50 protein-coding genes (1 of these 50 running past the window's edge) are annotated in these 57,671 nt (G+C 59.6%); 18 read left to right on the top strand and 32 right to left on the bottom strand.

Translation table 11 applies throughout. From position 1 onward, the window contains the following. The 6 genes in view from MHM37_RS13890 to MHM37_RS13865 are tightly spaced (at most 51 nt apart) and all read right to left on the bottom strand, a layout consistent with a single transcriptional unit that may run on beyond the window. Window positions 1-871 carry the 5' portion of a diguanylate cyclase gene (locus tag MHM37_RS13890; protein ID WP_239297070.1) on the bottom strand. Its footprint begins 824 nt before the window's first position, so 871 of the gene's 1,695 nt are visible here — the first part of the coding sequence; its start codon is at window positions 869-871; its stop codon lies off the left edge, out of view. Between the two features lie 51 nt (window positions 872-922). Next, complete coding sequence (locus MHM37_RS13885) at window positions 923-1,279, bottom strand: response regulator (protein WP_139525799.1); 357 nt, start codon at window positions 1,277-1,279, stop codon at window positions 923-925. 22 nt (window positions 1,280-1,301) lie between these two features. Beyond that, window positions 1,302-3,419 carry a hybrid sensor histidine kinase/response regulator gene (locus MHM37_RS13880; protein WP_153843033.1) on the bottom strand — a complete coding sequence of 706 codons (2,118 nt, stop codon included), beginning with the start codon at window positions 3,417-3,419 and terminating at the stop codon, window positions 1,302-1,304. Continuing rightward, complete coding sequence (locus MHM37_RS13875; protein WP_239297069.1) at window positions 3,419-4,801, bottom strand: protein-glutamate O-methyltransferase CheR; 1,383 nt, start codon at window positions 4,799-4,801, stop codon at window positions 3,419-3,421. The genes MHM37_RS13880 and MHM37_RS13875 overlap by 1 nt, the downstream gene beginning before the upstream one ends. After that, window positions 4,798-5,865, bottom strand: coding sequence for a chemotaxis-specific protein-glutamate methyltransferase CheB (cheB, locus tag MHM37_RS13870; RefSeq protein WP_153843034.1), 1,068 nt, complete (start codon window positions 5,863-5,865; stop codon window positions 4,798-4,800). The genes MHM37_RS13875 and cheB overlap by 4 nt, the downstream gene beginning before the upstream one ends. Before the next feature lie 10 nt (window positions 5,866-5,875). Continuing rightward, window positions 5,876-7,915, bottom strand: coding sequence for a methyl-accepting chemotaxis protein (locus MHM37_RS13865; RefSeq protein WP_239297068.1), 2,040 nt, complete (start codon window positions 7,913-7,915; stop codon window positions 5,876-5,878). 280 nt (window positions 7,916-8,195) lie between these two features. On the opposite strand from MHM37_RS13865, the gene MHM37_RS13860 reads away from it, so the two are divergent. Continuing rightward, window positions 8,196-9,152: a hypothetical protein gene (locus MHM37_RS13860; RefSeq protein WP_239297067.1), complete on the top strand. Its 957-nt coding sequence runs from the start codon at window positions 8,196-8,198 to the stop codon at window positions 9,150-9,152. A gap of 11 nt (window positions 9,153-9,163) precedes the next feature. Here the strand turns inward: MHM37_RS13860 and MHM37_RS13855 are convergent, their stop codons facing one another. The 3 genes from MHM37_RS13855 to MHM37_RS13845 are packed head-to-tail and all read right to left on the bottom strand — an operon-like array spanning window position 9,164 to window position 11,394. Then, window positions 9,164-10,330 (bottom strand): glutathionylspermidine synthase family protein, encoded by a 1,167-nt coding sequence (locus MHM37_RS13855; RefSeq protein ID WP_153843036.1) that lies wholly within the window; start codon window positions 10,328-10,330, stop codon window positions 9,164-9,166. Window positions 10,331-10,365: 35 nt separating this feature from the next. Then, window positions 10,366-10,968 (bottom strand): DUF1190 domain-containing protein, encoded by a 603-nt coding sequence (locus MHM37_RS13850; protein WP_239297066.1) that lies wholly within the window; start codon window positions 10,966-10,968, stop codon window positions 10,366-10,368. Between the two features lie 12 nt (window positions 10,969-10,980). Beyond that, the gene (locus MHM37_RS13845; RefSeq protein WP_139525792.1) at window positions 10,981-11,394 is read right to left on the bottom strand and encodes a DUF350 domain-containing protein; all 414 of its coding nucleotides are present in this window, start codon (window positions 11,392-11,394) and stop codon (window positions 10,981-10,983) included. Between the two features lie 302 nt (window positions 11,395-11,696). Here MHM37_RS13845 and MHM37_RS13840 point away from each other — a divergent pair, with 302 nt between their 5' ends. After that, window positions 11,697-13,295 (top strand): solute:sodium symporter family transporter, encoded by a 1,599-nt coding sequence (locus MHM37_RS13840; RefSeq protein WP_239297065.1) that lies wholly within the window; start codon window positions 11,697-11,699, stop codon window positions 13,293-13,295. Window positions 13,296-13,533: 238 nt separating this feature from the next. On the opposite strand, the gene MHM37_RS13835 is transcribed toward MHM37_RS13840, so the two are convergent. The 5 genes from MHM37_RS13835 to dctP form a co-directional block, all read right to left on the bottom strand. Further along, a complete protein-coding gene (locus tag MHM37_RS13835) occupies window positions 13,534-15,057 on the bottom strand; it encodes a malonyl-CoA synthase (protein WP_139525790.1) in 1,524 nt (507 codons plus the stop codon). Continuing rightward, entirely contained in the window at window positions 15,054-16,409 is a 1,356-nt protein-coding gene (locus MHM37_RS13830; protein ID WP_239297064.1) for a malonyl-CoA decarboxylase, read from the bottom strand. The genes MHM37_RS13835 and MHM37_RS13830 overlap by 4 nt, the downstream gene beginning before the upstream one ends. 13 nt (window positions 16,410-16,422) lie before the next feature. After that, complete coding sequence (locus MHM37_RS13825) at window positions 16,423-17,757, bottom strand: TRAP transporter large permease (RefSeq protein ID WP_139525788.1); 1,335 nt, start codon at window positions 17,755-17,757, stop codon at window positions 16,423-16,425. Window positions 17,758-17,759: 2 nt separating this feature from the next. Further along, window positions 17,760-18,281, bottom strand: coding sequence for a TRAP transporter small permease (locus MHM37_RS13820; RefSeq protein WP_153843040.1), 522 nt, complete (start codon window positions 18,279-18,281; stop codon window positions 17,760-17,762). A gap of 80 nt (window positions 18,282-18,361) precedes the next feature. Beyond that, entirely contained in the window at window positions 18,362-19,357 is a 996-nt protein-coding gene (gene dctP / locus MHM37_RS13815; protein WP_139525786.1) for a TRAP transporter substrate-binding protein DctP, read from the bottom strand. Window positions 19,358-19,530: 173 nt separating this feature from the next. Between dctP and MHM37_RS13810 the strand changes: the two genes are divergently transcribed. From MHM37_RS13810 to MHM37_RS13800, 3 genes are all read left to right on the top strand, one after another. Next, window positions 19,531-20,214 carry a GntR family transcriptional regulator gene (locus MHM37_RS13810; RefSeq protein ID WP_139525785.1) on the top strand — a complete coding sequence of 228 codons (684 nt, stop codon included), beginning with the start codon at window positions 19,531-19,533 and terminating at the stop codon, window positions 20,212-20,214. 113 nt (window positions 20,215-20,327) lie between these two features. Beyond that, window positions 20,328-21,332: a GlxA family transcriptional regulator gene (locus MHM37_RS13805; protein ID WP_239297063.1), complete on the top strand. Its 1,005-nt coding sequence runs from the start codon at window positions 20,328-20,330 to the stop codon at window positions 21,330-21,332. After that, a complete protein-coding gene (locus MHM37_RS13800; protein ID WP_239297061.1) occupies window positions 21,323-22,486 on the top strand; it encodes an MFS transporter in 1,164 nt (387 codons plus the stop codon). The genes MHM37_RS13805 and MHM37_RS13800 overlap by 10 nt, the downstream gene beginning before the upstream one ends. Here the strand turns inward: MHM37_RS13800 and MHM37_RS13795 are convergent. From MHM37_RS13795 to MHM37_RS13775, 5 genes are read right to left on the bottom strand one after another with little or no spacing between them, the layout of a single operon-like run. Continuing rightward, complete coding sequence (locus MHM37_RS13795) at window positions 22,483-22,929, bottom strand: HAD family acid phosphatase (protein WP_153843044.1); 447 nt, start codon at window positions 22,927-22,929, stop codon at window positions 22,483-22,485. The two genes, MHM37_RS13800 and MHM37_RS13795, sit on opposite strands and share 4 nt — an antisense overlap. Before the next feature lie 11 nt (window positions 22,930-22,940). After that, window positions 22,941-24,023 carry an MBL fold metallo-hydrolase gene (locus tag MHM37_RS13790; protein ID WP_239297059.1) on the bottom strand — a complete coding sequence of 361 codons (1,083 nt, stop codon included), beginning with the start codon at window positions 24,021-24,023 and terminating at the stop codon, window positions 22,941-22,943. Further along, complete coding sequence (locus MHM37_RS13785) at window positions 24,020-25,072, bottom strand: ABC transporter ATP-binding protein (RefSeq protein WP_239297057.1); 1,053 nt, start codon at window positions 25,070-25,072, stop codon at window positions 24,020-24,022. Before MHM37_RS13785 ends, MHM37_RS13790 begins: the two co-directional genes overlap by 4 nt. Continuing rightward, entirely contained in the window at window positions 25,060-26,760 is a 1,701-nt protein-coding gene (locus MHM37_RS13780; RefSeq protein ID WP_139525779.1) for an iron ABC transporter permease, read from the bottom strand. The genes MHM37_RS13785 and MHM37_RS13780 overlap by 13 nt, the downstream gene beginning before the upstream one ends. 2 nt (window positions 26,761-26,762) lie before the next feature. Then, window positions 26,763-27,743 carry an ABC transporter substrate-binding protein gene (locus tag MHM37_RS13775; protein ID WP_219861898.1) on the bottom strand — a complete coding sequence of 327 codons (981 nt, stop codon included), beginning with the start codon at window positions 27,741-27,743 and terminating at the stop codon, window positions 26,763-26,765. Between the two features lie 156 nt (window positions 27,744-27,899). Between MHM37_RS13775 and MHM37_RS13770 the strand changes: the two genes are divergently transcribed. Further along, window positions 27,900-28,658, top strand: a complete 759-nt coding sequence (locus MHM37_RS13770; protein ID WP_239297055.1) for a DeoR/GlpR family DNA-binding transcription regulator — start codon at window positions 27,900-27,902, stop codon at window positions 28,656-28,658. Here the strand turns inward: MHM37_RS13770 and MHM37_RS13765 are convergent. Continuing rightward, window positions 28,655-28,939, bottom strand: coding sequence for a YrhK family protein (locus tag MHM37_RS13765; protein WP_153843049.1), 285 nt, complete (start codon window positions 28,937-28,939; stop codon window positions 28,655-28,657). The genes MHM37_RS13770 and MHM37_RS13765 overlap by 4 nt on opposite strands. Before the next feature lie 198 nt (window positions 28,940-29,137). On the opposite strand from MHM37_RS13765, the gene MHM37_RS13760 reads away from it, so the two are divergent. Beyond that, window positions 29,138-30,373 carry a diguanylate cyclase gene (locus MHM37_RS13760; protein WP_153843050.1) on the top strand — a complete coding sequence of 412 codons (1,236 nt, stop codon included), beginning with the start codon at window positions 29,138-29,140 and terminating at the stop codon, window positions 30,371-30,373. Window positions 30,374-30,465: 92 nt separating this feature from the next. Here MHM37_RS13760 and MHM37_RS13755 read toward each other — a convergent pair whose 3' ends face one another. Further along, window positions 30,466-32,145, bottom strand: coding sequence for a PAS domain-containing methyl-accepting chemotaxis protein (locus tag MHM37_RS13755; RefSeq protein ID WP_239297054.1), 1,680 nt, complete (start codon window positions 32,143-32,145; stop codon window positions 30,466-30,468). Between the two features lie 222 nt (window positions 32,146-32,367). On the opposite strand from MHM37_RS13755, the gene mtnK reads away from it, so the two are divergent. Continuing rightward, complete coding sequence (gene mtnK, locus MHM37_RS13750) at window positions 32,368-33,630, top strand: S-methyl-5-thioribose kinase (protein ID WP_239297053.1); 1,263 nt, start codon at window positions 32,368-32,370, stop codon at window positions 33,628-33,630. Window positions 33,631-33,714: 84 nt separating this feature from the next. Here mtnK and MHM37_RS13745 read toward each other — a convergent pair whose 3' ends face one another. The 3 genes from MHM37_RS13745 to mtnB are packed head-to-tail and all read right to left on the bottom strand — an operon-like array spanning window position 33,715 to window position 35,572. After that, window positions 33,715-34,263, bottom strand: coding sequence for a cupin (locus MHM37_RS13745; RefSeq protein WP_239297052.1), 549 nt, complete (start codon window positions 34,261-34,263; stop codon window positions 33,715-33,717). A gap of 35 nt (window positions 34,264-34,298) precedes the next feature. Continuing rightward, window positions 34,299-34,985 carry an acireductone synthase gene (gene mtnC / locus MHM37_RS13740; RefSeq protein ID WP_239297051.1) on the bottom strand — a complete coding sequence of 229 codons (687 nt, stop codon included), beginning with the start codon at window positions 34,983-34,985 and terminating at the stop codon, window positions 34,299-34,301. Further along, window positions 34,985-35,572, bottom strand: a complete 588-nt coding sequence (gene mtnB / locus MHM37_RS13735) for a methylthioribulose 1-phosphate dehydratase (RefSeq protein ID WP_239297049.1) — start codon at window positions 35,570-35,572, stop codon at window positions 34,985-34,987. The genes mtnC and mtnB overlap by 1 nt, the downstream gene beginning before the upstream one ends. 105 nt (window positions 35,573-35,677) lie before the next feature. Between mtnB and mtnA the strand changes: the two genes are divergently transcribed. Further along, window positions 35,678-36,697 (top strand): S-methyl-5-thioribose-1-phosphate isomerase, encoded by a 1,020-nt coding sequence (gene mtnA / locus MHM37_RS13730; RefSeq protein WP_239297048.1) that lies wholly within the window; start codon window positions 35,678-35,680, stop codon window positions 36,695-36,697. Here the strand turns inward: mtnA and recQ are convergent. From recQ to MHM37_RS13700, 6 genes are all read right to left on the bottom strand, one after another. After that, window positions 36,694-38,814 (bottom strand): DNA helicase RecQ, encoded by a 2,121-nt coding sequence (gene recQ, locus MHM37_RS13725; RefSeq protein WP_239297047.1) that lies wholly within the window; start codon window positions 38,812-38,814, stop codon window positions 36,694-36,696. The two genes, mtnA and recQ, sit on opposite strands and share 4 nt — an antisense overlap. 62 nt (window positions 38,815-38,876) lie before the next feature. Next, the gene (locus MHM37_RS13720; protein WP_219861873.1) at window positions 38,877-39,722 is read right to left on the bottom strand and encodes a carbohydrate ABC transporter permease; all 846 of its coding nucleotides are present in this window, start codon (window positions 39,720-39,722) and stop codon (window positions 38,877-38,879) included. Then, a complete protein-coding gene (locus MHM37_RS13715) occupies window positions 39,719-40,603 on the bottom strand; it encodes a sugar ABC transporter permease (RefSeq protein WP_239297045.1) in 885 nt (294 codons plus the stop codon). Before MHM37_RS13715 ends, MHM37_RS13720 begins: the two co-directional genes overlap by 4 nt. 63 nt (window positions 40,604-40,666) lie before the next feature. Continuing rightward, window positions 40,667-41,947: an ABC transporter substrate-binding protein gene (locus tag MHM37_RS13710; protein WP_239297042.1), complete on the bottom strand. Its 1,281-nt coding sequence runs from the start codon at window positions 41,945-41,947 to the stop codon at window positions 40,667-40,669. Window positions 41,948-41,991: 44 nt separating this feature from the next. Further along, a complete protein-coding gene (locus tag MHM37_RS13705) occupies window positions 41,992-43,122 on the bottom strand; it encodes an ABC transporter ATP-binding protein (protein WP_239297039.1) in 1,131 nt (376 codons plus the stop codon). A 104-nt stretch (window positions 43,123-43,226) separates the two neighbouring features. After that, window positions 43,227-44,645, bottom strand: a complete 1,419-nt coding sequence (locus MHM37_RS13700) for a sigma 54-interacting transcriptional regulator (protein ID WP_239297037.1) — start codon at window positions 44,643-44,645, stop codon at window positions 43,227-43,229. 246 nt (window positions 44,646-44,891) lie between these two features. Here MHM37_RS13700 and speB point away from each other — a divergent pair, with 246 nt between their 5' ends. From speB to MHM37_RS13680, 4 genes are all read left to right on the top strand, one after another. After that, a complete protein-coding gene (gene speB, locus MHM37_RS13695; RefSeq protein ID WP_239297035.1) occupies window positions 44,892-45,842 on the top strand; it encodes an agmatinase in 951 nt (316 codons plus the stop codon). Window positions 45,843-45,977: 135 nt separating this feature from the next. Further along, window positions 45,978-47,360 (top strand): YjiH family protein, encoded by a 1,383-nt coding sequence (locus MHM37_RS13690; protein ID WP_239297033.1) that lies wholly within the window; start codon window positions 45,978-45,980, stop codon window positions 47,358-47,360. Window positions 47,361-47,370: 10 nt separating this feature from the next. Continuing rightward, window positions 47,371-48,999 (top strand): 5-guanidino-2-oxopentanoate decarboxylase, encoded by a 1,629-nt coding sequence (locus MHM37_RS13685; RefSeq protein ID WP_239297032.1) that lies wholly within the window; start codon window positions 47,371-47,373, stop codon window positions 48,997-48,999. 9 nt (window positions 49,000-49,008) lie between these two features. Continuing rightward, window positions 49,009-50,457 carry an aldehyde dehydrogenase family protein gene (locus MHM37_RS13680; RefSeq protein ID WP_239297030.1) on the top strand — a complete coding sequence of 483 codons (1,449 nt, stop codon included), beginning with the start codon at window positions 49,009-49,011 and terminating at the stop codon, window positions 50,455-50,457. Window positions 50,458-50,473: 16 nt separating this feature from the next. Here the strand turns inward: MHM37_RS13680 and MHM37_RS13675 are convergent, their stop codons facing one another. Further along, complete coding sequence (locus MHM37_RS13675; RefSeq protein WP_239297083.1) at window positions 50,474-51,247, bottom strand: SDR family NAD(P)-dependent oxidoreductase; 774 nt, start codon at window positions 51,245-51,247, stop codon at window positions 50,474-50,476. A gap of 256 nt (window positions 51,248-51,503) precedes the next feature. Between MHM37_RS13675 and MHM37_RS13670 the strand changes: the two genes are divergently transcribed. The 3 genes from MHM37_RS13670 (at window position 51,504) to MHM37_RS13660 (ending at window position 54,442) form a co-directional block, all read left to right on the top strand. Next, a complete protein-coding gene (locus MHM37_RS13670) occupies window positions 51,504-52,484 on the top strand; it encodes a TRAP transporter substrate-binding protein (protein WP_239297028.1) in 981 nt (326 codons plus the stop codon). A 123-nt stretch (window positions 52,485-52,607) separates the two neighbouring features. Next, on the top strand, window positions 52,608-53,150 hold the full coding sequence (locus MHM37_RS13665; protein ID WP_139525757.1) for a TRAP transporter small permease: 543 nt from the start codon (window positions 52,608-52,610) through the stop codon (window positions 53,148-53,150). Further along, entirely contained in the window at window positions 53,147-54,442 is a 1,296-nt protein-coding gene (locus tag MHM37_RS13660; protein WP_239297027.1) for a TRAP transporter large permease, read from the top strand. The genes MHM37_RS13665 and MHM37_RS13660 overlap by 4 nt, the downstream gene beginning before the upstream one ends. A gap of 94 nt (window positions 54,443-54,536) precedes the next feature. Here MHM37_RS13660 and MHM37_RS13655 read toward each other — a convergent pair whose 3' ends face one another. After that, on the bottom strand, window positions 54,537-55,478 hold the full coding sequence (locus tag MHM37_RS13655; protein WP_239297026.1) for an exopolyphosphatase: 942 nt from the start codon (window positions 55,476-55,478) through the stop codon (window positions 54,537-54,539). A gap of 420 nt (window positions 55,479-55,898) precedes the next feature. On the opposite strand from MHM37_RS13655, the gene MHM37_RS13650 reads away from it, so the two are divergent. Both MHM37_RS13650 and MHM37_RS13645 read left to right on the top strand, forming a co-directional pair. Continuing rightward, entirely contained in the window at window positions 55,899-56,195 is a 297-nt protein-coding gene (locus MHM37_RS13650) for a hypothetical protein (protein ID WP_139525754.1), read from the top strand. A 218-nt stretch (window positions 56,196-56,413) separates the two neighbouring features. Beyond that, complete coding sequence (locus MHM37_RS13645) at window positions 56,414-57,520, top strand: heparan-alpha-glucosaminide N-acetyltransferase domain-containing protein (RefSeq protein WP_239297025.1); 1,107 nt, start codon at window positions 56,414-56,416, stop codon at window positions 57,518-57,520. Window positions 57,521-57,671: the final 151 nt, after the last annotated feature.

Genomic DNA, 57,671 nt, shown 5'->3' with positions numbered 1-57,671 from the left:
GTACGGCCATCCCCGCTTGCTCCAGCAGGAGGGCATGATATGCCGCGACCTCTGGTTCATCGTCCACGATCAAAATGCGCAGCGGCTCTTCGTCGCTGGGCGTGGTGAGCTCATCCACGGCCAGCATCAAGTCCAGCGGTTTCACCGGTTTCGTGAAGTAGCCGTTACAGCCTGCTCGCACGGCGCTGAGGCGTGAGTGAAAATCACCGTGGGCGGAGAGGACGATCGAGGGCAGCGGTTCACCGGTCAGCTTGTTGAGGCTGGCGAGCGTCTCGGTGCCCGCCGTATTACCTTGAGGGAATTGCACGTCCATGATGATGGCGTCGGGACGACGCGTGATCACGGCGTTGAAGAACGTATCCGTGTCTTCGAAGTGCACTACCTCGTGGCCGAAGCAGCGCAGGTGGTGCAGCAGTTGGCTCACTTGGTCCGGTTCGTCGTCGCATAGGTAGATCAGCCGCTGACGCTTGCTGCGGGTTTGCACTGGCTTTGGCGAGAATTCGACGCTGGTCATGGCGGCCAGTGCCCGCTGTTGCTCAGGCAGTGACTGCAGCCGCTGCTGCTCCTCGGCGAGGTGGACGAACACCTGCTCCACCACCTGCCCGGCAGGTGCTTGGCCGTCGAGAGCGGCCTCGCCCTGCTCGGCCAATAGTGCAATGCGCTCGAAGCCCAGTGAGCGTCCGGTGCCCTTCAAACTATGGAAAAACCGATGCAGCTCTGGGCCAAGTCGTGCCTGTGCCTGTGCCTCGGCGGAGGCCTGGCTCTGTTGCCACAGCCCGACAGTGAGCTGTAAACGCGCGGGTAACTGGTCGATGAAACGCTGACGCAGTTGATTGAGTTTATCGTGCAGCGAAGAAGCAGAGGATGACATCAGGCTACCTGTGCGAGTGGACGAGCCGGGCATAGCTGGGTAACGGCATGGCTACGCACCAAGCGCTTGGGCAACGGCGCGCTCTAATGACGTGTCTAGCGCGGCATCTTTCTGTAAGCAAGCGCTGAGCCCTGGGGTCTGGCGCAGTGCATCATCCGGCGTGTCACCAGTGAGCAGTATGAAGGGAAGCATGACACCCTGCTCTCGCAGCATGTGCAAAAGCTCGATGCCGTTGATCAGAGGCATATACATGTCGCTGACGATCAGCGCGATATCGTCATGGGAATCCAGTTCGTGGGTGGCTTCCATGGCGTCGTTGGCGAGCAGGACGTCGTGGCCCTGAAACTCCAGCAGCGCCCCGGTCATTTCCCCGGCTAAGGGGTCGTCGTCTACGACCAATATTCGCATGGTTATCCTCGTGGCGGGAGACTCAGCCCAACAAGGCTTTGAGCGTCTCCACTAAGTTGTTCTGATCGAAGCTGCCCTTCACGATGTAGGCATCGGCCCCCACCTCCATCCCCCGCTGGCGGTCGCTCTCTTTTTCGCGAGAGGTGATGATGATGATCGGCTTATGACGATATAGCTCATTTTCGCGCAGTCTGGCGGTCAGCGCAAAGCCATCCATCACGGGCATTTCAACGTCGGTAAGCACGGCATCGAAAGACTCGGCCAGGGCTTTGTTCAATCCATCGCGACCATTCTCTGCCAGGGTCACCTGATAGCCCCACGCTTCCAGCACGTCTTTTTCGATCTCCCGAGTGTTCAAAGAGTCATCCACGACCAATATCCGGTGAGCGGTGCCGCTGGGTTCTACGCCACGGGGGGTGAGCGTATGGTGCTTGGCGCGTTCAAACAGCGCCGGGACGTGGAGAAGGCTGACCAGCGCATTACGCCCCTGAGACACCATGCCCGAGATCATGGGAAGGTAGCGTAGATGCTCGGGAAGCGGCTTGATCACCATGTCCCGCTCGTCGACCAGCGTATCCACGATCAGCGCCAGTTTTTGCTGGCGCTGATGGACGACGACCAGTAACGCCGGATCGGGCAGCGTGTCGGCCACGGGCAGATCCAGCAACTGGGCAAGCGGCACTACTGGCACGAACTCGTTACGTAAGATCAACGTAGGCTGCCCCGCTGCGTCGATGAACTGCGCCGGTGAGCACTCGACCAGCTCCGCCACATGGGGGGCAGTGATACCGAGCGTTACGTTGCCGGCTTTGATGAGCAGCACCCGCATCAATGCCAGTGATAGTGGAAGACGCAGCGTAAAGCGCGTGCCCTTGCCTGCCTCGCTGGTGAGCTGCAAATCGCCGCTCAGCTCGTCCATGATGGTGCGTTTCACCACGTCCATACCCACGCCGCGTCCCGAAAAGTCGGTGATCATCGCCTTGGTCGAAAAACCGGGCAAAAAGATCAGGTCGAGCGTCTCTTGTTCACTGAGCGCCGACAGTTGCTCTTCGCTGAGCAGCTGCTTGGCCAGGGCTTTTTGGCGGACGGCGTCCAGCGCAATACCTGTGCCGTCGTCGTGCATTTCCACCACGACCCAGTTGCCATCCTGCCAAGCTTCAAGTACGAGCTGACCTCGGGGGGGTTTGCCTGCCGCTTTGCGTTGCTCTGGTGTCTCTAGACCGTGATCCAGCGCGTTACGCAGCAGGTGAATCAGCGGGTCGGAAAGGCGGTCGATCAGTTGGCGATCCAGCTCGATCTCACTGCCCCGCACCCGGCAGTCCACATGCTTCCCTAGTGACTGGGCAAGCTCCCTGGCCATCTGCGCCAGCGGGTCGAAGACCACGCCGAGGGGCAGCATACGCATCTGCAGGGCGCGCTCGTGAAGGTCGCTCATTAACGCATCGTGGCTCAGCACACTGTCTTTCAAGTCGCGGTTGAAGGCATGAATGGCGCTGCGCTGATCGCCAGGCAGACGCGCTTCCAACGCCTGCGCCTGTTCGACCAGCGTATGCAGATGGTGATGCCCCGAGAGCACTTCGCCCATCAGACGAATCACATCGTCCAATCGCTCCAGGCGCACGCGCACCGTATCGCTGAGTGCCAGGGTCGCGCTGCCAGCGGGCCGCGGTGGGTTTACCGGTGGAGACAGCGGCAGCGGTGCTGTGGGTTCGGGGGCTTCCTCCGCGTTGGAGAGAGTGGCCGTGCTGGGTTGGGCAGCGGCTTCCAACGCCTGGCAAAGCACCGGGTCGGCGACGGCGAGCGTCTCAGGAGACGCGCCCTGGGCGAGTTGGGCCACATCGTCAGCGAGCGCATCGGTGGCTTGGTATAGCAGACTGATGCTATCGGGACCAGGCACTTGGCTGCCGTCTCGAAAAGCGCTGAGCAGCTCCTCCATGCTGTGGGCCACCGCGGTGATAGGGGTGAGCTTGAGCATCCGCGATGAGCCTTTGAGCGTATGCGCGGAGCGAAATAGCTCATTGATACGCTCTTTATCAGCGGCGCCTTGCTCCAAAGCGCTGATGCCTTCGCGCAAGCGGGGCAAGTGGTCAGCAGCCTCTTCGACGAACCGCTGAATGAAGCGTCGAATATCGAGCGCCATTAGCCCGCTCCCTGTGTGACGGCATGTTCGTTCATATAGCGTTTTGCCAAGAAGCAGGCATCGCCGGGAGGCAAAGGCGAGGCAATCACTTTTAATCCGCCACTGGCTAGCGGAGAGGCGTCCAGCAAGCGTACGACGGCGGCGTAACCGCGCTGCCGCTGAGTGGGCTGGTCAGGTAACTCGCCTTGGCGTAGCAGCTCCGCTTGATAAAAGTGGGCTGGCCAGCACTCGGGGGACACGTAGAGCGCACGTTTGAAATAATCGTACGCGCGCTGAGGCTGCTGTTGCCAGCGGGCAACGAGGCCCGCCAGTAGCAATGCATCAACGCTCCACGGGTCGTCGGCCAACAGCGGCATCAGCAGGGTATTCGCGTCGTCGAAGCGGTTTTGATTCAGCGCATCGTGGGCGTGCTGCAACGTGTCGTGGTTAGCGGACGGTGGCGCTGAAAAGGGCGGCGGCTCCTCTTGGTGACTGGGCTCGGCGGGCAGAGGCTCCGCATGGGGGGCGGGCTGGCTCGCCACCGGTGCGTTCGTTGCCTGCGGGGCGACGGGCACGAGTTCGTTGACGGAGCGCGCTGACATCGGCAGCTCAGCTTGAAAGTAGAACACCCCCTGCTCCTCCTTGAGAGAGAACACGCCTAGATCGTTACCTAAGGTTTCAGTCACGCCACATAGCAGAATGCCGTTAGGGGCTAAAAGCTGCTTGAGCTGGTGCTGAATGGTACGGCGCGTAGCTTCGTCAAAATAGATCGAGACGTTGCGAAACAGGATGACATCGAACGGGCCATCCATGTGGCAAGCGCTCGTCGACAGCAGGTTCAGCGGCTGAAACGTCACCCACTGACGCAGCGTGGTATCCAGCTGAAAACTGCGCCCGACCGGGGTGAAGAAACGGGCTTTTAGTGAAGGGTGAAGGGCACGAAACGCCATGCCCGCATAGCGCCCTGCCTGCGCTTTTTTCAGTACCTGCTGGTCGACGTCGCCGCCGGTAATGGTGAACAGCGTTTGAGCGCGGTCGCCGTAGCGCTCTTGTAGTGCCATGGCGACGCTATAGGGCTCCTCCCCCGAGGAGCAGCCAGCGCTGAGTAAGCGTAGCGGACCGCCTTGCTCGGCCAGCCGACGTGGCAGGTACGTCTCTACCAGCCAGTGAAGGGTTTCCGGTTCGCGGAAGAAGTACGTTTCGTTGACCGTCAACTGGCTAACAAAGCGGTCGAACAGCGCGTCATCTTCCGCCAAACGAGTCAGCATGACGTGGCTGTCTTGCGTACCGAGTTCGACGTGCAAGGCTTCGATGGCGCGCACCAAACGCGCTTCAGCGAGTCCTTCCAAATGTAGCCCGCAGCGTTGATGCACCCACTGCTTGAACGGTGCCAGTGAACTCATTGCGGTGCCCGCCAGGGTGAGGGGGTGAAGCGCACGTCGCGAAGCAGGCGCGTCGGGATCTCGTCTAGCCCCAACACCTGCTGTACTACGCCCGCATTGATGGCTTCTTGGTTCATACCGTAGATCACCGAGCTGGCTTCATCCTGTGCCAAGGTGGTGCCTCCCGCGAGCTGAATCGCGCGCATGCCGCTGACGCCGTCTCGGCCCATACCGGTTAAAATCACCCCAATACTATCGGCTCCATATACGCTCGCCACGCTATGAAGCATGGCATCACAGCTTGGATGGTAGAGCGCCTGTGCAGGGCCGGGTGACAGCTGCAAACGGTGTTGTGCCGTTACGTTGATCTGACTGTCGGGCGGACACAAATAGATGTGTCCGGGCAGAAGGCGCTCGCTACTTTGGGCGACGCTCACTGGCAGCGTACAGAGCGACCCTAGCCATGTCGCCATACCTTCGATGAAGCCAGGGCTAATGTGCTGGGCAATCAAGATGGGAGCGGGAAACTCTTTGGGGAGCTTGCTTAACAGCCGCGCGAGTGCCTGGGGGCCGCCAGTCGAACAGGCAATGGCGACCACCCGCTGAAAACCGCGTGAGGCGGTCGGGCACATAGGGACAGCCGCAGGCCTGGCAGGCGCGAGCGCGGGTGTCGCAGGAGCGCGTCGGCGCAGTCGGGTGATCACGGACACGCCCGCCAATAGCCGCACCCGTGCCAGAAGGCGCTGAGCATCCTCGTCGTCCAGCCCCGGCTTGGGCAGCACTTCCAGTGCGCCGACTTCCAGCGCGCGATAGGCCGTTTGGGCGTCTGAACGGTCACTAATCACGACGATGGGCACCCCTTTGGTGTGCATGATCTCTTCGATGGCGCTGAGCCCATCCATTATGGGCATCGTCAGGTCCATGGTAATGAGCTGTGGGCTCAGCCGCCGCGCCATCTCGACGGCCTCTTGACCGTTGGTCGCTTCACCGACGATCTCGATATCACCATCCCGAGTGAGTATGTCGCGCAATACCTCGCGCGCTAGCGGGCTGTCATCGGCCATCACGACCCGAATTGCACTCATCGACGCCTCCTCAGGAAGGACGTGGCTTATCGTCGTTCGGTTTGGCGCTCTGCTCATCGAGAGTGAACTCCTGAACGAGCGCGTTCAGCTCGGCAGACATCTGTACCATGTCCTGGCTGATCTCCGTGATGCTGCGCACGGAGTGGGCATTGCGAGCGCTGGCCGTATCGATGTCTCGTAGGGCAATCACCACCTGACTGCTGGCGGTTTTCTGCTGTTGGGTCGAGAGCGAAATTTGCTGCGCGGCGCTGCTCGTTTGGCTAGCGGCTTTGAGCAGCGCTTCCAGGTCTTGCGCGGTGCTTTGGCTGGCCTCGACGCCCTGTTCGATCGATGTCGCGCCCTTTTCTGAGGCCACGACCAAGCGATTGATCGCTTGCTGGATATCGTCGGTGTGTCCCTCGATCTCTTGAGTGGAGTCGGTCACGCTATCGGCCAAGCGGCGTATCTCATTGGCGACCACGGAAAAGCGACGGCCGGACTCCCCTGCGCTGGACGCTTCGAGTGCGGCGTTGAAAGCGATCAGTTTGGTCTGAGCAGCCAGTGTATTGATCAGCTCCATTACTTTACTGATCTGTTTGGACTTCGCGCCCAGCGTCATGATTTCCGCGAGGCTCTGCTCACTGTCGCTTCTAATATCCTGCATTTTGGCCTGAAGCAGCTGCATGGCGGTACTGCCCTTGCGGCTGCGTTCAAGGGTTTGGTTCGCCACGTCCACCACGGACTGCGAGTGATCGGCAATTTGCGTGGAAGACGTGGAGAGTTCTTCCATGGTGGAGGTGATTTCGGCAACCGAAGAGGCCATCTCCTCGACCGCAGCAGCCATGGTCTGGTTGGCTTCATGTTGTATGTCGCCGCCCTGTATGCCGGAGAGCCCGGCCGTCTGTGCCAAGCGGTCGGCTACTTGATTGAGCGCTAGCGCGTTGGACGACACCGCCGCAATCGCGCGGGAGAGACGCTCCAATAGCTGATTGGTTTGGTCGGCCAAGTCGCCCAGTTCGGCGCGGTCGTCGGTTTCCACTCGGCGGGAAAGGTCCAGACTATGGGTAATCTCTTTGAGCTGGCGCTGAAAGCGATCGAGCGGGCGAATGAGACTGCCCGTCAAGGGGTAAAGCAGCAGCAGTCCGGCGACGAGAAGCAGTAGGCCAAGTTCAACCGAGCTCAAAAAGCGCTGGCGAATGCTGCTGGTGTACTCTTCTTTGGAGACCTCGACCATGAGATAGCGCTGTAACTCTGGCAGCCAGCGGGTGGTGACGAAATAGGGGTGGCCATTGCGCTCGATTTCACTGACGCGAATGTCATTATCCTGGCGCAGTAGCGTATCGGTTTCCTGGGGTTGAAGTGCCGAGATATTGGTTTCATTACTGGTGACCATGAAGGCGCCTTCGGCACTCAAGATCGACGCTCGACCGGTGTCGCCGAGGCGATAGTCACGGATGAGCTGGGCCATGCGCGATAGGTCGAGCCCCGCGCCAGCGACAACGCTGGGACGGCCATTGGTAGCGGTCGCGCTGCTGCGGAAGTTCAAAAAGACGAAGGCCTCCTCTGGGGAGAAGGTGTCGCTGTCTAAATTTAAGTTGTACGGAGCGTCACTGTCGGTGAACTGATAGTACCAGTCGTCGTCGCCACCGGGACGCTGGAGCGGACGCTGCATGAAGTTGCCGTCACGGTACTGGAAGTAGACGCCGCGCCCTTGTGTTTGAGCGGCGATAAAGAGCAGCTCGGTGTCCAATTGGTTCATGAGGCGTGACAGGTAGCGCTCGATGTCCGGTTGTTGGATGGCTGGCAGCCCGTCGGCAACCCACTGCTCGATGAAGTAACTGTTGGCTAGACTTTCAGACACCGCCAACGCTGGACTCAAGCGGAGGTTGATGCGTGTGGCTAGCTCTTCAACCTGGGCAGGTAACTCGACGTTCAGCAGGTTATCCAGACGAGCTTGGCCGTGTGCCCGCGCCTGCAGGTAGAGCGCCAGAAACATGGCAATGGCCAACACCGTGCCGAAGGAGATAAACAGACGTAGCCGTAATGGCAGGGTTTTCCAGCGCGCTGTCATTATCGCGGTTGCTCCAAGTGGGACGAAAACGCTTAACGAAAGGCATGAGGCATCAGCATTGTTCATTGCTGAGTCGCCTCATACCCTTTGGCATGATAGCAACGATTTCAGCGGCGTTTGGCAAGAGCATCGACTATTTCTACCAACGATTGGCCTTCAGGTCCTGCTTATTTATACAAGTATTAGCTAGCAAGCTTGATATAAGTTAATACTTTGACAAAAGTGATACATGTGAGTAATCTGGCAACCTAATGGAACGACGATTTGCTAAGGAAGCATCATGTTGTCACTGACCTCACCCACTCTGATTGCCGTGTTGCGAAGTATGTTGGCGCGCTACGGCAACCCGCAAAGCGATATGCTGCCTGCCGCGGGGACCCCCGAGCGAGAAAGCCTGGTCGATTCGGTCAAACGTCGCTTTGGCCTGACGGACGCCGACGTACTTTCTGATTCTTCTATTACCGTGGATGAGTGGGCAGACGCGTTGAGCGAGCGTGGTGACATTACCCACTTACAGTTATTCGATAGCGACATCGGCGGCGCGTTCAGCCATCGACTCCAACGTCAGCATCGCTACAGTGCGGCGTCGCTGCTGCAAGAAGCAGAGGCGCTCGCGACGTTGTTTGATCAGGACGGGCAGCCAGTTCGTAGCGTGGTGAGTTGGCTATCGGCACAGACGGCCGCAGGTTTTATGCTCGGTGCGCTGCTTCCGCAGCTGGCGGGCTGGTCGTTGCGCTCTCTCTTTGATCATGCCAACGCGCTTTGGGAACTCAATGCGGGTGACATCATGGTGACCAGTGCAGACCGCTGGCGTCAATTGGCGCAGCGGCTTCCCTCACTGCCCATGAACATCACGGCCGTCTCGACCTCGACATTGGATAAGCACACCTACCGTGCGCTACTGGCGAAAGGCGTTGCGCACATCATCGAACTGCACTGCCAGCCCGGTTTGGGTGTGCTGGCCGCACGTCGTTCGCCTCAAGCGCCCTTTGAGTTACTGACCCACTGGCACCCAACCGAGAGCGATGACTATCTCTTGAGAATGATGAAGGGCGGAATGCCTGAAGAGGTACAGCTAGCCGAGCCGTTGCGCTGGGTGGGAGCTCGCCACTTCTTACCCGGCCTAGCCGAGCCGAAGACCGAGCGCTTGGTCTTGGCAGAGGAGCAAGCTGCGAGTATGTCCCCTGTTTGGCGGTTGTCGCAGCACAGCGATAGCTCGGGGGCGAACGCCGCCTAGGCTGCCCTCCGTCATACGATTGCGTGGGGAACGAAGCACGACGTATCCTTGGTGATACGTCCCACGTCTTCGCGAATACCCATGCCACAAGCGCGGTCGCCCACCACCCAGCTACCGATGAGTGCGTGTTTATCGCCAAAGCGAGGCAACGGCTGATAGGCCTGACGAATCCATGGGCTATCGGTGTAAGGACCGCTCACGCTCTCCGCTTGCCCGCCCGGCGTAACTAGGCTGACGTTGCTTCCTTCCCGCGAAAAGAATGGCTTGCGCACCCAGCCGGGCGCTAGCGCCGAGTGACTATCCTTCTCGAAATAGGCCGGTAGCAGGTTGGGGTGCCCTTCGTACTCTTCCCACAACAGCGGCAGAATTCCTTTATTGGAAAGAACGGCTTTCCAGGGTGGCTCGAACCAGTGGGTGTTGAGCTGCGTGACGGCCTCACCAAAGGCTTCTACCGCCATCTCCTCCCACGGGTATAGCTTGAACAGCGCGGCAATCGGCTGGTCGTCCAAATCGACGAAGTGCTCGACTCCCGGCGCTACGCCGATGTCTTCGATGTAAATGAACGGCGCCTGCAAGCCCGCTTGTACGGCGATGTCTTGCAAGTAGTGAACGGTGGCTCGTTCTTCGTCGCTGCCTTTGACGCAAGAGAAGTAGAGCGTACGATTCGGAAGACGATCGCCAAGATGCGCCATGGCGTTGAGCAGACGCTCTTGTATCGAGTTGTACTGGTCGGCATGGCGGGGCAGGATGTCTTGCTCGATGGCTTGTTCCAACCACACCCACTGGAAAAAGCCCGCTTCATAGAGCGAGGTGGGCGTATCGTAATTGAGCTCCAAGAGCTTCGCGGGGCCGTCGCCTGAATAGGCAAAATCCATACGCCCGTAGAGCGGCGGCTGCCCGCTTCGCCAGGAGTGGTGGATGATGTCCCACATGTGCTCAGGAATCGCGAGACGCTGCATCAAGGCATTGGAGTGACAAACCTTATCCACTAACGCCATGCACATCTCGTGAAGGGCTTCGGTGGGCGCTTCGATCTCTCTCTCCACCTGCGCCAGGGTGAACTGGTAGTAGGCGTCCTCTTTCCAATAGGGCTCGCCATCGATGGTGTGAAAATGAAACCCCAGCTCTTTGGCCAGGGCTTTCCATTGCGGTCGTTCAGAGACGTTGATGCGCAGCATGGTGGCTCCCAAACGGTGGTCAATACCCCAAAACGCTAGGAACCCCAAGAGGCCGATCGTGTGCCCAAACCGCGACGTGTCGTGGCTTGGCGGTTTTGCACCACCGAGCTGCGCAGGGCCTCGTTACGCTGATTGACCCGTTGCGTCGCCTGGCTGGCCGCAGCATTCCAGTTGCCCTGGTTTTGGCGGTTGCGGTAGACCGGCTCTTGATACACGCGCTCGAACGAGCGCCCTCGGCTGGTATTCGCCAGCATATTACCGACCATATAGCCCATCATGGCAGGCATGAACCAACTGCCGCCGCCCGCGGCCTGGGCCTGTTCGTCGGTGGGGGCTGCGCAGGCGCCCTCGCCGTGTTCGGCTTCGCAGGCTTCCAGAGTATCGAAGCGGGGGACGGACGCCAACGAGGCCTCGTAGGCGTCTTCGCAGGCGCTTCGGGTGTAGACGTTGGCGGCCACGCACTCCTCGACGCCCTGATAGCTTCTAGGCTCGTCGAAGCGCACGTCGGTCAAATGCTCATCTTCGGCGGGCTGGGTGCAGGCGGTCAAACCGAAGGCGCTCGCGCCCATCATCGCCAGCGAGAGGCGCGCGCTGCGCTTACGGCGGGGCAGGTGGGTAGGTTGGGTCTGCTTTTCCATGAGAGCGCTCCGTTACCAGGTCATTGAAGCCGCGTTGATCAGGCCCACGGCAATCGAGATGCTGCCGACCAGCGTGCCGTAGGCCTGGTGGCCTTCGGTGATGTGCTGAGACAAACTCTCGCCCTGACGACGCAGAAACAGTTTCAGGCCAAAGAAGGTGGCGATCTGCACGCCGAACGCCACCACGCCCCACAGTATGAAGTCGAGATAGCTAATCGAGTGGGCCATGGCGCTGTAGAGCGGGAGGGTAAAACCCAGGATAGAGCCGCCATAGGCGGTGGCCGCCGCCGCATTGCCTGCTCGAATCAGCGCCCACTCATGGTGAGGGGTCAGGCGACTATAGCAATACATAAACGCCACCAGCAGCGCGAGCGCGCCGAGCAGGTAGGCAAAGAAAGAGGGGAGTCCTTGTAAATAGTGCAGCATGGCGATGAGCATCCTTGTGGTTAATGACGTGCGGTCAATCAACAGCCGACATTGTGACATAGCTTAGCGGAGGAGCGGGCATTACCGCCCCTCTTTCGTTGTCGACGCTATACGTGGTTAAAAAACGTCTTTATGACAATTTATTAATACTAAAGGCTAATAGATGAAACGTGTCACCCGCTTAGAATCCCGCGATGATTGGTATTTTTACCTAAATTCACCGTGTCGTATCGCTTGATACCGCTCTTCGTGCCCGTGTTGGGCACCGCTTCAGACGCGACCGCACCGAAGGACTTTCCCCCATGCATGCCCTAACCCTGGTATCGTTTCTGTTTTTTACGGGCCTGGTGGCCTTTGTCACGTGGCGCATCACACGGCGTGACGATCATCGCAGCACCAGTGGTTATTTTCTGGCAGGCCGAACGCTGACGTTTCCACTGATTGCGGCGTCCATGCTGATGACCAACCTCTCCACCGAGCAGATGGTGGGGCTGAACGGTTCGGCCTTCACCGACGGCTTGAGCGTCATGGCCTGGGAAGTGATCGCCGTCATTGCGTTGGTGGCATTGGCGCTGTTCTTCCTGCCGCGCTTTTTGAAAAGCGGTATTGCCACGCTGCCGCAGCTGTTGGCGATTCGTTTTGACACGGGCACACAGCTGATTGCCAACGTCATTTTCCTGATTGCGTACGCGGTGGTGCTACTGCCGATCATTCTTTATTCCGGTGCCATTGGTCTTCAGGGCATGCTGGATTTACAGGGCTTGACCGGTATTGGCTCCAGCACGGTGCTGCTCTGGGCGACGGTATGGGTGGTGGGGCTGATTGGCGCGGTCTACGCGCTGTTTGGCGGCCTGCGCACCGTTGCCGTTTCTGACACTTTGAACGGTGTCGGCCTGCTGATTGGCGGTTTCATCATCGTTTACTTTGGCTTACAAGCGGTCAGCGGTGGCAGTGGTGTGATGGAGGGCTGGAGCATTCTAAAAGAGAGTGATCCTAGCAAGTTCAACTCCCTCGGCGGGCCGGATCAGCAGGTGCCGTTCTCGACCATTTTTACCGGCGTGCTGTTGCTTCACCTTTTCTACTGGACCACCAACCAGCAGATCATTCAGCGCACCTTTGCCGCTAAGAACCTGGCAGAAGGTCAGAAAGGGGTGCTGCTGACCGGCTTTTTCAAGCTGTTGGGGCCGCTGTATCTGGTGCTGCCTGGCATCATCGCCTACCACTTGTATGCCGACCAGGGTATTCGCGCGGACGAGGCTTACGGCCACTTGGTCTTCAACGTGCTGCCGCCTTACCTGACCGGCTTCTTTGCGGCGGTGATGGTCGGGGCGATTCTCTCCTCGTTTAACTCCGCGCTGAATAGCACCACGACGATCTTCAGCCTGGGGATCTACAAAGGCGTGCTGAAAAAGGACGCCACGGAAGAGCAGGTGGTGAAATCCGGCAAGGTGTTTGGCTGGATCATGGCGATTACGACCATGATCATTGCGCCGCTGCTGGCGGGCCAGGAGAGCCTGTTTGGCTACCTGCAGAAGATGAACGCAATCTACTTCATCCCCATTCTCGCCGTGGTGCTAGTTGGCCTGCTGACCAAGCGCGTTCCGCCGATGGCTGCAAAAGTCGCGCTGGTCGGGGGCTGTTTGCTGATCGCGGCAGGCTACTTCGTGCCGCCGTTCAACAAGCTGCCGATGGTAATGCACGAATTCCACTTCGTCGCGGCGGTGTTCGTGCTGCTGGTGGCGGTGATGCTGGTGATCGGTAAGCTGCGCCCTCGTGCCACGGACTGGGTGCAGGAAGACTCCGGCGATGTCGATCTCACGCCGTGGAAAGGCGCGGTGCCCACCGGTATCGTGCTGGTGATCCTGGTGGTGATCATGTACGCCTCCTTTGCAGGCGGCTAGACTCTGCCTGAAAACTGGCTGTGCTCGACCATACGGCGTTAAAAATCGGCTCAAAGTACTCATTTACGACATGTAAACTCCGTCTTTTCGCCGATTTTTGCCTTGTCTGGCCTTCGCGCGCCGACTTTTCAGGCAGAGTCGAATCACGCCAACATTTGAAAGTAGCGTTCAAGAAAAAACACCCACGCCCCGCACTGCGGGGCGTGGGTGTTTTTGGTGGGCCATTTTAAAGAATCGGCTAAGCGGCGTGGTAGGTGGTGTCGAAGCGCTTGCGTAGCTCGTTCTTTTGTACCTTACCCATGGTGTTGCGCGGCAGCGAATCGACGAAAAAGACCCGCTTTGGCTGTTTGTATTTGGCCAGCCGCCCGGCGAGATGATCCAGAATGGCGGCTTCATCCACCTGCTCGCCTGGCTGGGGCACCACCACGGCGGTGACGCCTTCGCCGAAGTCGGGGTGGGGCAGGCCAATCACGGCAGACTCGGCCACTTGCGGCAGCTCATCGATCACCTGCTCGACCTCTTTGGGGTAGACGTTATACCCGCCGGAAATCACCAAGTCTTTATCTCGGCCCACAATGTGCACGTAGCCCTGCTCATCGACCATGGCGAGATCGCCAGTGATGAAAAAGCCATCCTCCAAAAGCTCTTCACGGGTCTTTTCTGGCATGCGCCAGTAACCAATGAACACGTTCGGGCCGCGAATTTGCAGCATACCGATCTCACCCTGTGGCACCTCTTCGCCGGTTTCCCGGCTGGTAATACGCATCTCGACCCCCGGCAGCGGCATGCCGACGGTGCCCGCTCGGCGTGCGCCGGTGTAGGGGTTAGAAATATTCATATTGGTTTCGGTCATGCCGTAGCGTTCGAGAATGGCGTGGCCGGTTTTGGCTTCGAACGCTTCGTGGGTTTCCGCGGTGAGCGGCGCCGAACCCGACACGAACAGGCGCATCTGGGCGGTCACTTCGGGGGTGAGGCGTGGGTCTTGAACCAAGCGGGTATAGAACGTGGGGACCCCCATCATCACGCTGCCTTTGGGCAGTTCGTCGAAAATGACATCCGCATCGAATTTGGGCAAAAAGCACATGCTGGCCCCGGCCATCAGCGTGACGTTGCACGCCACGAACAGGCCGTGGGTGTGAAAAATAGGCAGCGCGTGGATCAGCCGATCGTCGGCGCTAAAGTGCCAGGACGAGACCAGCGTTTCAGCGTTCGAGGCGAGGTTGCGGTGGGTCAGCATGGCGCCTTTCGAGCGCCCGGTAGTGCCCGAGGTGTATAGAATCGCCGCTAAATCCCGTTCGCCCAGCGTGACGATGTCGTCTCGGGGGGCACTTTGCTGCGCTTTCTCCATCAAGCTGCCATCGGCATCGGTGCCCAAGGTTTCGACCGCCGGGCAGCCGGTATCGCGGGCTATGGTACGGGCGGTGTCGATATCGGCGGGCCTGCAGACGAACAGGGCGGGCTCGGCATCGTTCAAAAAATAGCGGATTTCATCGCCGGTATAGCCGGTATTGAGCGGTAAATAGACGCCGCCAATGCGCAGGCAGGCGAGGTAGAGCAAAATGGCTTCCGGACTTTTATCCACCTGCACCGCCACGCGGTCGCCTACGTTCACGCCTAGCGAGGTCAGTGCCCCGGCAAGCTGGGCACTTTCATTCAGCGCGTCTTGGTAACTGTAGTAGCGGCCCTCGCGGGTGGTGATAAAGGGGGCGTTGCCACGCTCGCGCATGCGCGCGGCAAAGGTATCGAATAAGTTGTGGTTCATTTGGTGGTCTCTCCCTTGGCCAGCTTGCGGGCGCGGCGAGCGAGGTCGCGCACCTCGCTCGAACAGGCAACGGTGGCCTTTGCGGTATAGTTTTCATGATTGCGCTCGATATCGTCGAGCACGTAGAGGTAGTTCACCATCAGCCCTGCCGCTTGTTTCATTCCCTTGGTCGAGACATCGCCCAGCCAGTTGATGCGATGCAGCTCGGCACCGTTGCCCAGGTGGAAACGCGCCACTGGGTTCAGCGGCAGGCCGTGGCGATTCTTCTGATCGACCAGATAGTGGGCCGCGAGCGGGCGAATGGCGGTTTTGAGGCGCTCTTCGCGGGCTTTATCCTGCTGCCAGTTGGGCGTCTCCAACGCGTCGAGCGCCTCGCGGATAGGCTCGGGCCACTGATCTTCCTGCTGCTGTTCGGCCAGCCACTGGGCGAAGCCGGGCACCGGGGAGAGGGTAACGAAGTGCTTGAGCTGGGGGAGCTCCTGACTCAATTCCTGCACGACTTGTTTGATGAGGAAGTTGCCAAACGAAATGCCGCGGAGCCCGGTTTGGCAGTTGCTGATACCAAAGAAGGCGGCGGTATCGGCATCATCGGGGTCCGCCAAGCCATCCTCTTCCCCTGCCAAAATCGGCTGTATGCGGCTGGGCAATCCTTTGTGCAGCGCTACTTCCACAAAAATGAGCGGCTCGTCGCCAATCGCGGGGTGAAAAAATGCGAAGCAGCGGCGGTCTCGGGCATCCAGTCGCCGCCGCAGATCGTTCCAGTCCTGAATCTCATGCACGGCTTCATAGCGGATGATTTTTTCCAGAATGGAGGCCGGCGTGTTCCAGTCGATTCGCTTGAGCATTAAAAAGCCGCGATTGAACCAGGAGCCAAACAGGTGCGCAAAATCATCGTCGATAGGCGCTAAGTCAGGCTCCTCGCGCAGCAGTTGCAGCAGATCTTCGCGCATTTTGACCAGGTCATAGGTGCCGTCGGTGGCGAGGTTCAAGCGCCTAAATAGCTCCTGGCGGCGGGGCTCGCAGGCCTCGAACAGCGCTTGAAGCGTGTGGTTGTCGCGGACCTGTTGATAGGCTTGGTAGGCGCTATCGATCTGCTTGGGTTCAGCGGCAAAGTCGTTGGCCAGGCGCTTAAAAAACGCGCGCTTTTCCCCTTCCGAGAGCCGCTGGTACAAGGCCAGTGCGCGGCTGGCCAGCGCGATGCTGGAGGCCTCGCCGTCACTGGCCAGCAGCGCTTGGCAGGCTTTGACCAGTTGATGATGGTCGGGCGTCAGTGTTTCCGGGTGTTTTCGCCGTAACAGCGCGTCGCGCTGGGTGATGCTGTTAAACATCTCTTGGAGAAAAGTCATGTTCACGATGCGTCCCCCGTCAACCCATGATTAGGTTGGGTAGCCATAGCGCAATACCTGGGAATAGGCAGAGCAGCAGAATGCCCAACACCATGCACAGTGCGTAGGGTAGGCTGCCCATCAAAATATCCCGCAGCGAGATATCGGGTGCGATACCTTTGATGATGAACAGGTTGAGCCCCACCGGCGGTGTGATAAGGCCGATTTCCAAATTGATGGTCAGAATCACCGCGAACCAATAGGGGTCGAAATCGGCCGCCAAAATGATCGGTAGCAGGATCGGCGCGGTCATCACGATCACGGCCACGGGCGGCAAAAAGAAACCTGCCACCAACAAAAACAAGTTGATGACGCCCATCAGTACCCAGCGATTCACCTCTAAATCGGCAATGGCGGCCGCTACGGTCTGGGTAATGAACATCGATGAAAGCGCGTAAGCGAATACTTCGGCAGTGGCAATCACTAGCATGATCATCACGCTTTCCCGCAGCGAGTCGCGCATGATTAGCTTGATGGGGCCAAGCTGCCACATCCGATAAATCAAAATCGCCAACGCCAAACAGAGGAATGCGCCGACACCTGCGGCTTCCGAGGGTGTTGCCACGCCTCCGTAGAGGGCGAACAGAATACCCGCGACGACGCCTAAGAAGGGCAGCACTCGTACGAGCGCCTTCATATTGCTATCGACGTTCTGTTTGATGTTCTCCTTCAGTTTTTCAGCAGAGGCCGCCAGCGGGTTGTTATAACCTCCGGCCAGCTTGCAGGCGATCATGGTCCAGATCATGAACAGGCCAGCGAGCATGAAGCCGGGCACTACCCCGGCAATGAACAGGCGGCCAATCGAGGTTTCGGTCGAGATGCCATAGATGATCATGGTGACCGAGGGGGGAATCAAAATCCCCAATGTGCCGCCTGCTGCAATACAGCCCGCCGCCACGCCGTCGGGGTAGCCACGAGTGCGCATTTCAGGAATGCCCATTTTACCAATGGCGGCGCAGGTGGCCGGGGAAGAGCCCGAGAGCGCGGCGAAAATGGAGCAGGCCCCGATATTGGAGACGGCAAGGCCTCCAGGCAGACGACCCATCCATAGGTCGAGCGAGCGGTAAAGATCGCGCCCGGTTGGAGAGGAAGCCACTGCTGCGCCCATCAGAATGAACATCGGGATCGCCACGAAGCCAAACTCGGCGATGCGATCAAAAAACGTTTCGCCAAAGTAGGTGAGTTCCGGCAATCCCCGGTCGTAGAGCAGCGCCAACAGCGACACGCCGCCCAACGCGAACGCAATGGGGGTGCCAATCGCCATCAGTACGATCAAACCGACGGCGACGATGATGCCTAGTGTAATGGGATCCATGGTCAGCCCTCCCCGCGCATGATTTCAGCCACGTACTGTAGCGAGAGCAGCGTGGCTCCCACGGCCATGGGCAGAAGAGCAGGCCACAGTGGCGGGTTCCACACCGAGCCGGTGGTCCACTCGCCGTGCAGCGCTTCGAACACGTACACCCAAGAGGCGTAGGCCAGCGCCGCGCAAAACAGCAAGCCAAACAGCGATGCCACCAAACGCATGGCTTTTTGCGCCAGGCCGCCAAGGGCATCCGGCACGATGGTGATCGCCACATGGCCGCCAGTCATCAGGACATACGGGCTGCCCATCAGCATGGCGCCAGTCACCGAAAAAATCGTGAACTCCGTCTGCCAGCTCGTGCTCATGCCCAACACGTAGCGAATGAACACCATTTGGCAGATCACCAAAACGCCCGCCACGAACATGGCGCAGGCCAAGTAAGCCGACACGCGCGATAGCGTATCCATCAGGCGGATGTAGCCGCCAAGAACCCCACTGCGCAGGGCAGGGGGGTGAGTGGTTGAAGTTGCCATAGTTCCCTCGTCAAGCTCAGCAAGCAGCGGACAAACGTGGCCACTCAACGAGTGGCCAGCACGGTCAAATAGCAAGCGCCTTACTCGACGGCGAGCGCCGCATCGATGATGGCCTGACCGTTGGGAACGTTATCGGCGAAGTTTTTGTAGGAGGTGTCGCGGGCAATTTCGAGCCAAGCGTTGTAGTCATCCTCGCTCATGCTGACCACCTCGACGCCATTCTCTCGGTACACGTCGACCATCTGCTGGTCGATGGCAGCCGCCTCTTCTGCGAAGTAGATCTCGGCAGCCTCGCCCGCTTCCATCAGCGCGGCCTGCTGCTCTTCGGTCAAGCCCTGCCACACCTGTTCGGAGATCAAGATGGGCTCGTACATGAACCAAAGGGCAAACTCGCCGGGCTCGGTCAGACACTCCACCTGCTCATACAGACGGAAAGAGACGAACGACATGGAGGAGGTGTTGGCGGCGTCCAAAACGCCGGTTTGCATGGCGGTATACACCTCGGATGAAGGCATGGAGGAGATCGATGCCCCGGCTGCTTCCAGCATCTCTTCGAACGCAGGTCCCGCCGCACGGATGTTCTGCCCTGCGACCGTTTCCGGTGAGGTGATGCACTGCTCGCTGGAGGCAAAACCGCCCGACAGCCAAGCATCCGCGAGCACGCGCGCACCGCCATCGAGGATGACGTCTTTGATCATCGTCATGTACTCGGAGTCGTTCAGCCGCTGGGCGTGGGCCTGGTTACGTACTAGCCCCGGCATCAGCGTGGCAGAGAATTCCGGGTGGCGACCGCTCGCGTAATCCAGCGGCAGCGAGGTGATGTCCAGGCGGCCCCGGGCGATGGCACCCCACTGCTCGCGCGCTTTGAACAGCGACTGGCCGGGATAGACTTCGATGGTCAAGCCGACATCCGCATCGGCAACGTGGCGGGCCATCATTTGCACCATTTCATCGCGAATATCGCCCTGACCACCAGGGAACTGGTGCGACGCTCGGAGTACGGTATCGGCACTGGCGTGGGAGGCGGCAATGGCGAGGCCGAGGGCCGCTGCGGTGGGTAGTAAAAAGCGTTTCATGTAGCGTCTCCAACCGTTGTTGTTGTGTTTTTGGATTAACGTTGTGTGTTTGGATTGGCATTGTGTGTTTATCAGGCGAGCTGATATATATTTCAATAGCTGTTATGTATGCTAATGTCAAATTTATGCCATATTAATGTCATCGCCTGCGGCGTTATTGAAGGAGGTACTCGATGGTGGATACAAAGCGCTCTAACGCACAGCGGCTAAGAGACTCGTTAGAAGATGACATCATTAACGGACGGCGTGCTCCTGGTGAGCGGCTAGACCCAGAGGCCCTAGGACGAGAGTTCAACGTCTCGCGCACGCCGGTACGCGAAGCGTTTCAGCAGTTGGTTGCCAGCGGGCTAGTCACGGTCTCGCCAAAGAAGGGTACGTTCGTCGCTAAGGTAGGGATCGATCAGCTCATCGAAATGTTCGAAGTGATGGCTGAGCTTGAGGGCATGTGTGGCCGCCTGGCCGCGCGGCGCATCAGCGACACTGAACTTGCGGCGCTCAAGGATGCGCACCAACGTTGCGAAGCGGCAGCATTGGCGGGCGACACGGATGAGTACTATTACGAGAACGAAGCGTTTCATGACTGTATCTACACCGCTAGCCACAACACGTTTCTAGCCAGCGAAGCCCGCCAGCTCAAGCAGCGCCTGAAGCCTTACCGCCGTTTACAGCTCCAGGTACGCCAGCGCATGCACAACTCGCTCCATGAACACCAGACGATCGTCGACGCCATCGAGCAGGGCGACGCAGCCCAGGCCCAGCAGGCGCTCTGCGACCACGTGCTGATCCAAGGCGAGCGGTTCAGCGACTTCGTTGCCAGCGTGCGCCGTATGGAAGCGCCGATGGAGCGTACGGGCTAACGCCGAGCCCAAGCACCCTCGTCATGTCTTTATCGGTGGGGTGATGGTCCTTGCCGACATAGGGCGTAGCACCGAGACTCTCTCTAGTTCCATTTTCTTATTGGAGAGAGTCTGTGACGCGACATGTTGCTCTGCTTGCCTACCCCGACTGCCAACTGCTGGATGTCAGCGGCCCTTGGCAGGTTTTTGCCAGCGCGAACGCGCTGAGCCCTCAGCCGCTGTACCAGTTGACGCTCGTGGCCGAGGCCACGGGGCCCGTGTTGACCAATAGCGGCTTGGGCGTCCATGCGACCCACACCTACCAACAGCTCCCTCAATTACGGCCGTTGGATACGCTGTTAGTGTCAGGCGGCAGCGGAGTGATGCAGCAGCGAGACGTCGCTGCCGTCAAGCAAGTGCTGTGTGAGATAGCCCCCGACGTCAGACGGCTTGGCTCCATTTGCTCCGGGGCGTTCTTACTGGCTGAGGCTGGCTTGCTGGATGGCTGCCGTGTGACGACCCACTGGCGGCATGCCCAGCAATTAGCGGAAGAGTACCCGGCGCTGTGGGTGGAGCCCGATGCGCTCTATATCGAAAGCCATGGCAGGTATACCAGCGCTGGGGTGACCGCCGGCATTGATCTAGCGCTATCGCTGGTGGAGGCCGATCATGGTGCAGAGCTCGCGGGACAGGTGGCCCGAGAGCTAGTGGTGTTTCTACAGCGCCCTGGCGGCCAGTCCCAGTTCAGTGAGGTATTGCGTCGTCAGCAGTCGGCAGGGCCACTGCGCCGTCTCTTGGACCGACTGCATGCCGATCCCAGCGAAGACGTCGACCTGGAGAGCATGGCCGAACAAATGGCGGTTTCGCCACGTCATCTGACACGGCTATTCAAGCGGAATTTAAACACCACGCCGGGCGCGTATGTGACGCAGCTTCGCTTGGAACAAGCCCGGTTGGCGCTGCTCAACGAGCGAGAGCCACTCTCCCTGGAGCGTCTTGCACAGCGCTGGCGGCTGGGTGGTGCCGAACAGCTGCGCCGCCAGTTTCAGCGCTACTACGGCGTCTCCCCCTCGGTGTATCGCCAACGCTTTGCCTCTTCCCGAGCCGCTGTCTGTCAGGAGGCCCGCTCATGCCCATAACCGTCTCTCTCTTGTCACTGTGCCAAGCGCTACTGGTGACCGGCAATGTGCTGCTGATCGGTATCTCGCCGCTGATCGGCGCGTCGCTGGCGCCCAGCGCCGTATGGTCGACGGCTCCCGTGGCGACGCAATGGCTCGGCCTAATGTGTGCGACCATTCCAGCCTCGCTGATCATGGCGCGGTTGGGACGTAAACGGGGCTTTATGCTGGGCAACCTCGTGGGGCTCGTGGGGGCTCTGTTGGCCACGCAGGCGCTGATCGGCGAGCGGTTTGGGCTGTTTTTATTTGCGACCTGGTTGATCGGCGTGGGCATTGGGTTTGGTCAGCTTTACCGCTTTGCCGCGGTAGAGGCCGCGCCTGCGCCACTGCGCGACCGGGCGATTGGCTTGGTGATGGGAGGCGGTGTGCTAGCGGCGTTTGCCGGGCCGTGGCTGGCACGGGCGAGCCGTGAGCTGGGCGACGTTCCGTTCTTGGGGAGTTTCATCGGGTTGGCAGCGCTTTACTCACTGGCTCTGCTGGTGTTGATAGTGACTCGATTACCACCCGTTTCCAAAACCCACAGCGAAGGCACGCCGGTGCCGCTGGGTAAGATACTCCGCCAGCCGGGATTCATCGTGGCGGTGAGTGCCGCGATGGTGGGGTACGGGGTGATGAACCTGGCGATGACCGCCACGCCGCTGGCCATGGAGAGCGCGGGGCACCACTTTCACCACGTCTCGATGACCATTCAGTGGCATGTCGTGGCGATGTTTCTGCCCTCCTTCTTTACCGGCCACTTGGCCGCTCGCTTCGGCGCCAAGCCAGTCATCGTCGCGGGGTGTCTGCTGCTGGTGGCCTGCGCGCTGGTGGCTCAGGGGGAGTTCGGCTTGGCCGGTTTCAACGTGGCGCTGGTGCTGCTTGGGCTGGGCTGGAACTTCACCTTCCTGCCCGCCACGGGCCTGCTCACCGAGAGCTACCGTCCGGTGGACAAAGCGCGCACCCAGGCAGCCAACGAGTTTTTAGTGTTTGGCACCGCTGCGGTGACGGCGTTGGCCGCTGGGCCTCTGGTGAGCGGCTTGGGATGGGCGACGCTGAACCTAGTGCTGATTCCCGTCTCGATAATGCCTTTGCTGGTGTTGATCTGGCAGCGGCGAGCAAGCTTGGCAAGCGCTTAAAAGTCTCCCGGCGCGCACTGTAGGCAGGTCAGCCCGAGTGCGCGCCACTGGGCGACCACGGCGTCGCGATCGTCCAGCACGAGCCAAGGGGCAAAGCCGTCGCGGTGCATTTGGTTCAGTAGCGCCGCTTTCACCTCTTCGTCATCCACATGGTCATCGCCTTCTGGACGCAGGTACATGGCGTCGAAGGGGATTTCATGGCGAGTAAGCCATGTGTGGGTGTGCGCTCTATGGCTGTCCGGGCGGCCGCTGCAAATGACGATCTGCTGGCCTTGGGCTTTTAGCAGCTTGACCAACCGGGCGACGGGCTCGATGACCGGCGCGTTGGCCATGTGGGCGAAAAAGGGATCCCACTGTTTGGCGGGACCCAGTACCCACTCGTGGACATCGGCAGGATGAAATTCGGCCAGCGTGCCGTCGACATCGACAATGACTGCGTTCATAGAGATATTTCCTAGGGTGTTAACAGAAGTGAAGAGTGCGAGCGCGCCGCTGACGGGGCGTTTAGCGAAGGCTTTTTGATGAATCGCTCGCCCAGCAGGTTACGCCAGGCGGCCTCAGCATCGGCATGGAGCGGCGTAAAAAGCGGTGCCACTTGGACCGCTTGGAGCTGGTGGGCTAGGGCTACCAAGTGCGAGGCGCGCAGATGGACGTTCCAGCGTTGCCAGAGCACCTCGCCCGCCGAGAGCTGTTGGCGACGCTGCGGCGTCAAATAGCCGGTGTGCAGCAGACGATGATGCGGCCAGTCGGGCGGATCATCGTCACGGTCGCTGACCAGCCAAAGCGCCGGATAGCGGGCATTGGGGCGCTGCAAAAGCGCCTGGATAGCCGCGTCTAACCCTTCACGGCGAAGGTCTTTGGGCAGTGCGAGCAGGGCGGCCAGATTATCGCGAATGATCGGATCGATCGCCCAGGGAAGGTGGCGTTGGTCCGCCTCTTCCGCCAGCCATAGCGCCATTTCCAGGGCACGGCCCGTTTCCGGTACCGGCAGCACCAAAGGGTGGTCTAACGCCTTGCCAATGGCGTGGATGCACTGCGCTTGGGGCTGGTCGTAGCGGCCATAGGAGGCATCTAGCAGCGCCGTGTGGGCGGGTGGGGGCGCATCGAACGGAAACAGGCGCGACTCGAAACAGGCATCGCCGCTGTAAAAAATACCGTCCGCGATGTCGAGATGCAGCCAGACGCCGCCCAGCGAATGCCCCGCTTGACCGGTGGTGACCGCAATGCCTTCGACGTAAAGACGGCCCCGATAGGGCAGCGGCTGCCACGCCCGCTGCGGGGGCAGCGCCTTGGCGACTAACGGCGTGCAGTAAAGCGGTATCTGCGAGGGCAGTTCCACGACGCCGCCAATGTGGTCCACGTGGTCATGGCTGATCAACACGGCGTCCACGGCGAGCCCGCGTGCCCAGGTAACCGGCTCGCCGGGTTGCAGTGCGCCGCCGGCATCCAGCAGCAGGCGTTTGCCTTGCGCTTCGACCACGATGGCCGCGGGCCCTTTGTCGCCCAGCCCGCTGAGGATCTGAATCGTGGCGCTCATTGGTCAGGCTCCAGGCACCAGCCTTCCAGCAAACGCACCGCGACGTGCCGGCCTTCGTCGAGTGCGGTGTGATGATAGGCCAGCAGCGCTTCTCCCGTGGCTAAGCGCAGGTGCAGCTCATAGCGTTCACCGCGAAAGGTGAGTCGTTCGACGCGTCCGGTCAACTCGCTGGCGTTTGACGAGTGCGCGCGTGGCTCGACACGACTATGTTCAGGACGTATCAAAACGGGCTGCGTGCGCGCGGAAAGCGGCGCGGACAAACCCTGCATCAGCGCTGACTCATCCAGCCGCTGGCCCGGGGTACCGCCTGCGACCTTTAGCTGACTGCCTTGGCCAATGAACTGAGCGACCCACTCACTGCGCGGCGCTCGATAGAGCGTTTCAGGCGTCGCCCACTGCACCAGCGCGCCGTCACGCATCACCGCAATGCGATCCGCCATGGCCATCGCCTCGCTCTGGTCGTGAGTGACATAGACCATGGTGGCCTGGGTGCGGCGGTGGAAGTCGACGAAGCTGTGCTCCATGGAAGCGCGTAGGTTGCGGTCCAGGTTGGCGAGCGGCTCATCGAGCAGCACCACGTCGGGGTCGGTGACCAGGCAGCGCGCCAGCGCCACCCGCTGGCGCTGGCCGCCGCTGAGTTCTTGCGGCGAGCGCTGGGCGTAGGGGGTAAGCGCGACCTGCTCCAGCGCGTGAGCGACCCGGCGCTGATACTCGCTGCCCTGAACGCGGCGAAGTTTCAGCGGGTAGCCCACGTTGTCGGCCACGCTCATGTGCGGCCATAGCGCGTAGGACTGAAACACCATCGCCATATTGCGCTGCTCAGGAGGCATGTGATGCTGGTCGCTGGCGAGGAGGGTGCCGTTGAGTGTCAGGGAGCCGCTACTGATCTGCTCGAACCCGGCCAGCATCCGCAGCATGGTGGTTTTGCCGCAGCCGCTGGGACCGAGCAGGGCGACGAATTCGCCAGGGACTATCTCCAGCGACAAATCATCCACCGCCCGGTGATCGCCAAACTGCTTGGTAACACGATGAATCGCTAGCCCTGCCACGGCACGACTCCTTTAGGTAAACGGGGGGCCAGCAGGCTGAGCGATAGCATCAGCGTGGCGACCATGATCACCACCAGCACGGAAACGGCCGCTGCCAGCACGCTCTCGCCGCCCTCGTCCAGATTGAAAATCAGCACGCCCAGGGTTTCATTCCCGGCGCTCCAGAGCAGCGCGGAGACGGTCAGTTCGTTCACCGCCAGCAGAAACACCAGCAGCCCTCCGGCGAACAGCGAGGGCGCCATTAGCGGAAGCAAAATGGTGATGAGCCGACGCCAGGGGCCCGCGCCCGCCAGCTGAGCGGCTTCTTCCAAGGAGGGATCTAGCTGGGCCAAGCTGGCACTCACCGGTTTTAGGCAGACCACCAGAAAGCGCGCCAAATAGGCCACGAAAATCAGCCCGAGCGTGCCGTAAAGCGCTAGGTCGATGAGCGGTAAGGGGCGTACGAACAGTAGAATGCAGGCAATCGCCAGCACCACGCCGGGCAGCGCGTAGGGCAGCTCGATGGCGCTCAGGGTGAGCTGCTGCAGGCGCGGGGGAAGCCGCTGTAAACGGTAGGCGAGCGGCAGGCTGCAGAGCATGAGCACTAGCGCGGCACCGCCCGCCAGCCAAAGACTGTTACTCACTGCCCGCCAAGTGGCGCCTTGACGACCGATCACCTCGTGGTAGGCATCGAGCGTGACGGTGTCAGCGCTAAGCGGCACGCCCATCGCCGGTACCAAAGAGCTCACCACCAGAGCGGCCAGCGGCGCGACCAGGATCACCATCAGGACGCCGACCAGCAGAGCCGTGACCAGCGGGCGATAGCGGCCTAGCAAAAAATCGTGTGCGCGGCCGCTATGGCCGCCTAACCCAAAGCGGCTGCGGTTCATCCAATGCTGCTGCAAGGCCACGCACGCCAGTGCCAGGACGCCGATCAGCATCGAAAGCGCCGCCATCTCTGCCAGCACGCCGGTGCCAAAGCTGGCCATGCGTTGATAAATCAGCGTGGGCAGCACGTAATAACCGGCGGGAATACCGAGCATCGCGGGAATGCCAAAGTTACCCAGGCTGGAGATGAACGCCATGGCGGCTCCCGTCACCAAGCCGTGGCGGGTGATGGGCAAGATGATATGGCCCCACACCTGAGCCTGTCGCGCGCCGCTGATGCGGGCGGCTTCGATCAATTCGCGGGGTAGCGATAGCAAGGAGGTGCGTAGCGCCAAAAATACCAGCGGCGCACTCTGGATACCTAGCAGCAGGGCAATACCCTCTGCGGAGTAGAGCGGCTGCGGGCTACCCAGGGGCGGCGCCATACCGATGCTCTTCAATAGCGGGCTGGCCGGGCCGAATAGCTGCAGCCAGCTCAGCGCGGTGACCTGGGGCGGAATCATCATGGGCAGCATGAAGCAGAACACCAGCCACGCTTTGCCGCGAATGTCCGTCAGGGTGATCACGAAGGCGAACAGGCTGCCCAGCACCAGAGCGATCAGCATACCCAGGCCCGAGGTATACAGGCTGTGCCATAACGCACGCCACGTGCTGGCGGCATTGAGCACTTTCCACAGCGGTGCCTGGCTGCCCTGGCCAAGGTCACTCAATGCTTCGACGAGCAGACGCACACTGGGCGCGAGGCTGAGCAGAACGACGAGCAGGGTGATCAGGCTAAGCAGCCAGCGGTGCTGGCTGCCAAGGTTGAGCGAAGGGGTCATGATTAGCCGCCGAACAGATCGCTAAAACGCTGCTTGAGCGTCTCTTCCTGCTCGAGTGCCTGTTCGATATCCACCGGCATGAGGTCGATGCTGCTCCGCTCAGGGAAGCCCTCAGGCGGTGTCACGTCCGGGTGAGCAGGCAGGTAACCCTGCTGGCTGACCAGTGTTTGCCCCTCTTGGGAAAGCACGAAGTCGACGAATTTTTGAGCGGCGTCCAGGTTCTCGGCCTCCTGCATGATGGCCACGGGCTCGGTAACGGCGCTCACGCCCTCTTCAGGAAACACGAACGCCACGGGCGAGCCTTTCGCGGCTTCCCGGATGGGTAGAAAATCCACCACGATGCCGTAGGGCTTGGTGCCCGCGGCCACGGCATTGAACACGCCGCCGTTACCGCCCTGGGCTTCCGTGCGGTTGGCTTGAAGCGCTTCGTAGTACTCGAGTCCTAACGCTGGATTCTCCGCGATGGCTGCCATATGAATCAGCGCTGCGCCGGAGTACAGCGGACTAGGCATGGTGACGAGGCCTTCATATTCAGAGCCGGTCAGATCTTCCCAGCGTTGGGGCTGCTGCTCGGCGCCGGTGTTGTACACGATGCCGGTGGTGATGAGCTTGGTGCCGTAGAAGTAGCCCTCCGGGTCGTAAAGCGCTTCGTCGTAGGCGTCGCGCTCGGGGCTGAGGTAGGGCTGTAAATGGCCCTCTTGTTTCAGCGAGGTCATGGTCATGCTGTCGGCAATCAGCAGCACGTCGGGGTTGCTGACACCGGCAGCAAGCTCCGAGCGCAGCCGTGTCATCAGGCGGGTGGTGCCGTCGCGCACCCACTCCACTTCGATGTCTGGATAGGCGGCTTGGAAAGCATCGACCGTTTGCTGGGCATCGCTATTAGGCTGGCTGGTATAGAGCACCAGCTTCTCATCAGCGAACGACGAGGTGGAGAGGGCAATGCTTGCGAGAGTCACGGCGGAACACAACGAGCGCTTCAACATCGAGAAAACCTCCAGTAGGTGAACAGTCACCACACTACTGTCATCGGCTTACAACATCGTGACACTACGCTTTCGTTTGATAGCGAAAAGCTTTCGCTAGCGGGAATGGTTTTTTCGTTTTTCCAATGGAAACGATAAAAGGAAAGGTGGCGCGGTATGAACGTGACAGAGAGGCGGCGTGCCGTATTAGCGCACGTGCGAGAAGAGGGGCGGCAAACGCTTGCGGCGCTGGCCCATCATTTTGGCGTCTCCGTGCAAACCCTGCGTGGGGATATTCGCGTCTTGGCTGAGCAGGGGCTGATTTTACGCCGTCACGGCGAAGTGATGCCCTTTCCCGACCAAGAGAACGTGGGCTACGACCAGCGCCAAATCGTCAATCAGGCGGGCAAACGACATATTGCACGTCAGGCCGCCTCGTTGATTACGCATCACCAATCGCTCTTTCTGGGGACGGGCACGACGGTCGAGCAGTTAGCCGATGCGCTGCACGACAAGCAGGGCCTGCAGATCATGACCAATAACCTGCACGCCTTGATCAAGCTATGCGCGCTGGAGTGTGATCTGATAGTGGCCGGCGGTCGGGTGCGCCGCCGCGACCAGGACGTGATTGGTGGCGACGCGTGGCGCTTTTTTCAGCGCTACCGGGTGGATGTCGGCATTGTCTCCGTGGGCGGTATGGATAGCCACGGCCAGCTTTACGACTACAACGACGACGAAGTGATGGCCCGCGAGGCCCTGCTGGCCCATGCGGCGTACCGCATTCTCGTGTTGGACAAGACCAAATTCGACCTGCCGCTACGCTGTGCCGCCGGGTCCCTGGCAGATTATCACGCCGTCATCACCGACAGCCCCTTGCCCGACCGGCTGAGAAGCCCGTTAGCTGCCCAGGGCGTGCGCTTCATGAGTGGCGGTTAGGCATCGTGCTGCTCGTCGGGCAGACGTTTGAAATAGACGTAGCGATGCAGGCGGATCGCTGGACGTATCAACAGTTGCACGCTACCAATGACGAAGAGCCAAACCCCAGCGGTTTGTACTGCACCCTCGTAAAAAAAACAGACGCTACCGATGACGAACCAGATGCCGATTAGAAAGTCGTTGACGATACCGAGCACCTCATAACGGCGGTGAATGACCAGCTCTTCGCGGCCCATGGTAAAGGTGAGATCACGCTCTGACGAGACGGTTTGTCGGGCCATGTGCGCTCCTTTGTGAAAAAAAGAAAAATTTAAACCACTTTCTTGAATTGCAGTTTTTAGATAGTTGTAAGAGGACATGAAAATAGATTAACTAGTGCTATTAAGCGAGCGCTGACGGCTGTCATGATCGTCTGGCAACATGATGGCAAGTTCTCGTATCTGCACGATTGAGAAGCGCAGTTTCTTCGCGAGGTGTGAATGACCAGTGACTCTTTTGCTAGCACCATTGAGCACGAGTTATCCCACCCTAAATGGCATCTGCGTTTTTCGCGCGCGCTAGAAGCTCGTTTCGAGCGCGACACCCAGCCGCAGCGAAACCGCAATATGGTCGTCGCGGGCCTGATTGCGGCACTGATCTACAGCCTGTTTCTCATTAACGATTACAGCTTTCGCCCAGAGGTGTTTTGGCTCTCTGTGCTGATCAGAGGTTTCGTCGTTCTACCGTTTGGCCTGCCCATCTTGTGGGCGGTTTATAAAGGCGTCTCGGGAAGCGCGCGCGAAACCATGATGGCAAGCACGGTCGTCGTCGGCATGGTGGCATCGTGCTTGATCTCTGTATCGTCGAAGTCGCCTTACTCTTATCTCGATATTTTTTCGTTTGGCCTTATTTTAGTCGTTGGGAATATTCTCTATTCACTGCGCTTTTCCTATGCCCTGGGGTCGTCGCTGTTGAGCGTGGCGATTATGGTGTACTTCGTCATTGGCTACGACCCGATGCCCACCGAGGTCAAGAGACTGGCGATTTTCTCGATCTGTGCCAAAGCGGTATTCACCTTGGTGGCCAATTACCGCCTGGAAGCCAGCGAACGCAAAGCCTACTTGCTGTTGCTGCGCGAAACCCATCGGACCGGGCATGCGCTGCGCAGTAATGCGGAATTGTCCAAGTTGTCGTTGACCGACCCGTTGACGGAGTTAGCCAACCGCCGCCAGTTCGATGCGCTATTCAACCACTATTGGCAGCAAGCCGTGGAGGAGCGTGCCACGGTAGGCCTGATGGTGATCGATATCGACTGTTTCAAAGCTTATAACGACTACTACGGCCATTTGCAGGGCGATCACTGCCTAAAAAGTGTCGCCAGCACGCTAGCTACCCATGCGAGCAGCGCCTGCGTGGTGGCGCGCTTTGGCGGTGAAGAGTTCGTCGTATTGAGCAAAGGGCAGCCGCATCAAGCGGTGTTGGATCAAGCCGAGCAGCTGCGCCACTCGGTGGAAGCGCTGCAGCTACCCCACCTGGGCCGGGTCGCGCCTGATTATGTCACCATTAGCGTGGGTGGGGCGGTGCTGCAGCCCACTGTGGGCGTGAACGCCTCTCAGCTATTCAGAGCTGCCGATCAGGCGCTTTACGAGGCCAAGCGACAAGGGCGTAACCGCGTGGTGATGATCAGTTCACCGGATGCGCTGAGCGGCGATGGCTTAAGCATATCCATTCAATAGCCAATGGCATGGACATCCAGACGGTTCTTTCAATCCCTTTTACTCTGCAGGGTGCATAGCCGCGGGTGGCATGCGCCACCCGCGGCGCGGGGTTATACCGCTTGCGCTCTAGGAAATGTGGTGGATTTTTCAGCCATGGGAAGCTGGTAAACGTTGTTGCTGGTTCGTGGCAGCACAGGGGCGGATGCCTGAGTGTTCGTGACCGGCATGAACGCGTGGGCGCTGTGGGCCAAGTAGTTGACCTCGCGAGAGAGCACGTCGACGGCGTTCAGATACGCATCCATGCTGGCGGCGCTCTCTTGAGTTCCTCGGTCGATCTGGGAAATGGCCTGACTGATCTGCGCGATGCCCTCGCTTTGTTCTCGAGCGGCCGCACGAATCTCCTCCATCAAGTCGTTGACGTTATGGCTGGCCTGGCGAATGCGCCCCATGGCATCGCCCGCCGAGCCGGCTTTATGCTGCCCGGCTTCGATGCGCTGACGCGCGGTCTCGATCAGCGTTTGTACCTGATGGGCGGCTTCCGCAGACTGGCGTGCCAGGCGGCGTACCTCTTCGGCTACCACCGCAAAGCCACGGCCATGCTCACCGGCGCGCGCCGCTTCCACCGACGCATTCAGCGCCAAGATGTTGGTTTGGAAAGCAATGTGATCGATCGTTTTGACGATGCCCGCCATGTCTTGAGACGTCGCCGTGATGCCGTCCATCGCTTCGGCCAGCTCATGCATAATCGCCACCGCGTTATCGACTTCGCTGACGTTACCCACCGAGGCCTGGCTGGCAAGCTGGGCGTTGTCCGAGCTTTGCCGCACGGTCGAGGCGATTTGCTCTGCACTAGCGGCGGTTTGCTGCACGGCTGAGGCCTGCTGATCCACACGATGGCCCATGGCTTGGTTGTGGTGGGACAGCGCTTCCACCGAGGGCATGACCTGGGCAATACGCTGGTCCACATCGCCAATCAGCGCTTCGAGCGAGCGGCGCATGAAATTCATGGTGGCGAGCGTGTTATCCATGGCGACATGGCCGACCGAGGGCACCTGCGCGTTGAGATCCCCCGCTGCGATTTGCAGCGCGAAGTCGTTGGCCTTGTGCAGAAAGCGCCGGAGTCGGCGCGCCTGACGCCACTGGAGTAGGCTCAACAGCAAGCCCGTGGCCAACACCATGGCGAGCAGCGGGGTGAGCACCCCGTTGGCAACTTGGCCGCCCAGCCACCAGGCGCTGGCTAGCATCAGCATGCCGGTGGCGGCCAAGGTGTACAGCACGCCCGATACGTTGGCCAGCCGAGGCGCCCACCAGGTGGCGCTCGCTAGCCGTTTTAGCGGGTTGCGGGCCATGACTTCGCCATGCTTGATCGTAAAGCGTCCCTGATTCTCACGCATATCGCGGTAGATGTGCTCGGCATTCTCGACGTCAGCCTGGGAGGGTTTGACACGGATCGAGACGAATCCGGTCACTTTGTCGTTTTCCCGAATGGGCACGACGTTGGCGCGTACCCAGTAGTGGTCGCCGTTCTTACGCCGGTTTTTGACCAGGCCGCTCCAGTACTGACCCGCTTTCAGATCGCGCCACATATCGGCGAACACGGGCGACGGCATGTCTGGATGGCGCACCATGTTATGGGGCGAGCCCACCAACTCGTCGTACTCGAAGCCGCTGATCTCGACGAATCGATGATTGGCGTAGGCGATGTAGCTGCTGTTGTCGGTTTTGGAAATCAGCACATCATCGTCACGGAGAGGATGTTCCACCTGGGTCACGGTGCCATTGTTTTTCATGATGGAGTACCTGATGGGATTGGTCAGGTATTCACTATAAAACTAGTACAAAAGTTGTCCATTGAGCGGCTTCCTGTTTAACATTTCTTTGCAACTGTCTCCGCAACCGTCTTCGCAACCACCGCCGCGCCCATCGACGGGGTTGACCGTGTCTCCGGCAGCGAATTGACAACGCTAACGGGGTATGACAAACACGACTTCATTTTGTGCGAGGAAGCAGCGGTGGCAAACGAGCAGACGTATCGAGCGCTAGCAGTGGAGACCCTGGGGCAGCGGCTAGGGGAAGTGGAGGCCGTCGCTAGCCGCGTGGGGGGAGATCCTGCCGAGTGGCGCATCCGTGAGGTGGGCGACGGCAACCTCAACCTGGTATTCATCGTCACCGGCAGTGCCGGAAGCGTGGTGGTCAAGCAGGCGCTGCCCTACGTGCGCATGGTGGGCGAGAGCTGGCCGCTGCCGCTCTATCGCGCCCACTACGAGTACTTTGCCCTGGTGCGCCAAGCCGCGCGGGCGCCCGGCGTGGCGCCCGAGGTGTACTACTTCGACAAGCCCCAGGCGCTGATCGTGATGGAGTATCTGCATCCGCACGTGATTTTGCGGCGCAAGCTGATCAGCGGCGAACGGGTAGAGAAGCTGGGCGCTACGTTGGGTGAATTCTGTGCGTGCACGGCGTTTCGCGGCTCGGAGCTCTCCATGGCGAGCCCGGACAAAAAAGCCGACGTGGGGCTGTTCTCTGGAAATGTCGCGATTCCCGCGATCACCGAATCGTTGGTGTTCACCGACCCCTACTACGGCGCGGAGATGAACCGCCATACGCCGGAGCTATCGCCCGTGGTGGATGAGCTGCGCCGCAACGCCCGCCTGAAGGCCAAGGTGCAGCGGCTGTTGATGAAGTTCACCTCGAACACCGAAACCATGCTCCACGGCGACCTGCACTCCGGCTCCATCATGGCCACCGACACCAGCGTGCGCGTCATCGACCCCGAGTTTTCCCAGTACGGCCCCATGGCGTTCGACCTGGGCATGGCGGTGGCGAACTTCTTCATGGCCTACTTTAGCCAGCCCGCTCACCGTGCGGAAGCCGAGCTAGACGCCTACCAAGCGTGGATTTTAGAAGTGATCACCGAGTGCTTTAACCGCTTCGACGAGACGTTTCGCCATCTCTGGCAAACCGAGCGCACCGGGATTCTATTTCCCAAAGCGCTGTTCGAAGATCAGGGTAACAGCGCCGACGACGCCTGCGATGCGCTGCTGGATGAGATTCGTGAAGATGCCCTGGCCTACTGCGGCATCGAAATGCACCGCCGCGTGCTCTCGCTGGCCCACAACGCCGACTTCGAAGAGATCGAAGACACTGGCTTACGCGCCGAGTTGGAAGCGCGCAACGTGTTGATGGGCCAAGCGCTAATCATGGAGCCGCAAGCTTACTCTGATCTCAAGGCACTGGCAGAGCTGGCCAAAACGTTTAACCAGAAAGCGGTGTTGTAAGCGCACAACAAAAGAGGCCGCGTTAGTGCACAAACGCTAACGCGGCCTCCTACTATTCACGACTGACCATTCACTATTTAACCGTTAAAGCTGATCTAAACGATCAAACTTCCCGGCGATGTCGCTTTCGGTCCAGTGGGGGACCCAGCCTTCCACGTTGTCGAAGAAGCGCAGTGCGGTAAATTCCGGCTCGGGGCCCATGTCGAACCAGTGCGGGGTGTTGGCGGGCACGCTGATCAGGTCGTTGCGGGTGCAAAGCACCTGATACACCTTGTCGTCGATGTGCAGGCAGAACAGCCCCTGGCCTTTGACGAAGAAGCGCACTTCGTCTTCGTGGTGGCGGTGCTCGTTCAGGAATTTCTGGCGCATCGCGTCTTTATCCGGGTGGGTGGGCACCATGTGCAGCACGTCGACGGTTTGGTAGCCGCCCTTGGCTTTGACCCGGTCGATGTCCTCCTGGTAGAGCGCCAGAATCTCTTCTTGGGTGGCATCGTCGGCAATCTCGCCTGGGGTTGCCCAGCGCTCGAACAGTACGCCTACCTGGTTTAGCTCAGCGGTAATCCGTTCGCCGTCGGTGGTGTCGATGAGGGCATCATGGGGATTTTTATCGGCAAATACTTTGAGTTGCGACATCGTAAGCTCTCCTTGAAAGTGACGAGACAGAAACGTTACAGGTGGATCTCGTCGAAACGGGTGACGCACGGATGGCGGGTGCCCGCCTGGGTACCTTCACGCACCAGCTGTAGCGTTTGCATGCCCGCCTGCTGGGCCGCGTCCAGCTCTTCGACCACATCCGACAGGAACAGTACCGACTCTGCAGGTAGATCGAGCGCCTCGACAATGCGCTGATAGGCCGCGGCCTCACGCTTATGGCCAATATGGGTGTCGAAATAGCCGCTGAAGAGCGGGGTCAAATCGCCCTCATCGCTATAGCCAAACAGCAATTTCTGCGCCTGCACCGAGCCTGACGAGTACACATACAGCGCCTTGCCTTCCGCCTGCCACTGGCGCAGGGCTGGCGCGACATCCACGTATAAATGGCCGGTGAAGTCGCCGCGCTGGTAGCCGTCGGCCCACACCATACCCTGCAGGGCTTTGAGTGGGGTCACTTTCTGGTCGGTATCGATCCAGTGCAGCAGCGTGGCGATTACCGCTTCCAGCGTGGCCTCGGGGTCCTGCATATCTCTGCGCACAGCGTCTAGCTGCTCGGCCACTGCCGGTGCCTCGGCGTTTTCGCACAGAAAGTCGGGCAGCTTGGCGTAGGCGTAGGGGAACAACACGTTATGGACGAAATTGATATCGGTAGTGGTGCCTTCGATATCGGTCACGATGGCGCGAACGGTTGATTGACTCATTAGGACCACCGGCTCTCTTCCAGTACACAGGCAAGTAAGAATTCAATCGCTTCCAGGTGACGGCGGCAACTGGCGATACTATCGCCCACGGCGTAAATGCCGTGGCCCCCGACTAGAAAACCCCATGGCATCGGCCAGCCTTGGCGAACGTGCGCGGCCAGCTCCTCCATGTCCTGGGAGTTGGGCACCACCGGCAAAAGAATCGTCGCATCATGGGTCACGTTGCCCGCCAACGCCTTTTGCATCTCGAAGCCGCTTAGCTCGATACCTTCCGGAAAGCGCCGCGACAGCACGGTGCTGGCCACGGTGTGGGTATGCAGCACGCAGTGGATGGCCGGGTCTAGCCGGTACAGCGTGGCGTGCAGGTCGCTTTCGGCGCTGGGTTTGCCGTTGCCTTCCAATACGCGGCCTTCCAGGTCGCAGTGCAGCAGATCGTCCGGCTGGAGTCGGGTTTTATCCCGCCCGGAGGCGGTGACTATATAGCCCGTTTCGGTACGCGCGGAAAAGTTGCCGCCGGTGGCGGGCGTCCAGCCTTGCTGGGCCGCCCAGGAGATGGCGTCCAGCAGTTCGGTGTGTAAGGTGTTCATCGGGTCAGCATCGCCTCGTCTAGTGGCGGCCATTCTATATGATAAGCTTCGCGCCTGATAAGCCGCGCGCCGCGTTCACCGGTTCAAGACCTCAAGGAGCCCTTCATGGTCAATTTACAGTCACGCAGTTTACGGGTGTATGCCGACGCGCTCGAGTATTTGGATCAGACTCGGCTCCCCCAGGCCGAAGAGTGGGTGCGCTGCGACTCTCCCGAGGCGTGGCAGCACGCGGTCAAACGCCTTGCCATTCGCGGGGCGCCGCTGATCGGCTTGAGCGCCGCCTTCGTATTGGCCCAGTACGCGGCGCGCCATCCGCAAAGCGATTGGCAGTTAGTGAGCGACCGCTTACGGGCAACGCGCCCGACGGCGGTGAACCTAATGTACTGCCTGGATGCCATGGAAGCCTGTTTTGCCCAGGGCGCGGACGCCCTGGCCGAGCGTGCCAAAGCGCTGTTCGAAGAGGACCGCGCCCTGTGCCAACGCATGGCCGAGCGGGGCGCCGACCTGCTGGCCTCCGGCGACCGCGTGCTGACCCACTGCAACACCGGCGCGCTGGCCACGGCGGGCGTAGGTACCGCGATTGGCGCGCTGGCCATCGCCAAACAGCGCGGCATCGATCTGCATGTCTATGTGGATGAGACCCGCCCGCTGCTTCAAGGCGGCCGCTTGACCGCCTGGGAGATGGCGGATTTAGACATTCCCTACCAGTTGATCACCGACAGCATGGCGGCCAGCCTGATGGCAGCGGGCAAGGTGGATAAAGTGATGGTCGGAGCAGATCGCATCTGCGCCAACGGCGACTTTGCCAACAAAGTGGGCACTTACATGCTGTCGGTGGCGGCGCACTACCATCAGGTGCCGTTTTATGTGGTCGCCCCTTACACCACGGTCGACCCCGCCTGCGCGACCGGCGCGGCGATTCCCATCGAGCAGCGCGATGGCGCGGAGGTGCGCGGTGCCACAGGGGCGTTTGGCGGGGTGGTGTGGGCACCGAGCGATGCGCCGGTGTGGAACCCCGCCTTTGACGTAACCCCCGCCAAGCTGGTCACCGCCTGGATTTTGGATACCGGCGTGTTCGACGCCGCTGCCATTGCCCAGGGCGAGCATCTGCGGGGGTGGCACTAACTCATGGCAGCCATAGACGCCCGCACGCAATGCAGTATCGGGTAAGCAATACGGCCTTCCAGCGCTTCGAACACCACTTTCAGCCCCTGGCCTGGAAACTGCTCAAACGCTGCGCGAATCTGCGCCAGGGTCGCTGGGTCCAGGTTGACCACCTCTTCCAGTGCCAGTTCGCTGCCTTGAATGGCGTCGCTCAAATGGCGGTAGACCGTATTGGCGGCCAGCCCGCGCTGCTCGGCGACCTGTTCCGGCGTTAGCCCTTGGCGCAGTAGCGCGGCAGATTCTAGAGCGCTGCTGCCCACCGGGATGCTGGCGGTAGCCTCGTCGGGGTGGGCTAGCACCACCGCCAGAAAGCCTTCGCCGTAATCTTCTAGCTTGCGTGCGCCGATGCCCGAAATGGTGCCCAGTGCCTGCAGCGTTTGCGGTTTTTGCGCTACCAGCTCGGCCAGGGTGGCGTCGTTGAAGATCACGTAGGCGGGTACGCCCTGGGCATCGGCAAGCGCCTTGCGATGCTGGCGCAGTGCTTCCCACAGTGCGCCATGGCCCTTGGCGGCGGATGCCCCTTTGGCTCCGCGCCGCGCTGGCTTGCTGGGTTTGCGCAGGGTGAGACGTTGCTCGCCGCGCAGTATGGGCCTGGCGTTGGCGGTGAGCTTGATGCCGCCATGTCCCTCCATATCAACGCTCAAATAGCCGCTGGCGATCAGCTGACGAAACAGCGCTTTCCACTCGCTGGCGGTGAGCTCCTGGCCGATGCCGAAGGTGCTCAGGCTGTCGTGGCCAAAGCGGCTGATACGCTCGTTGCGCTTGCCGAGCAGCACATCCACCAGATAAGTGACGCCAAAGCGCTGTTCGGTGCGGTAGACACACGACAGCGCCTTCTGCGCGGCCACGGTGGCCTCCCAGGTGTCGGGCGGGGTGAGGCAGTTATCGCAGTTGCCGCAGGGTTCATCTAGCGAATCGCCAAAGTAGTGGAGCAGCGCCTGACGGCGGCAGCTAATAATCTCGCAGAGCCCCAGCATGGCATCGAGCTTCTGTTGCTCGATGCGCTTCTGCTGGTCGGCGGCACTGGAGTCCTGCTGCATCTGGCGCAGGGTGATCACGTCCTGAAGGCCGTAGGCCATCCAGGCATCGGCGGGCAGCCCGTCGCGTCCGGCGCGGCCGGTCTCCTGGTAGTAGGCTTCGATGCTTTTGGGCAGGTTGAGGTGCGCCACGAAGCGTACGTCGGGTTTGTCGATGCCCATGCCGAAGGCAATGGTGGCGACGATCACCACGCCATCTTCGCGCAGAAAGCGGGTTTGGTGCTGCTGGCGCTGCTCGGCTGACAGTCCGGCGTGGTAGGGCAGCGCGGTGAGTCCCTGGCGGGCCAGCCAGGCGGCGGTCTCTTCCACCTTACGGCGGGAGAGGCAGTAGACGATGCCCGCCTCGCCGTCGTGATGCTCGCGGATGAAACTCAGCAGCTGCTCTTTGGCATTGCCCTGATTTTCAGCGATGTGGTAGCGAATATTGGGGCGGTCGAAGCCGTTGTTGTAGAGCGCGGCTTCCTGAAGCTGAAGATGCTCCATGATGTCGTGCCGGGTAGGCACGTCGGCGGTGGCGGTGAGCGCGATGCGCGGCACGTCAGGAAAACGCTGGTGCAGATGGGAGAGCTGGCGATACTCGGGGCGGAAATCGTGCCCCCATTGGGAAACGCAGTGGGCCTCGTCGATGGCGAACAGCGCAATGCGCGTCTGCTCCAGCAGCATCTGCATGCGCGCCGTGGCCAGCCGCTCGGGCGCGACGTAGAGCAGGTCCAGCTCGCCTGCGCGCAGGCGGTTCTCCACCTCCATCGCCTCATGCATCTCAAGGCTGGAGTTGAGATAGGCGGCGCGCACCCCGTTCTGAATCAGCGCGGCCACCTGATCCTGCATCAGCGCGATGAGCGGCGAGACCACGATGGCGGTGCCAGAGCGCAGCAGCGCCGGGATTTGATAGCACAGCGATTTGCCGCCGCCGGTGGGCATCAGCACCAGCGCGTCTCCGCCGCCCGTCACGTGCTCGATGATGGCCTGCTGGGGGCCACGAAAGCGCTCAAAGCCAAAGACGTCTTGCAGTACCTTGAGGGCTGCCGGGTCGCCGTGCATCGCTGCTCTCCTTGTCGTGTGCGTGAAGGAGAATTGTCGCACGAAAACTCGAGTGAGTTGGGTTAGCGAATCCCCGCCCGTAAAAACGATTGCACGAACTGGCGCTGGAACAGCAGAAAAGCCACCAGCAGCGGCGCAATACTCAGCAGTGTGGCAGCGCTGACGGTGGCCCAGTTGACGCCGGTTTCTGGCGCGGAGAACACGCCCAATCCCACCGTCAGCGGGCGGCTCTCCACGGAGTTGGTCACCACCAGCGGCCACAGGAAGTTGTTCCAGTGGTGGCTGATCGACACCAGCCCGTAGGCCAGATAGGTGGGCTTGGCCAGCGGCACGTAGACCTTCCACAGAATTTCCAGCCAGCCACAGCCCTCGATACGGGCGGCGTCCTCCAGCTCTCGGGGGATGGTCTTGAAGGTCTGACGCAGCAGGAAAATGCCGAAGGCGCTGGCCACGTAGGGCAGGCCAATGCCGGTGATGGTATTGATCAGCCCCAGCTCGCTGGCAATACGGTAGTTCTCGACGATCAGCACTTCGGGAAACACGAATAGCTGAATCAGCACCAGCATGAACAGCAGGTGCTTGCCGGGGATCGGAAAGCGGGCAAAGGCAAAGGCGGCCAGCGTGCAGACCACGAACTGGGCCAGTACCACGCCGGTCACCAGCGCGAAGGTGTTCAGGTAGTAACGCGCAAAGGGGGCCTGGGCCCAGGCGTTCATGAAGTTATCCAGTGTGAGCGGGGCGAACAGATCGAAAGTCACCATGAATTCGCTGGGGTGGAAGGCGGCCCAAAAGGCGTACAGCAGTGGAAAGATCCAAATAACCGCGAGTAGCCATGCCGCTATCGTTTCCAACGCTGGTAGGGAGTAGTCGAAGCGCGCGCGGGGCGCGTAGGTAGCGGGCGTATTCATTGGTAGTGCGTCCTGCGGTCCAGGATTGTGAACTTCAGCGTGGCCACCACCGCCAGTACCAGCAGAATGACCACGGTGATGGTGGCCGCCATGGTGCGGTCGAAGAAGGAGAACGCGTTCTCGTAGACGTAATAGAGCAGCAGGTTGGTGGCGTTATTGGGCCCGCCCTTGGTCAGAATGAACAGGTGGTCGACCACCCGCACCGCATTGATCAGCGCGTTGATCAGCACAAACAGCGTGGTGGGCATCAGTAGCGGAAAGGTGACCCGCCAGAAAAAGCTCCAACGGTTCGTCCCTTCAAGGTCGGCAGCCTCTTTTAACTCGGGTGGGATGCTCTGCAGCGCCGCGAGATAGAAAATCATAAAAAAGCCGGTTTCTTTCCACACCGACATGACGATGACCGAGCTTAACGCAACGCTTGGATCGCCTAGCCAGTTAACGCCGGAAAATCCCAGCGCACCGAGCACACTGTTAAACAGCCCAATCTGCGGCGCATAAAAAAACATCCAGATATTGGCCGCGGCGATCATGGGTAGAATCGTCGGCGTAAAGTAGGCCATACGTACAAAACCGCGCCCCGGCAGTTTGCCGTTGACGAATAGCGCCATGCCCAAGGCCAGCGCAATAGAGGTGGGAATGGTACCTAGTGCATAGAACAGATTATTGCGGGCTACCTGCCAAAACGTTGGGTCATCGAACAGCACCTGATAGTTCTCGATGCCTACGAATTCAGGGGGCGCACCGCGGAAGCCGGGTAAGAAAAGGCTGTTAATGACCGTAGAAACGGTCGGCAAATAGGCAAACGTTGTCAGCAGCACCGCAGCGGGTAGCAGCAGAAGCGCGCCATAGAGCTGCATTTTGCGGTGGTCGTTGAATGACATAGAGCAGTACCAGACGTTGGAAAAGCCGGGGCATGCCCCGGCGAACAGTCATATGTCTGACGATTAGCGTGCGTAGCGGCGCAACACGCTGTCGGCTTCTTGCTGTGCTTGGCTAAGTGCTTCCTCTGGCGACATCTGTCCGGTCAGCGCCGCTTGTACAGCGTTATCCAAGGCGCGGCGAATGCGGCCTCCTTGGTAGGTGGAAAGCTCCGCCGTGCCGTGTTCCAGCTGGTCACGGGCGACCGCTGCGGGTGGGAACTCTGCCACATAGCGTTGTAGCGCGTCGGTTTCGTAAGCGGCGGGGCTAACGCCCATGTAGCCGGTCTCGATCGACCATGCGGCGGCACGCTCGGGCGCGGTCATCCAGCGGATGAAGGTCATCGCCGCGCGCTGCTCTTCTTCGCTGGCATCTTCAAAGATGTAGAAATTGCCGCCGCCAGTGGGGCTGCCGCGCTGGGTCTTCATGGGCAGCATGGCGACGCCAAATTCGAAATTGGCCTCGTTGCGTACGGCGGTCAGGTTACCCGTCGTGTGCCACATCATGGCGGTGGACTGCTCTAGGAAGTTCTGGCGCAGAGTGCCCCACTCGATGGTGCCGCTAGGCATGGCATCGTGCTCGGTAGCCAGCGACACCCAGTATTCGAGAGCTTCGATGGCGGCCGGGTCGTCAAAATAGACCTCGGTGCCATCGTCGTTCATCAGGCGATGGCCGTTCTGGAAGGCGAACGCCTGGAACATCCAGTAGGGGTAGCCGGTGGACGGTACCATCACGCCCCATTGTTCTCCGTTCGAGGCTTCGCGCACGGCAGCCGCCATCTCGGCCATCTCTTCCCAGTTTTCCGGCGGCGTTTCCGGGTCCAGGCCAGCGGCTGCAAAGGCGTCCTTGTTCCAGAACAGCACGATGGTGGAGCGCTGAAAGGGGATACCGTAGGTCTTGCCATCCAACTGACCGTTCTCCATCAGCCCGGGGTAGAAGCTATCCAACCATTCGCGCTCTTCGTCGGTTTCGACCAAGTCATCGAAGGCCACGATGGCGTTCTGCTCCAGTAACTCGTAAAGGTCGATAGAGAACAGCACCGAGAGCTGAGGCGTATCGCCCGCTTCCATGGCGGACATGGCGCGCACGCGAGTGTCGTCGTAGTTGCCTGCGTAGATGGCTTCTACGTTGATATCCGGGTGTTCGCTTTCGAACTCGTCCACCAAGTTGTCAACGACCTCGGTCAGTGCGCCACCTACGGAAACAGGGTAGTACATCGTCAAGTCGACACTGTTAGCGCTGGCGTGACCGGCACCTAACAGTGCTGCGGCGATGGCTGTCATTGCAAAAGAGAACTGAGAACGCATGAGAGACTCCACAAGTGTTTGTGATGTTGTCAGGATGAGAGCGGTCAGTGTTGGAAAGAGCCCACGGCGGGCGGGCGCGGTACGCTTCGATGCGAAGCGGGTAAGGCAAGAGGCGCTAACGCTTGCTGACGCAGACCCTGTCGATCAAACAAATGGGCGCTATCTGGCGTCCAGTAGAGTTTGCAGGGCTTACCCGAGAGCGCTTGCTTACCGCTCAGGCGAACGCGCACGGTGTGATTGCCGACGGCGACATGGGCAATCGTGTCGGCACCTAAGTACTCATCACTGAGTACCTGGGCCGGAATGCCTGCCTCGGATGCTGGGCGCAGTTCGATATCTTCAGGGCGCACGCCCAGCTGCCCCCCGGCGGCCTCCATGGGAGCCACTGGGGTCGAGGGTTCGCCCTCGATAACGGCCCCCTGGTCACCTTGCACCAGAGGCAAAAGGTTCATGGCTGGGCTGCCAATAAAGCTGGCGGCAAACGCACTGGCGGGCTGGTTATAAAGTTCGTCGGGTGTGCCGTCCTGCACGATATGTCCTTGTTGCATCAAGATCACACGGTCTCCCATGCTCATGGCCTCCACCTGATCGTGAGTGACGTAAACCACCGTCATATCGAGTCGTGATTGCAGGGCTTTGATCTCCCTGCGCATATCGCTGCGCAGCCGCGCATCGAGGTTGGACAGCGGCTCATCCATCAAACAGATGGGGTGCTCAGAGATAATCGCTCGCGCCAGCGCCACCCGCTGACGCTGGCCGCCGGAAAGCTGGGCCGGTTTGCGGTGCAGGTAATCCGTCAGGTCCACCAGCTCGACCACCTGGGCCAGGCGCTGCTGCCGTTCTGCCTTCGCTACCTTCCGGCTGCGCAGGCCAAAGACGATGTTGTCGGCCACGCTCAAATGCGGAAATAGCGCATAGGACTGAAACACCATGCTCAGCCCACGGTCGCCAGGTGGCAGGCGTGTCACATCGCGCTCACCAATATGAATCTCCCCGCTGCTGGCTTCTTCCAAACCTGCGATCATGCGCAGCGTGGTGGATTTTCCACAGCCTGACGGCCCCAGCAGGATGACGAACTGCCCAGGCTGAATGTCGAAGGAAATGTCGTTGACTGCCGTGGTCGCGCCCCAGTGCTTGGAAACGCTTTGAAGGCGTATTTGCGGCTGTTGTGACATAGCACCTCCAAGATTGGCCGTGGGCTTATAGGTCAATCATGTGATGGAGGTGTTGCGGTTGAATGACGCTCGTGTGGCAGGGGTGTGACGTATGGGGCTAAGCATCAACGAGAGATGTTAATGCCGTAACGCTGCAACCGGCGTACGACGCTGGACTGGCTGATACCCAGCCGCTTGGCGATGGCGTAGGTGCTGGGCAGCGTGTGACACAATGTTCGTAGCGCGTCCCGCTCTAACCGCTCTAGGTACTCTTTCAAGCTTTCGCCTGAGGCGAGCGGTGCCGCGATAGGTGAAGCAGATACATTCGCCAAGCGGTGGGTATGCTGTTCGGTATAGGCCTGCGTAGCAGGCACTTCAATTTGATCGGTGGGGCTTGAAAGCCAGGCTCTCTCCAGCCAGTTTTCCAGCTCCCTGACATTACCCGGCCAGTCGCTGCCCATGAGGGTCGACCATACGTGATTACCGAGAATTTTCTGCCGCCCATAGCGCTGGTTCAGCCGTTGTAAGCATGCTTCCACCAAGTCGGGAATATCCTCACGTCGGTCGCGCAGCGGTGGCAGGGTGACCGGGATGACGTTGAGGCGGTAGTAAAGGTCGAGGCGGAAACGCCCCGCTTCCACCTGCTTGCCCAAATCCTGATTGGTCGCGACCACCAAGCGAAAATCGACCCGGCGGGAGCGCGTATCCCCAAGGCGCGTCAGGCTGCCATCCTGGATGACTTTCAGCAGCTTGGTTTGCATTAACAACGGCAGCTCGCCGATTTCATCCAGAAACAGCGTGCCCCCTTCGGCCTGTTCCAGCAGCCCCGCTTTGCCTTGCCGTGCTGCACCGCTAAACGCGCCGGGCTGGTAGCCGAACATCTCCGACTCAAACAGGTTGTCGGGAATTGATGCGCAGTTGACCTCGATGAAAGGGCCATGATGGCGCTCGCTCCAGCGGTGGAGCTGCTTGGCAAAGGCCGTCTTGCCCACGCCAGACTCCCCCAGCATCAGCACGTTGGCATCCGATGGTGCCACGCGCTTGAGCAACAGGGCGATTTCCCGCATCACATGGCTTCTGACCTGAAGGTGGTCCAGCGCAGCATCCAGCGCTTGCTCTTCGGCATCGGGCGCGGCCTGGCTGCGCTTTAAGTGTTCGCTAAAGCGTTTTTGTAGCAGGGCGTACTCGTCCTGCAGAAGCTGTAAGTCGGTGAGATCTCTTGAGCGGCTGATAATGCGCTCTAGCGTGCCGTTGACGAACACCGGGTAGGCTTCTGCGATGACGCGGCGACCCGTGCCGGTGATTTGCATTAGCTGAGCGGGCTGGCGGGTGCGCATCACTTCCAGGGTGATGGAAGGTTTCAAAACGCCGGCCGCCTGCAGCTGTTGAACGCTGCTGGAGAGCAGCTCTTCCCGCGAGACGCCGTACACCGCCTCGGCACCTGGGCTTATATCCAAGATTTGACCGTCGCCACTGACAATAAAAAAGTGGTCATTCGCGGTTTCCACAATGGTTTGCAGTACGCGCCTGTCGATTTCACTCATGCGTCCCTCCTTAATCTACCGCCGCCGCTTTTATAGCGTTGGATGAACAGGTTAATGCAAAGATGACTCATTGATTCATTTTTGCATTGATTCATTGGCTTATCGATTCATTTTTGCATCGATAAGGCGGTAAACCTACCTATTTATCAGCGTGGGTAACTTGGCATGGTCTGTGCAGTACCTGTGTATGAGCTAGATAAATCGCTAGGCCGTCAGGCTAGCCACAATAAATCCAAGGAGAGAACGATGTCGGAATTCAATCAGCCGCTGGGCGGCAACACCATGCCGCGCTTTGCCGGTCCTGCCACCATGATGCGCCTGCCCACACAAGAGAGTGCCGAAGGGCTGGATGCAGCGTTTATCGGCATTCCCATGGATATCGGTACATCGAACCGCCCCGGTACCCGCCTGGGGCCACGCCAGATTCGCGATGAGTCGCGCATGTTGCGCCCCTTCAACATGGCCACGGGGGCAGCTCCCTTCGAGCGTCTTCAGGTCGCCGATATCGGTGACGTGCCCATCAACACCTTTCATCTGCCGAAAAGCGTCGACATCATCACCGCCTTCTACGACGACGTGCTGAAGCATGACTGCATTCCTCTCACGCTAGGGGGCGAGCACACGCTGACGCTGCCGATTCTACGCGCCATGGCCAAAAAGCATGGCCCGGTGGGCTTGATTCATATCGATGCCCATGCGGATGTGAACGAGCATATGTTCGGTGAGCCGATTGCCCATGGCACGCCGTTCCGCCGCGCCCAGGAAGAGGGCTTGCTGGCTCATAACAAGGTCATGCAAATCGGTCTGCGCGGCACCGGCTACGCCCCCGAAGATTTCGACTGGTGCCGCGAGCAGGGTTTCCGCGTGGTGCCTGCTGAAGAGTGCTGGCACCGCTCGCTCGCTCCGCTGATGGCGGAAGTGCGTGAGCAGATGGGCGATATCCCGGTGTATATCAGTTTTGATATCGACGGCTTAGACCCCTCCGTTGCCCCTGGCACCGGCACCGTGGAAATGGGCGGCCTGACCTCTGCCCAAGGCTTGGAAATCGTGCGGGGCGCTGCGGGCTTGAACATTGTAGGCGGGGACTTGGTAGAGGTATCGCCACCTTATGACCCCAGCGGTAATACGGCGCTGATGGGTGCCACGCTGCTGTATGAAATGCTCTGCGTACTGCCGAGTGTTAAGCGTAACGCCTAAACCTAGCATGCACGTGTTCGTGAAAAAGCGCTGACCTAACAAGGCGCATACGACAATACATAAGAAGGGGAGCCGCGCTTCCCTTCCGGACGCCGCCAGCCCACCTCCAATAATCACACTCAAAAGGTGAATCGTATGTCTCATTCTCAAGCGAAGTCGGAAGAACCGACATCGACGGCCCCCATCCCTAGCCGAGATTTACTGAAGTTTCTGATCCCTTCCATCATTGGGGTAATGCTGTTTTTGGTGCCTTTCCAAATAGGTGATTCGATCAATATTGGCATGGGGATTATGGCAGATGGGCTGCAATCTCTGCTGGAGGACGCCTTACCCGCTATCGCGTTGTTCGTATTGTGCCTGTCAGTCGTCGTGACGCTCTACGTTAAAGTCACCCAACCTGCCTGGGCGAAAAGTGGGCCTTTCCACGATATGTTCAATGTGGGCGCGATTTGGATAGCCATGCGGGTCTTGGGCGCCGTTTTTGTCATCATGACCTTTTTCCAGTTTGGGCCTGAGTTCGTCACTGCGTCGTTTACCGGCGGTGTCATGCTCAATGACTTAGCCCCTGTGTTGTTGACCTTTTTCTTCTTTGCTGCCGTATTGCTGCCATTTCTGGTCGAATTCGGTTTCATGGAGTTCATTGGCACCATGGTACGCAAACCGTTTCGCATTATTTTCAACTTACCTGGGCGAAGCGCTATCGATGCGACTGCCTCTTGGATGGGGTCGGGAACAGTGGGTGTGCTAATTACTGCCCAACAGTACGAGCAGGGCTACTACAATGGCCGCGAAGCCTCGGTGATTGCAACGAACTTCTCTGTCGCTTCCATCGCTTTTAGTCTGTTAGTAGTCAATTTCGTCAATCTCAATCACCTGTTCGTACCGTTCTACTTTACCGTCGTAGTGTCGGGCTTAATTGCTGCGGTGGTTGTCTCGCGGATTCCGCCGCTGTCGCGTAAATCCGATGACTACTACGAGCCGGTCGGCTGCCAGTTAAGCGAGGAGCGCACCGAAAACGTGGGCCTGTTCCGCTACAGCCTGTTGCAGGCCACCCGCCGCGCAGCGGGCGCACCAGGGCCAAAAGAACTAGCACGGTTGGCGCTGCTCAACGTCATCGATATCTTTCTGACGCTGCTGCCATTGGTGTTTGCGATTGGCACCGTGGCGCTGATTTTGGCCGAGTTCACGCCGCTATTTACCTGGCGCTCTTACCCCATGGTGCCGGTGCTGGAACTGTTGCGTCTTCCCGAAGCCCAGGCGGCCGCCCCTGCCACGCTGGTAGGATTCGCGGACATGTTCCTGCCTGCCGTGCTGGCCACCAATATCGATAGTGAGTTGACCCGCTTCGTAATTGCCTGCCTTTCCATGACGCAGCTGGTGTATATGTCGGAAATTGGTGCGCTGCTGCTCAAGTCGAAGATTCCCATCAGGTTCTGGGAGCTGGCCGTGGTGTTTCTGCTGCGTACGGCCATTACGCTGCCGATCATTGCCTTCATGGCCCATACGTTTTTCTTCTAAGAGGTCATGTATGAACGAGTCAACGACGATGACCTGCGCCGATCTGTTGATCCATCTGCTGCGCGATACCTACGGCGTGCGGGCACTGTTTGGCATTCCCGGTGTACACACGGTCGAGCTGTACCGTGGCCTGGAAAGCAGTGAGGTAGAGCACATCACTCCGCGCCACGAGCAGGGGGCTGGCTTCATGGCCGATGGCTATGCCCGTGCCAGCGGTCAGCCGGGGGTATGCTTGATCATCACCGGGCCGGGGATGACCAATATAGCCACCGCCATGGGCCAAGCCCTGGCGGACTCCATCCCTATGCTGGTGATCTCCAGCGTTAACCGACGCGATACCTTGGGTTTAGGTCAGGGGCGGCTGCACGAACTGCCCAGCCAGCAGCAACTGATCAGCGGCGTGGCGCGGTTTAGCCACACGCTGCTGGATGCCAGCACGCTGCCGGAAGTACTGGCCCGCGCCTTTGCCGTGTTCAGTGGTGCTCGCTCAGGCCCGGTACATATCGAAATCCCTATCGATCTGTTTAATGCGCCTGTCAGCGTGCCGACTAGCTGGCAAGCGCCCACGCTATACCGCGCGGCTCCCGACCCGGAAGGGCTGGCCGAGGCGGCTCGGCTACTCAAGGCGGCGCAGCAGCCTCTGGTGCTGTTAGGGGGTGGTTGTGTGTCAGCGCCAGACGCCGCCAGGGCCCTGGTAGAGCAGCTGGATGCCCCCACGGTGACGACTATCAACGCCAAGGGGCTGCTGGGGTGTAATCACCCGCTGGACCTGGGAGCCAATGCCGCGCTGCCCGCTGTGAGGGAGCTGGCTGCCAGTGCCGATGTGATTTTGGCCGTAGGTACCGAGCTTGGCGAAACTGACTATGACGTCGTTTTCGACGACGGCTTTCATCTCAACGGCACGCTGATTCGTATCGACATCGATCCCGAACAACTGGTGCGCAACCAGCGTACTACGCTCGGCCTGGTGGGCGATGCCGGGCGGAGTTTGCAGCTTCTGCTCAAGCATTTTTCTGAGCCGCTGAAACGTCAGGGCGTCGAGCGAACGGCCTCTACTCTGAACGCTTTGGATTTGGCCAACGATCCCGCGTTTAGCGATTTCGTGCCGCTCTACGCAACGCTGGCCGACCATTTGCCTGACGCCATTCTCGTGGGCGACTCCACCGCGCCGGTGTATGCCGGCAACCACCTCGTCAGCCAGCCCGCGCCGCGCCGCTATTTCAATGCGTCTACTGGCTACTGCACCTTGGGCTATGGGCTGCCTGCGGCACTTGGAGCACAGCTAGCCCGGCCTGATCTCCCCGTCGTGGCGCTGGTGGGAGACGGCGGAGTGATGTTTACACTCTCGGAACTCGCCACCGCCGTGGAAGCTCGTCTGCCCGTGGTCGTCGTGCTATGGCATAACGCGGGCTACGAAGAGATCCGCCGCTATATGGATGCCAACGGCGTAGCTCGCTTGGGGGTCGATATTCAAGCGCCCAACTTCCTGACTCTGGCCGAAGGCTTCGGCTGCCCGGGCATGCTGGTAGAGAGCCCCGACGAGCTTTCCGAGGCGCTCGCCAACCGTGCTCCCAGCGGGCCGCTACTGATCGAGATCGACGCCGCTGCTTGGCAGCGCGCGTGCTCACCTTCTGACTAGGACGTTTCCATGCAGACACTCAACCAGCAGTTCATCAACAACCAGTGGGTTGCATCGAAGGGCACCCGTTTGCTCGACGTGATGAATCCTTACCTCGAGGAGCGTATTGCCCAGGTCACAGCGGGAGATGCCTCAGATGTCGACGCTGCCGTCAACGCCGCTCAACAGGCTCAACCTGAATGGCAGGCGTTGGGAGGGGGCGCACGTGCCAACTACCTCGATGGATTTGCTGATGCACTGGCGTCTCGCCGAGAGGCATTGATCACTCTGTCGGCCACCAATAACGGTAAGCCCCTGGTGGAAGCAGGCATTGATCTGGACGATGCGATTGCCTGCTATCGCTACTACGCCAAGCAGGCCACAGCGCTGGATGCTCGGCAAGGGGAGCGGGTCAATGTCGACATGGACGGCGTGGAAGCACGTACGTATCACGACCCTGTCGGCGTCGTGGGGCTGATTGCACCGTGGAACTTCCCGCTAGTGACCAGCGCCTGGAAGCTGGCGCCTGCCTTGGCTGCAGGCTGTACTGCCGTGCTCAAACCGTCGGAAGTGACGCCACTGCCTGAACGGGTGCTGGCGGAGATCGCGCTGGAAATCGGCTTGCCCGCTGGGGTGTTGAATCTGCTCAATGGTGACGGTGAGGGCATCGGCGCGCCGCTGACGAACCACCCTGGCGTGGATAAAATCTCCTTTACCGGCAGTAACCGCGTGGGCGAGGCCGTCATGCAGGCTGCCAGTACCCGTACCGCGGGCGTATCGCTGGAGCTGGGCGGTAAATCACCCATTGTAGTGATGGAAGACGCAGACCCTGCCCAAGCCGCTGACTGGGTGATGGCCGGTATCTACTTCAACGCTGGGCAGATCTGCTCAGCCACTTCGCGTCTATTGGTACACGAAGACATTGCCGAAGCCCTCTATGCGGCGCTTGCCGAACGGATGGATGCGCTGACACTGGGCGACCCGCTTGCCGAAGGTACCGACTTAGGGCCGTTGACCAGCGCCAAGCAGCGCGATGCGGTAAAGCGTTATCTGGATATTGCCGAGCAGGAAGGGCTCACGGTAGTGCGCGATGGGCGGCACCGCACGCTACCCGCGCAAGGCTATTTTCTAGCCCCCACGCTTTACCGCGATGTGCCAGTTCAGAGCCGTTTGTGGAAAGAAGAGATCTTCGGCCCCGTGCTTTGCGGCCATAGCGTGACCAGCGAAGCCGAAGCCATTCGGCTTGCCAATGCCAGTGACTTTGGCCTCGCCGCCACGGTGATCAGTGGTGATCCGGAACGCGCCAAGCGCATTGGCCGCCAGTTGAGGGCAGGCAGTATTTGGTACAACAGCGAGCAGCTCGTACTGCCCGAAACCGCCTGGGGCGGCTTCAAGCGTAGCGGCATTGGCCGCGAGTTGGGGCCTTGGGGACTGAGTGCCTACCTAGAGGTGAAGCATGTGGTTGGCCCAGCGACGTAATGCGCCGAGCCAACACTCACGTCTGATTGCGCAAAATGGTCGGTGCTGACCACTGCTGACACACGGGCATGACTTCCAGGCGGGTGATGTTGACGTGGGCAGGCAGGGAGGCCACATGCAGCGCCTGCGTGGCCACGTCTTCCGGCTGGAGCGGTTGAGCACCTTCGTAGTAGCGGTCGGCGACGCTCTGGTCGCCCTTCATGCGCACCAGGGTGAACTCGCTGGCCGTCATGCCGGGGGCCAGGTCCGTGACGCGAATGCCCAGCGGGCCCACGTCACAGCGTAGGTTATAGCTGAACTGCTCCACGAAAGCCTTGGTGGCACCGTATACATGGCCGCCCGGGTAGGGCGTATTGGCGGCAATGGAGCCCAGGTTGATGATCGTGGCCCCTGAGGGAGAAGCGCACAGATGCGGCAGCAAGTGTTTGGTGACGTTGACCAGCCCTTTGATGTTGGTATCGATCATACGGTGCCAGTCATCCAGTGATGCTTGCGGTGCCGGATCCTTGCCCAGCGCCAGCCCGGCATTGTTGATCAGCGTGCGCACCCGTTGAAAAGGCTCGGGCAAGGCCGCCACGACGTTGGCCACCGCTTTGGCGTCGCTGACGTCCAGCGCCGCCGTATGAGTCGGTACTTGTTTTTCAAAGGTCGCCTGTAGCTGCTCTAGACGTTCCTGGCGTCGGCCTGTCAAAACGAGTGCCCAGCCTGCCTGGGCAAAGAGGTGAGCGCACGCGAGCCCAATGCCGGACGTCGCACCGGTGATGAACACGACCTGCTTGGTTTCGTGCATGGAGAATACTCCCACAGTGACTTGATATTGAACCGCTCGGGAAAGCGTCATTGGGTGACGAATCCGAGCGCTTGAGTATCCATCTTTAGTCGCACTCTTTCGCCGCGTCTCTGAAAAGGCGCCATTCTCTGGGCGATTGCAGCCATCGTCATTGACGAAGCCTGCCTTCTCGAACGCCGATTTGAGCGCCTTGGCGGCTTGTTTCAAGATCGAGCCAGCATCACACCCAATAACGACAACCATAGAGAGCCTTCCCATGCGGAAACACCTGCTTGCCACGCTGGCGACCTTAGGCATGTTGACGACAGCCCCGTTCGCGCTGGCCAACCCCATCGAGATTCAAGTCAATAACACCATGAGCGAGGGCGGTTCCGAAAGTGCCGCCGTAGAGCGCTTCGCTGAGTATTTGGAAGAGAAAGCGCCCGGCCGCTTTGACGTGCGGCCTTTCCTAGCCGGTTCGCTAGGCGGCGAAAACGCCGTGCTGGAACTGCTCAACTTGGGTCAAACCCAGCTCTCCATCACCGGCGGTAACTGGCGCCAGCAGTATGCGCCTGAATATGACGCCATTACGGTTCCTTTCGTGTTCACCACCTGGGAGGAAGTGGATGCCTACATGGAGAGTCCGTCCGGCCAAGCGCTGGTGGAGCAAGCCGAAAGCCAGGGCGGCTTGAAGTATTTTGGTTTGCAGCACCGCGGGCCCCGCCATATGACGGCGAATAAAGAGATCCACACGCCGGACGATCTGGAAGGCTTCCGCCTGCGCCTACCGTCGCTGCCGGTATGGCTGGAAGTGTGGGAAGAGATCGGTGCTCAGGTCGTCAACGTGCCCGCGCCCGAAATTTATCTTGCCATGCAGACCGGTCAGGTCGATGGCCATGAGAACTCGCTCTCCTCCCCCTACACTCGCCGTCTCTGGGAAGTACAGGACTACCTGATCATGACCAGCCACGTACAGTTCCCGTGGAGCTGGGTGGCCAGTTCGCGCTGGTGGGACGGCCTCGAAGCCGAGGACCAAGCGCTGATCGAAGAAGCGATCGACGTGGCCCGTCAATACGGTTCAGAGCAAGAGCGCGAACTCGACGAGTTCTATCTCGAGGCCCTTCAAGAGGAAGGCATGACCGTGATCGAGCCAGACGTTACGCCTTTCCGTGAAGCCGCGTTACCGGCCATTGACCGCGTCATGGCGGATATGGCCGACGGTGTTCGTGAAGACGCGCTGGGTCATCAAGACCCGTAACACACGTAGCACAGCGCTCGCGACGGCCCCTTGGGTCGTCGCTGTTTTAGACGTCAGGTCAATACGCTATCAACGACGGGTTTCCATAGGCGATCAAAAAACGTTCAGATAAGGAGCTTTCTGGTGGAAGACGCGGTAGCGCCCAGCAAAGGGTTGGATCGAGTGGCTTTCTATACGCTAAGGAGTGTGACTCGTCTCTGCGACGGGGTGGGCGTTGCGCTCATGGCCGCTATTCTGCTGCTGATCGTGGCGGCCGTGATTGCCCGCGACCTGCTCGGCATTGGGATGCCCTGGACAGAAGAGGTGGCTTCGATGCTAGCCATCTATGCCATTGGTTTTGGGTCTTTATCGGCTTGGGTGCGCGGCGAGCACCTTGCCGTTGATCTGTTTAGTCACAAGCTTTCCGGCCTGGGTCGGCATGTTCAATATCGTCTCACGGCGCTGATCTCGTTTGGCTTTTTCGCGCTTGCCGCTTGGGGGGCGTGGATCATGTCGGACGTGAGCGCCAACAATAAAACCGTCTCGCTCAGCATCAGTTTCAGTTACCTCTATTACGGTGTCTTTTTCAGCTTTGTTGGCATGGCGCTGATCGCCCTGTGGCAATGCGTGCGTGGTCCCGTGGTGTGGTTGGGCGCGGCCCGTGAAGAGGAGGCCTCTCGGCCATGACCGAATTACTGATTTTTGTCGGTGGCCTGCTAGCGCTCATGGCGATGGGCTTACCTGTCGTGGTCGCCATCGGCGTGACGTCCTTTGTTGCCCTCGTCGTGACGGGAACCGGCGGGTTGCCCGTCGAGCTGCTGCCATTACGGATGGTACAAACCCTCAATAACTTTACGCTTTTAGCAATCCCGCTGTTCATCTTGGCCGCCAATATCATGAATATCGGCTCCACCACGACGCGCATTTTTGACTTTGCCACCGCCTTGGTGGGCTTTACCAAGGGCGGCCTGGGCCACGCTAACGTGGTCGCCAGCTCTATTTTTGCCACTATGTCGGGCACTGCCGTCGCCGACGCTGCCGGGCTTGGCAGCATCGAAATCAAAGCCATGAAAGAGCGTGGCTACGCACTGGGGTACTCGACCGGCATCACGGCGGCCTCCAGTGTGATCGGCCCCATCCTCCCGCCCAGCATCGCCCTCGTGGTCTATGGCTGGCTGGCCAATGTGAGTATCGGTGGGCTGTTCATGGCGGGGCTACTGCCGGGCATATTGATGGCGCTGCTGCTCATGGGCATGACGCTATTGCTATCGGCCAGTGGCAAGGTGGTGATGCCGAAGCCGGTTCCCTTCGATGCGTGTGAAGTCGCCTGCACGGGAAAACGTGCCATTCTGCCGTTGATGATGCCAGCGATCATTGTCGGTGGCATCTGGGGCGGCTTTTTCACACCGACAGAGGCAGGCGCGATTGCCTCGCTCTATGCGGTGATTTTGGGTGGCTTGATCTATCGCGATTTGAGTTGGCGGGACCTTTTCAATGCTTTCCGTCGCACCCTGATGTTCAGTGCGGTGATCCTGCTGATTATCGCGGTATCTAGCTTCTATGGCTGGATTCTCGTGCGTATGGGCATCCCCCAGGCGCTGGCGGGCCAAGTGGCTAGTATCGATATGCCCATGTTCGTGCTGCTGCTCTGCTTTGCGCTGTTCTTCCTGCTGATCGGCTGCTTCATGTCGGTGATCGAAAGCATCCTAATTTTCACCCCCATTGTCGTGCCCGCCGCGCTGAGCGCCGGGCTAGACCCCGTACACTTCGGTATCGTCATGGTGATTACGCTTTCGGTAGGCGTGATTACCCCGCCGTTTGGCACGGTGCTGTTCTTGATGGTGGGCATTACACGCTTACGCTATGACCAAGTGGTGGCCGCGATACTGCCCTTCTTGCTGCCCATCCTGGCGACCATTCTGCTGCTGATCGCCGTACCTGGGCTGGCCACTTGGCTGCCCGATGTCATGGGGTATTGAAGAAGAGTCGTTTGCTTCGCCCCTTAGACGCTAGTGACGTGAGGGGCGAAGACGAGGTGGGTATTAGAAGAACGAAGGTAGATAAGTAGCTTCTTTACCCATCCGCTCTAATCTTCTCGATAATCTCCGCCAGCGCTTTCTCTGCCTGGTTGTTATCTACTTGGCAGGTGCCCGCGTTCAGGTGACCGCCACCGCCGTAGCTTAGGCACAGCTCGCCTACGTTGGTGCGGCTGGAGCGGTTGAGGATCGATTTACCAATCGCTAGCACGGTGTTCTGCTGCTTGAGCCCCCACATTACGTGAATCGAGATATTGCAGTCGGGGTACATGGCGTAGATGACAAAGCGGTTGGTCGCGTAGATGATGTCCTCGTTGCGTAGGTCCAGCACCACCACGTTGCCATGTACGGTAGCGCAGCGCTTGATCTGCTCTTTCGCTAACGTTTCGTGTTCACGGTAAAGCGTAGTGCGCTCGTGTACATCGTCGAGGGCGAGGATTTCATCGATGGTGTGCTCTCGACAGTAATCGATCAACTTCATCATCAACTGATAGTTGGAAATACGAAAATCGCGAAAGCGGCCCAGGCCCGTGCGGGCATCCATGATGAAGTTCAGCAGCACCCACCCCTGAGGATCGAGAATCTCGTCTTTATTGAACTGGGCAGAATCACCTTTATCGACGGCGTCCATCATGTCGTCCCAGCGGGCGGGGAAGGCCTCATGTCCGCCGTAGTACTCCCAAACCACGCGGGCCGCAGACGGGGCGTCTGCATTGATGATGTGGTTGTCGGCCCGCTCGACGTTACGCACCGTTTCGCTCAAATGGTGATCGAAAGCCAAGTGGCAGCCAGGCACGTAGGGCAGGTTGGTGGTGATGTCGTTGGCATCGATCTCAATGTTGCCGTCCTGCATGTCCTTCGGATGCACGAAGGTAATGTCGTCGATGAGGCCCAAATGCTTGAGCAGGGCACCGCAAACCAAACCATCAAAATCGCTGCGGGTCACTAAACGAAACGTGGATGCTTGTTGGGTAGACATTTGTTTTCTCGATACGATGAACGGTGACCAAAAGATACCAGCAGTTATGTTGGGTTAAAATAAGCCTTTCTGGCCTTGCAACCTCTCCCTCCAACGCTTCTGCTTTGACCGCTATCTCTGATGCTTAATTAGCCTGCGTGCTGAATGGCATGAATCGCTGGGTCCCATGTGTCAAACATAAACAAGTTTTCGCTAATTAAAAGTCGCGAATCAGTGGATATATAACCGCGCATTTATTAAATAAGCTTTTGAAAAATATATGATATATGAGTTTTTGGTATGCCCTGGTACGTTGACTGCAATGACTGGGCAAGAGCGAAAAGTTAGGACGACTCGCCGCTCTTATCGATCGTGAAGTTGCAACGTTGTGAATATTGAACGCTGAATTGAACGAAAGAATTGCCATTAGGAGGCACGACCATGAAAAAGGAAGCTCTCAAGAAACTGGGTATTCTGGGTGTATCGTTTGGTCTGGTAGCAAGCCCATTGGCGTTTGCGATGGAAGAGCACGAAGAGCAGCCTACAACACCGCAAGAAGAGACCATGCAGGACGAGCAAGGCACCTATAACTCCTACGACACCGGTCAGGAGCAGGATGCCACGACGGATGACGTGACCACCGAGTACGAAGAGGAAGAGCAAGAATTTACGTATGAAGAAGAGGAAGAAGAGCAGGAGCAGTGGGAAACGGAAAAGAACGACACGTCTGGCCAGTAACCCCCTCTTAGCGAAAGGAAGTCCTTCACCTCACGCTCATGGATGAGCAGCACAGTGCCCCGCCATTGCGGGGCACTGTTGTGTTGGAATTATTGTGTTGAAATTATTGTGTTGGAAGAGTGGCAACGTTTAATAAAGCGCCGTATCTCACTAGACGGATAGGCTATGGTAAAAGCAACGCTTCATTAACATGAACACCCGACAAGGACGTTGCTAACGTGTTTACCTGGCAAGAAGTGCCGCACCTTCCCCGTGCGGAAGGGCGTATAGATGCGATCGATCTCGCCCGTGGTATAGCGATTGGGCTGATGATTCTCAGCCACACGGTGAGCGGGCTGATTGGCATACGCAACGTGCCCGATTGGGGCATGGTGCCCGTCCACTTTCTTACCAAGTTCTCTTCTTCTCTGTTCATTTTAGTATTTGGGATTGCGCTGGCCGTGGCGTTTTTAGCGTCTACCCAAACGGATGCATGGCCAAGAAGGCGGCTAAAACTGTGGGTGCGCGCGATAGAAGTGTGGTTTTGGTACAAGGCGCTCACCATCGTCGAGATGCTGCCGTATTACGCGCCTGGCGATATTGTCGATGCGCTACTTTACCAGCGCTTTGCGATTTGGGTAGAGATTCTCGGCTTTTACGCCATTGCGCTACTCTGGGTGCCGCTCGTGCTGCCGCTATGGGCGCGCGCACCGCTATGGAGTCGGTGTACGCTCATTATTGGCTTGACCACGCTTTCTGCCTGGCTGCAGGGGTTAAGCTTTGGCGGTAACGATACCTTGAAAGCGTTGCTGGTCGATCATGAAGACCACTACACCTGGGGGCAGCTCAGCCGCGCGCCGCTGATTTTGACGGGCCTGCTGATCGGTGAAGCCCTGCTGCGCTGCTATTTTGATACGGCGCTGCGGCGACGACTGGTGCTGGCACTGGTGGGCGTGGGGGCTGTCATGGTCGCCGCGTTCTATGGATTGGCCTTGGCCGAAGGCGATGTGTCTGCCGCGATGTTGGCGGTGGCGAATAACGATGGCAAGCACCCGCCTGGGCTAAAATTCACGCTGTACAGCGTGGGTGGTGCGCTGGTGATTCTGGGCATGGCGCTAGCGGGTGGGTCGGCGGCATCTCGGGTGTTGACACCGCTGACGGTCGTGGGTAGCGATGCCCTCAAAGCGTTCATTTTTCACATTGTAATGATTTTTCTGGTGCTGCGTTTTCTGCTGGAAGGAGAAGGCATGTACACCTATCCACAGGCGCTTGGCGTCGGTGGGCTGTTGATTATTGGGGCCGCGCTGTGGATTTGGCTAACGCGCTGGATCGCCCGATACAAATAATTCGCCACCATCAGCGGTAGGAGGTCGATGCCTGTCAAGCTTGTTGGAACCTGGAATCAGGCGGCTTCTAATCGCTGATCGCGTTGAACCAGCGGGTCTTCCCGGTCCGGGTTCAGCCAGACCGTCCGGCGCGGTGTCCAGTTCCGAGTGG

It is taken from the genome of Halomonas sp. MMH1-48, from assembly GCF_022348105.1.
Classification (GTDB): Bacteria; Pseudomonadota; Gammaproteobacteria; order Pseudomonadales; family Halomonadaceae; genus Vreelandella; species Vreelandella piezotolerans.
The sequence above is the reverse complement of the archived record's forward strand: the minus strand, read 5'-3'. Positions and strand labels throughout refer to the sequence as shown.

Coding starts and splice junctions, on each gene's coding strand:
- MHM37_RS13775 (WP_219861898.1), bottom strand. CDS start 27,743: ATGTTGAAGCGCTCGTTGTGTTCCGCCGTGACTCTCGCAAGCATTGCC.
- MHM37_RS13795 (WP_153843044.1), bottom strand. CDS start 22,929: ATGAACGCAGTCATTGTCGATGTCGACGGCACGCTGGCCGAATTTCAT.
- recQ (WP_239297047.1), bottom strand. CDS start 38,814: ATGCACGGCGACCCGGCAGCCCTCAAGGTACTGCAAGACGTCTTTGGC.
- MHM37_RS13800 (WP_239297061.1), top strand. CDS start 21,323: ATGCCCATAACCGTCTCTCTCTTGTCACTGTGCCAAGCGCTACTGGTG.
- MHM37_RS13675 (WP_239297083.1), bottom strand. CDS start 51,247: ATGCACGAAACCAAGCAGGTCGTGTTCATCACCGGTGCGACGTCCGGC.
- MHM37_RS13855 (WP_153843036.1), bottom strand. CDS start 10,330: ATGCTGCGCATCAACGTCTCTGAACGACCGCAATGGAAAGCCCTGGCC.
- mtnA (WP_239297048.1), top strand. CDS start 35,678: ATGGTCAATTTACAGTCACGCAGTTTACGGGTGTATGCCGACGCGCTC.
- MHM37_RS13680 (WP_239297030.1), top strand. CDS start 49,009: ATGCAGACACTCAACCAGCAGTTCATCAACAACCAGTGGGTTGCATCG.
- MHM37_RS13875 (WP_239297069.1), bottom strand. CDS start 4,801: ATGAGTTCACTGGCACCGTTCAAGCAGTGGGTGCATCAACGCTGCGGG.
- MHM37_RS13745 (WP_239297052.1), bottom strand. CDS start 34,263: ATGTCGCAACTCAAAGTATTTGCCGATAAAAATCCCCATGATGCCCTC.
- MHM37_RS13660 (WP_239297027.1), top strand. CDS start 53,147: ATGACCGAATTACTGATTTTTGTCGGTGGCCTGCTAGCGCTCATGGCG.
- MHM37_RS13670 (WP_239297028.1), top strand. CDS start 51,504: ATGCGGAAACACCTGCTTGCCACGCTGGCGACCTTAGGCATGTTGACG.
- MHM37_RS13710 (WP_239297042.1), bottom strand. CDS start 41,947: ATGCGTTCTCAGTTCTCTTTTGCAATGACAGCCATCGCCGCAGCACTG.
- MHM37_RS13865 (WP_239297068.1), bottom strand. CDS start 7,915: ATGACAGCGCGCTGGAAAACCCTGCCATTACGGCTACGTCTGTTTATC.
- MHM37_RS13705 (WP_239297039.1), bottom strand. CDS start 43,122: ATGTCACAACAGCCGCAAATACGCCTTCAAAGCGTTTCCAAGCACTGG.
- MHM37_RS13835 (WP_139525790.1), bottom strand. CDS start 15,057: ATGAACCACAACTTATTCGATACCTTTGCCGCGCGCATGCGCGAGCGT.
- speB (WP_239297035.1), top strand. CDS start 44,892: ATGTCGGAATTCAATCAGCCGCTGGGCGGCAACACCATGCCGCGCTTT.
- MHM37_RS13755 (WP_239297054.1), bottom strand. CDS start 32,145: ATGAAAAACAATGGCACCGTGACCCAGGTGGAACATCCTCTCCGTGAC.
- MHM37_RS13720 (WP_219861873.1), bottom strand. CDS start 39,722: ATGAATACGCCCGCTACCTACGCGCCCCGCGCGCGCTTCGACTACTCC.
- MHM37_RS13765 (WP_153843049.1), bottom strand. CDS start 28,939: ATGGCCCGACAAACCGTCTCGTCAGAGCGTGATCTCACCTTTACCATG.
- MHM37_RS13810 (WP_139525785.1), top strand. CDS start 19,531: ATGGTGGATACAAAGCGCTCTAACGCACAGCGGCTAAGAGACTCGTTA.
- MHM37_RS13885 (WP_139525799.1), bottom strand. CDS start 1,279: ATGCGAATATTGGTCGTAGACGACGACCCCTTAGCCGGGGAAATGACC.
- MHM37_RS13820 (WP_153843040.1), bottom strand. CDS start 18,281: ATGGCAACTTCAACCACTCACCCCCCTGCCCTGCGCAGTGGGGTTCTT.
- cheB (WP_153843034.1), bottom strand. CDS start 5,865: ATGAGTGCAATTCGGGTCGTGATGGCCGATGACAGCCCGCTAGCGCGC.
- MHM37_RS13845 (WP_139525792.1), bottom strand. CDS start 11,394: ATGCTGCACTATTTACAAGGACTCCCCTCTTTCTTTGCCTACCTGCTC.
- MHM37_RS13770 (WP_239297055.1), top strand. CDS start 27,900: ATGAACGTGACAGAGAGGCGGCGTGCCGTATTAGCGCACGTGCGAGAA.
- MHM37_RS13690 (WP_239297033.1), top strand. CDS start 45,978: ATGTCTCATTCTCAAGCGAAGTCGGAAGAACCGACATCGACGGCCCCC.
- MHM37_RS13780 (WP_139525779.1), bottom strand. CDS start 26,760: ATGACCCCTTCGCTCAACCTTGGCAGCCAGCACCGCTGGCTGCTTAGC.
- MHM37_RS13880 (WP_153843033.1), bottom strand. CDS start 3,419: ATGGCGCTCGATATTCGACGCTTCATTCAGCGGTTCGTCGAAGAGGCT.
- MHM37_RS13840 (WP_239297065.1), top strand. CDS start 11,697: ATGCATGCCCTAACCCTGGTATCGTTTCTGTTTTTTACGGGCCTGGTG.
- MHM37_RS13685 (WP_239297032.1), top strand. CDS start 47,371: ATGAACGAGTCAACGACGATGACCTGCGCCGATCTGTTGATCCATCTG.
- dctP (WP_139525786.1), bottom strand. CDS start 19,357: ATGAAACGCTTTTTACTACCCACCGCAGCGGCCCTCGGCCTCGCCATT.
- mtnB (WP_239297049.1), bottom strand. CDS start 35,572: ATGAACACCTTACACACCGAACTGCTGGACGCCATCTCCTGGGCGGCC.
- MHM37_RS13860 (WP_239297067.1), top strand. CDS start 8,196: ATGTTGTCACTGACCTCACCCACTCTGATTGCCGTGTTGCGAAGTATG.
- MHM37_RS13850 (WP_239297066.1), bottom strand. CDS start 10,968: ATGGAAAAGCAGACCCAACCTACCCACCTGCCCCGCCGTAAGCGCAGC.
- mtnC (WP_239297051.1), bottom strand. CDS start 34,985: ATGAGTCAATCAACCGTTCGCGCCATCGTGACCGATATCGAAGGCACC.
- MHM37_RS13790 (WP_239297059.1), bottom strand. CDS start 24,023: ATGAGCGCCACGATTCAGATCCTCAGCGGGCTGGGCGACAAAGGGCCC.
- MHM37_RS13825 (WP_139525788.1), bottom strand. CDS start 17,757: ATGGATCCCATTACACTAGGCATCATCGTCGCCGTCGGTTTGATCGTA.
- MHM37_RS13700 (WP_239297037.1), bottom strand. CDS start 44,645: ATGAGTGAAATCGACAGGCGCGTACTGCAAACCATTGTGGAAACCGCG.
- MHM37_RS13760 (WP_153843050.1), top strand. CDS start 29,138: ATGACCAGTGACTCTTTTGCTAGCACCATTGAGCACGAGTTATCCCAC.
- MHM37_RS13715 (WP_239297045.1), bottom strand. CDS start 40,603: ATGTCATTCAACGACCACCGCAAAATGCAGCTCTATGGCGCGCTTCTG.
- MHM37_RS13650 (WP_139525754.1), top strand. CDS start 55,899: ATGAAAAAGGAAGCTCTCAAGAAACTGGGTATTCTGGGTGTATCGTTT.
- MHM37_RS13655 (WP_239297026.1), bottom strand. CDS start 55,478: ATGTCTACCCAACAAGCATCCACGTTTCGTTTAGTGACCCGCAGCGAT.